The organism is Streptomyces sp. CRN 30 (genome assembly GCF_034105845.1).
The window spans coordinates 1-55,803 of sequence record NZ_JAVRHI010000011.1 but is presented as its reverse complement, the minus strand read 5'-3'; the positions used below and the strand labels follow the sequence as shown (position 1 = coordinate 55,803).

Annotated in this window: 35 protein-coding genes; 10 read left to right on the top strand and 25 right to left on the bottom strand. The window is 72.7% G+C overall.

What is annotated here, in order from left to right; genetic code table 11:
* Positions 1-877: glycoside hydrolase family 11 protein (locus UW392_RS01260; protein ID WP_320772932.1), on the bottom strand; the 877-nt coding region annotated here is incomplete at its 3' end.
* 858 nt (positions 878-1,735) lie between these two features.
* Positions 1,736-3,310, bottom strand: a complete 1,575-nt coding sequence (locus UW392_RS01255) for an MFS transporter (RefSeq protein WP_414495384.1) — start codon at positions 3,308-3,310, stop codon at positions 1,736-1,738.
* A gap of 400 nt (positions 3,311-3,710) precedes the next feature.
* Between UW392_RS01255 and UW392_RS01250 the strand changes: the two genes are divergently transcribed.
* A complete protein-coding gene (locus UW392_RS01250) occupies positions 3,711-4,706 on the top strand; it encodes an Lrp/AsnC family transcriptional regulator (RefSeq protein WP_320772930.1) in 996 nt (331 codons plus the stop codon).
* Positions 4,707-5,324: 618 nt separating this feature from the next.
* Here UW392_RS01250 and UW392_RS01245 read toward each other — a convergent pair.
* A complete protein-coding gene (locus UW392_RS01245) occupies positions 5,325-6,125 on the bottom strand; it encodes a calcium-binding protein (RefSeq protein ID WP_320772929.1) in 801 nt (266 codons plus the stop codon).
* A 456-nt stretch (positions 6,126-6,581) separates the two neighbouring features.
* Here UW392_RS01245 and UW392_RS01240 point away from each other — a divergent pair, with 456 nt between their 5' ends.
* Complete coding sequence (locus tag UW392_RS01240; RefSeq protein WP_320772936.1) at positions 6,582-7,187, top strand: lytic polysaccharide monooxygenase; 606 nt, start codon at positions 6,582-6,584, stop codon at positions 7,185-7,187.
* A gap of 942 nt (positions 7,188-8,129) precedes the next feature.
* On the opposite strand, the gene UW392_RS01235 is transcribed toward UW392_RS01240, so the two are convergent.
* Together UW392_RS01235 and UW392_RS01230 are read right to left on the bottom strand one after the other, a co-directional pair.
* Positions 8,130-11,090 carry a M4 family metallopeptidase gene (locus tag UW392_RS01235; RefSeq protein ID WP_414495382.1) on the bottom strand — a complete coding sequence of 987 codons (2,961 nt, stop codon included), beginning with the start codon at positions 11,088-11,090 and terminating at the stop codon, positions 8,130-8,132.
* Positions 11,091-11,302: 212 nt separating this feature from the next.
* The gene (locus UW392_RS01230) at positions 11,303-12,133 is read right to left on the bottom strand and encodes a hypothetical protein (protein WP_320772927.1); all 831 of its coding nucleotides are present in this window, start codon (positions 12,131-12,133) and stop codon (positions 11,303-11,305) included.
* 784 nt (positions 12,134-12,917) lie between these two features.
* Between UW392_RS01230 and UW392_RS01225 the strand changes: the two genes are divergently transcribed.
* Positions 12,918-15,449: a Pls/PosA family non-ribosomal peptide synthetase gene (locus UW392_RS01225; RefSeq protein ID WP_320772926.1), complete on the top strand. Its 2,532-nt coding sequence runs from the start codon at positions 12,918-12,920 to the stop codon at positions 15,447-15,449.
* A 142-nt stretch (positions 15,450-15,591) separates the two neighbouring features.
* On the opposite strand, the gene UW392_RS01220 is transcribed toward UW392_RS01225, so the two are convergent.
* From UW392_RS01220 to UW392_RS01210, 3 genes are all read right to left on the bottom strand, one after another.
* Positions 15,592-16,092, bottom strand: a complete 501-nt coding sequence (locus tag UW392_RS01220; RefSeq protein WP_320772935.1) for a class I SAM-dependent methyltransferase — start codon at positions 16,090-16,092, stop codon at positions 15,592-15,594.
* Positions 16,093-16,117: 25 nt separating this feature from the next.
* The gene (locus UW392_RS01215; RefSeq protein ID WP_320772925.1) at positions 16,118-17,506 is read right to left on the bottom strand and encodes a M1 family metallopeptidase; all 1,389 of its coding nucleotides are present in this window, start codon (positions 17,504-17,506) and stop codon (positions 16,118-16,120) included.
* A gap of 75 nt (positions 17,507-17,581) precedes the next feature.
* Positions 17,582-21,439, bottom strand: a complete 3,858-nt coding sequence (locus tag UW392_RS01210) for a Pls/PosA family non-ribosomal peptide synthetase (protein WP_320772924.1) — start codon at positions 21,437-21,439, stop codon at positions 17,582-17,584.
* A 471-nt stretch (positions 21,440-21,910) separates the two neighbouring features.
* Here UW392_RS01210 and UW392_RS01205 point away from each other — a divergent pair, with 471 nt between their 5' ends.
* Positions 21,911-22,639 (top strand): TetR/AcrR family transcriptional regulator, encoded by a 729-nt coding sequence (locus tag UW392_RS01205; RefSeq protein ID WP_320772923.1) that lies wholly within the window; start codon positions 21,911-21,913, stop codon positions 22,637-22,639.
* Positions 22,640-23,023: 384 nt separating this feature from the next.
* On the opposite strand, the gene UW392_RS01200 is transcribed toward UW392_RS01205, so the two are convergent.
* The 9 genes from UW392_RS01200 to UW392_RS01160 form a co-directional block, all read right to left on the bottom strand.
* Complete coding sequence (locus UW392_RS01200; protein WP_320772922.1) at positions 23,024-23,194, bottom strand: hypothetical protein; 171 nt, start codon at positions 23,192-23,194, stop codon at positions 23,024-23,026.
* A gap of 217 nt (positions 23,195-23,411) precedes the next feature.
* Complete coding sequence (locus UW392_RS01195; protein ID WP_414495376.1) at positions 23,412-24,317, bottom strand: TauD/TfdA dioxygenase family protein; 906 nt, start codon at positions 24,315-24,317, stop codon at positions 23,412-23,414.
* Positions 24,318-24,381: 64 nt separating this feature from the next.
* Positions 24,382-25,203 (bottom strand): ABC transporter ATP-binding protein, encoded by an 822-nt coding sequence (locus UW392_RS01190; RefSeq protein WP_320772921.1) that lies wholly within the window; start codon positions 25,201-25,203, stop codon positions 24,382-24,384.
* On the bottom strand, positions 25,190-26,275 hold the full coding sequence (locus UW392_RS01185; protein ID WP_320772920.1) for an ABC transporter substrate-binding protein: 1,086 nt from the start codon (positions 26,273-26,275) through the stop codon (positions 25,190-25,192). The genes UW392_RS01190 and UW392_RS01185 overlap by 14 nt, the downstream gene beginning before the upstream one ends.
* Before the next feature lie 59 nt (positions 26,276-26,334).
* Positions 26,335-27,210, bottom strand: coding sequence for an ABC transporter permease (locus tag UW392_RS01180; protein ID WP_320772919.1), 876 nt, complete (start codon positions 27,208-27,210; stop codon positions 26,335-26,337).
* Between the two features lie 462 nt (positions 27,211-27,672).
* Entirely contained in the window at positions 27,673-32,100 is a 4,428-nt protein-coding gene (locus UW392_RS01175) for an amino acid adenylation domain-containing protein (protein WP_320772918.1), read from the bottom strand.
* 16 nt (positions 32,101-32,116) lie between these two features.
* Positions 32,117-34,054: an amino acid adenylation domain-containing protein gene (locus tag UW392_RS01170; RefSeq protein WP_320772917.1), complete on the bottom strand. Its 1,938-nt coding sequence runs from the start codon at positions 34,052-34,054 to the stop codon at positions 32,117-32,119.
* 152 nt (positions 34,055-34,206) lie between these two features.
* Complete coding sequence (pgm, locus tag UW392_RS01165; protein WP_320772916.1) at positions 34,207-35,847, bottom strand: phosphoglucomutase (alpha-D-glucose-1,6-bisphosphate-dependent); 1,641 nt, start codon at positions 35,845-35,847, stop codon at positions 34,207-34,209.
* 129 nt (positions 35,848-35,976) lie between these two features.
* Positions 35,977-36,915 (bottom strand): SDR family oxidoreductase, encoded by a 939-nt coding sequence (locus UW392_RS01160; protein WP_320772915.1) that lies wholly within the window; start codon positions 36,913-36,915, stop codon positions 35,977-35,979.
* 197 nt (positions 36,916-37,112) lie between these two features.
* On the opposite strand from UW392_RS01160, the gene UW392_RS01155 reads away from it, so the two are divergent.
* The 3 genes from UW392_RS01155 (at position 37,113) to UW392_RS01145 (ending at position 41,220) form a co-directional block, all read left to right on the top strand.
* On the top strand, positions 37,113-37,955 hold the full coding sequence (locus tag UW392_RS01155) for a helix-turn-helix transcriptional regulator (RefSeq protein ID WP_320772914.1): 843 nt from the start codon (positions 37,113-37,115) through the stop codon (positions 37,953-37,955).
* A 282-nt stretch (positions 37,956-38,237) separates the two neighbouring features.
* Entirely contained in the window at positions 38,238-39,782 is a 1,545-nt protein-coding gene (locus UW392_RS01150; protein ID WP_320772913.1) for an NAD(P)-binding domain-containing protein, read from the top strand.
* Positions 39,775-41,220, top strand: coding sequence for a long-chain fatty acid--CoA ligase (locus UW392_RS01145; RefSeq protein WP_320772912.1), 1,446 nt, complete (start codon positions 39,775-39,777; stop codon positions 41,218-41,220). The genes UW392_RS01150 and UW392_RS01145 overlap by 8 nt, the downstream gene beginning before the upstream one ends.
* 84 nt (positions 41,221-41,304) lie before the next feature.
* Here the strand turns inward: UW392_RS01145 and UW392_RS01140 are convergent, their stop codons facing one another.
* From UW392_RS01140 to UW392_RS01125, 4 genes are read right to left on the bottom strand one after another with little or no spacing between them, the layout of a single operon-like run.
* Positions 41,305-42,558: a cation:proton antiporter gene (locus UW392_RS01140; protein WP_320772911.1), complete on the bottom strand. Its 1,254-nt coding sequence runs from the start codon at positions 42,556-42,558 to the stop codon at positions 41,305-41,307.
* Positions 42,555-43,934, bottom strand: a complete 1,380-nt coding sequence (locus UW392_RS01135) for a cytochrome P450 (protein ID WP_320772933.1) — start codon at positions 43,932-43,934, stop codon at positions 42,555-42,557. Before UW392_RS01135 ends, UW392_RS01140 begins: the two co-directional genes overlap by 4 nt.
* Positions 43,928-45,016, bottom strand: coding sequence for an alpha-hydroxy acid oxidase (locus tag UW392_RS01130; RefSeq protein ID WP_320772910.1), 1,089 nt, complete (start codon positions 45,014-45,016; stop codon positions 43,928-43,930). Before UW392_RS01130 ends, UW392_RS01135 begins: the two co-directional genes overlap by 7 nt.
* Complete coding sequence (locus tag UW392_RS01125; RefSeq protein WP_320772909.1) at positions 45,013-46,602, bottom strand: NAD(P)-binding domain-containing protein; 1,590 nt, start codon at positions 46,600-46,602, stop codon at positions 45,013-45,015. Before UW392_RS01125 ends, UW392_RS01130 begins: the two co-directional genes overlap by 4 nt.
* A gap of 62 nt (positions 46,603-46,664) precedes the next feature.
* On the opposite strand from UW392_RS01125, the gene UW392_RS01120 reads away from it, so the two are divergent.
* Positions 46,665-48,185, top strand: coding sequence for an aromatic amino acid ammonia-lyase (locus UW392_RS01120; RefSeq protein ID WP_320772908.1), 1,521 nt, complete (start codon positions 46,665-46,667; stop codon positions 48,183-48,185).
* Here the strand turns inward: UW392_RS01120 and UW392_RS01115 are convergent.
* Complete coding sequence (locus tag UW392_RS01115; protein WP_320772907.1) at positions 48,163-49,395, bottom strand: HAMP domain-containing sensor histidine kinase; 1,233 nt, start codon at positions 49,393-49,395, stop codon at positions 48,163-48,165. The genes UW392_RS01120 and UW392_RS01115 overlap by 23 nt on opposite strands.
* Positions 49,396-49,421: 26 nt before the next feature.
* A complete protein-coding gene (locus tag UW392_RS01110; protein ID WP_320772906.1) occupies positions 49,422-50,102 on the bottom strand; it encodes a response regulator transcription factor in 681 nt (226 codons plus the stop codon).
* Positions 50,103-50,550: 448 nt separating this feature from the next.
* Here UW392_RS01110 and UW392_RS01105 point away from each other — a divergent pair, with 448 nt between their 5' ends.
* Both UW392_RS01105 and UW392_RS01100 read left to right on the top strand, forming a co-directional pair.
* Complete coding sequence (locus UW392_RS01105) at positions 50,551-52,275, top strand: SpoIIE family protein phosphatase (protein ID WP_320772905.1); 1,725 nt, start codon at positions 50,551-50,553, stop codon at positions 52,273-52,275.
* Between the two features lie 142 nt (positions 52,276-52,417).
* Positions 52,418-55,348 (top strand): NACHT domain-containing protein, encoded by a 2,931-nt coding sequence (locus UW392_RS01100; protein ID WP_320772904.1) that lies wholly within the window; start codon positions 52,418-52,420, stop codon positions 55,346-55,348.
* Between the two features lie 59 nt (positions 55,349-55,407).
* On the opposite strand, the gene UW392_RS01095 is transcribed toward UW392_RS01100, so the two are convergent.
* Positions 55,408-55,599 (bottom strand): hypothetical protein, encoded by a 192-nt coding sequence (locus UW392_RS01095; protein ID WP_414495368.1) that lies wholly within the window; start codon positions 55,597-55,599, stop codon positions 55,408-55,410.
* The gene (locus UW392_RS01090; protein ID WP_320772903.1) at positions 55,596-55,736 is read right to left on the bottom strand and encodes a hypothetical protein; all 141 of its coding nucleotides are present in this window, start codon (positions 55,734-55,736) and stop codon (positions 55,596-55,598) included. Before UW392_RS01090 ends, UW392_RS01095 begins: the two co-directional genes overlap by 4 nt.
* Between the last annotated feature and the right edge of the window lie 67 nt (positions 55,737-55,803).

Genomic DNA, 55,803 nt, shown 5'->3' with positions numbered 1-55,803 from the left:
TGAGGGTCTGGGCGTTGGGGTAGGTGGCGCTGGTGTTCCAGGTGGAGAGGACCTTGGCGGGGGAGGGGACGTTCATGGTGACGGTCCAGTTGCTGGAGCCGCTGACGGAGACGTCGAGGTTGTAGCGGTCGCTCCACTGCTCGCCCGCGGACAGGGTCGCGGAGCAGCCGGTTCCGCCGCCCCCGCCACCGCCACCACCGCCCGAACCGGTGCCGCCCACAGTGATGTTGGAGCTGCCGCTGCTCTGGTATCCCTCGGTCGCCATGATCATGTAGTAGTTGAAGGAGCCCAGGCGCATGCCGGCCCGGGACCAGGCGTCGAAGTGGTTGCCGGTGGTGATGGTTCCGCCGGTCCGCTTCGACTGCCGGACGCTCCAGTACTGGTCGAAGGTGCGTGTGCCCTCCACGGACGGGGCGTTGTACCGCGTCGTCCTGTAGATGTCGTACGTACCGCCGTCGCTGTTGACGGTGCCCATGAACGTTCCCGTGGGCCGGTAGGTGCCCCAGTTGTCGACGATGTAGTACTCGACGAGCGGGTTCGACGTCCATCCGTACAGCGTCAGGTAGGCGTTGCCGGACGGGTTGAAGGTGCCCGAGTAGGTCACGGTCCTGCGGCTGCCGTTGCTCCATCCCTTGCCGGCGACGAAGTTGCCGGTATTGCGCCAGGACGTGCTGTAGTTGCCGCCGGAACTCATGTTCATGGACACCGTGTTGGGCGCGTCGGTCCAGAACGAGTAGTAGTAACCCTCGTGCGTGCCGGTCTGGTTCGTGGTGACGACCGTGTCGGCGTGGGCGGCCGACGGGAGCAGCAGTGTGATCACGGCGGCGAGCACGAGGGCCCAGCCACGCCTGAGACTCCTGTCAATCAACGCGTTCATCTCCGTGCGTCCTCCTGAGGGAAGAGGGGAGCGGGTAGGTGCGGGACGCGAATGGCGAACAGTGTTGGCGTGGTCCCGTCAAGTGTCAATGGTTTCGGTATCCGACTCGAAACTTGCGGCTATCGAGCGCCCCCTCCGCCAGGACTACGGAGCAGGTCAATCGCTCTTTCGTGTCAACTAGAGTCGCGCCCCGCAGTGGACTACGGGCCTCAGGGTGGATGCTCCGACTCGCGATATCGAATGTTTCGAAGCGGGCTCGAGACGTGTGCGTACTGGCCGCGGGGCAACGCCTCCGTGCTGCACACCATCACCTTGGTGCGCACCCGCATGGTTGAGTCAGTGGCCATCGCTCCGGGACGGACGCTCGTGAAGTTCACTTCGCATGACGCGAGGCTCAGGCACCTGAAGCACCGCGCAGCCCGGGTCGCCCCCGCGCGACCACCCTCGTGTCGTCAGTGGCCGACTCCGGCCTCGGACACTCGCACTCGCTGTAGCGATACGCGGATGACGGCCTCGACCTGACGGCTGGGGCTCTACCTGCATGTTCGTACGTAGTCTCGACAGTGCTTCGTAAGAGCGGACCCGGACACCCCCGCGCCGCGTCGGCGGAAGTGTCCGGGAACATCGCTCCACACGATCGCGCCGCCCTTGAGCGCCCCGCACCGAGGCGTGGACCTGGTCCGCCGCCCGGGGGACACCGGGCCGTCGGGGCGTTCGCTTCCCGGGCGGCGGAGAGTGATCCGGGCCCGTACGTGCACGAAGAGGCGCTTCCCTCGTGTCCTCGACGATCCTCGCCGACCGGGTGGCGATCGGCGGCGACCGTGGGGCGGTCCTTGTCCGCGCAGGGTGCGGGGCCCGTCAGAAGCCTTCGCCCACGACGGCCCCGGACCGCTCAGGCGTGCTCGGCGTCTGGGCGACCGACTCGCGTACCACCTTCGCCGTTCCCGTACGGCTCGCGCCGGGGCGCAGCAGGACGAAGGCGAGGACGGCCGCCAGGAACGTCAGCGCGGCCGAGACGGTCAGGCACAGGCGCATGCCGTCGAGGAAGGCGTCGCCGACCGCGCCCCAGACCTGGCCGGTCCGCTCGCCGAGCGGTACCGAGCCGACCGCGCCGAGACCGTCGTCGCGGACCGCCTGGGTGACCCGGTCGGCCAGCGGGCCGTCGACGCCGGCGTCGGAGAGGTGGCCGGGCAGTGCGGAGACGGCGCGACTGGTGAGGAGGGCGCCGAGCACGGCGGGGCCGAGCGCGCCGCCGACCTGCCGGAAGGCGTTGTTCCCCGCGGCGGCCATCCCGGCGAGCGGGTGCGGCACGGAGGCGACGGCGACGGCCGTCATCGGCGTCGTCACGAATCCCATACCGAGGCCGAGCAGGACCAGCCGCCAGGAGAGCGAGGCGAGGGACGTACCCGCATCGGCTCCGAGCAGTGTGAGCAGCGCGACGGTCACCATGAGCAGTCCAGTGGTGATCATGAGGCGCGGTGAGACCTTGTGCATGACGCGCCCCGCGACCCCGCTGACGAGCAGGGCGGCCCCGGTGATCAGGAGCATCCGCCAGGCGGCACCGAGTGTGTCGAGGTGCTGGACCATGCCGAAGTAGAGGCTCAGCACGAAGAAGAAGCCGATCATGCCGAGGAACATGACCATGGCGACGAGGGTGGTGGCGGTGAAGCCGGGGCTGCGGAAGAGTGCGAGGTCGAGCATGGGATGCGCGGAGCGCCGCTCGGCCACGACGAAGGCGGTCCCGCTGATGACCGCGACGGCGAGCGCGACGACGACCAGTGGGTCGCCGAAGGAACCCGCGCCGCCCTGGATGACTCCGTAGACGAGCGCGGTGATGGCGAGCGCGGCGGTGATCTGTCCGGGCCAGTCCAGCCGTCCGGAGCGCGGAGCGCGGCTTTCGGGAAGCAGCCGCAGGGAGACGCCGAAGGCGGACAGCGCGACGGGTATCGGCACGAGGAAGATCCACCGCCAGCCCGCCTGGCCCAGGATCACCCCGGCGACCACGCCACCGACGGCGAGCGCGCCGAGCAGGCACATCGCCCAGAAGCCGATGAACTTCCCGCGCTCGCGGTGGTCGGGCACGGCGTGGCTGATGAGCGCGAGCGTCGTCGGCAGCAGCGCGGCGGCACCGATCCCGGAGAGCGCCTGCCCCGCCCACAGCTGGCCGATCGAGTGTGCGGTGAGCGAGGTCGCGGCGCCGGCGGCGGAGAGCAGCAGCCCGGCGAGATAGACCTTCTTGCGGCCGTGGACGTCACCGAAGACCCCGGCGGTGAGGATGAAGGCGGCCATCGGCAGGACGAAGGCGGAGGAGACCCAGGACAGCTGTGAGGTGGTCGTGGAGAGGGCCGCCTGGATGGCGGTGAGGCTCACCGAGACGCTCGTCACCGGCAGGTAGGCGACGAAGACCCCGAGGCAGGCCAGGAGGAGCGTCACTCCGCGACGGGGTTCGGCGGCGGGCGGTGACTGGGACAAGAGGAGACTCCTTCGGAGCACCGGAGGTCCGGCGCGAGGGACGAGTGAGGACACACGAGCGGTACGGCGGGTCCGGCCGTAGCGGAACGGGGCGGTCGAGGGGCCGCGCTCACCAGGGCCGGACGAGACGGGCGGCGACGCTGCCGGACCGCGTCGACGTGGCGCCGGCCCCGCCCGCGCACGGAACGTCGCTCGCGGCGTGTACACCGGACGGCGCCCCGCCGCGAGCATGAAGGGACGCACCGTGAGTCCGCTCATACATCCTTCAGGAGTCTCCGTCACACTCGGTGATTCCGCCAAACCTCTGCCACGCATTCGAGGGAAACTGCTGCCGCCGGGAGTCTCGTGCAATGCTTCCGCCATGCTCGACGCCCTCGACAGTCAGATCCTCCATGCGCTGCACGTGGTGCCGCGTGCGCCGTTCCGCGTGATCGGAGAGGCGGTGGGGGTGTCGGAACAGACCGTCGCGCGACGGTACCGGGCCATGCGGCGTGCGGGCACCATGCGGGTCGTGGGGCTCGTCAACCCGGCGGTGCACGGGCTCACGGCGAGTATCGTGCGGATCACTCTGCGACCGGACAGGATCGATGCACTGGCCGAGGCAGTGACCCGATTGCCCGAGATCTCCTTCGCGAACATCTCCTTCGGCGGCTCGGAGATCGTCTGTGCGATGGAGGCGCCCCACGACGGCCGGGTACCGGATGTGCTGCGTCAACTGGGGCGCTCGCCAGGCGTGTTGGACGTCACCACGCGCATGGTGCTGCATGCCTACTCCCCGCCCGGCGCCGACTGGGCACGGCTCGGCCCCTCCCTTCCGGAGGAGGCGGTGGCGCTGCTCCTCGAGCGTCACCCGCGTCAGGAACCGAAGGGCCCGCCGGCCGAACTGCGACAGGAGGACGGCGCGCTGCTCGCCGTCCTCGCCGAGGACGGCCGAGCGAGCCAGGCCACGCTGGCGGAGGGCACCGGCTGGACCACCGGCCGGATCGCGCGACGCATGGAGGCCCTGGAGGGCTCGGGCACCCTCCTCTACGACGTGGATCTGGTGTTGGAGCGGCTGGGTTACCCCTTCGGCGCGGCGCTGTGGATGCGTACCTCGCCGGAGCGGCTGGACGAGACGGGTACGGCTGTCGCCGCTCTTCCCCGTGTCGTCTTCGCAGCGGCCACCAGCGGCGACCAGAACCTCATGGCGATCGTCATGTGCACGGATGTCGCCGACTTCTACGGTTTCCTCAGCCGCGATCTCGCCACGGTCCCCGGCATCACCGGCTACACGGTGAGCGTCCGGCTGCGTACCCTCAAACAGGCCGCGTCACTCATCCACCAGGGGCGGCTGGTGCCTTTGCTCCCGCGGCGATGAGTGGAGAAGGAGGAGCCGTGCGTGATCGTGACGGCAGTGCGGGCGCCCGGGGCCGGTGGACGCGGAACGGGTCCACGGTTTCGACGTCCTCGGCGGCGCCGGGCCGGATCCGGCACGGCCCTGGCTTCGAGGGCGCACCTTCCCGGGTCGGCGTGCGGAGGGTGCTGAACCGCTCGCCGCGACTGCGGGTCATCCAGTGGAAGAGCGACCTCGACCGGTCTCCACGGGGCGGGTAGGCCGAGCAACGTGGAGACTCGCGCCCGCGCCGACCGACGGGTTCGACGGTCCGGTTCCGCCGGGTCACTTCGTGTCGTGCAGTCGCCCGCCGTCTGCGGCGTTCGCGGTTGACGCGGCTAGGGCCTGTTGCGAAAGTCGCGTCGTCCGCCCGAAGGGCGGGCCGGGCGGCGTCAGGTGCGTGCTCTCGCCGTGCCGGGCCCAGACCCTCGTACTGGATGTACACGGGTCTGGGCCCGGTGCGGCGAGAGTGCGTGCATGGCGTCGCCCGGCAGGCGGGACTTTCGCAACAGGCCCTAGGGGGGCGGGTCGCCGCCGGCGGTGGCCCGGCGACCCGCGACGCTGTTCGCGCCGCGGGCCAGGAACTCCGGCATGGAGGCGCACTCACGGGAGGACGATGTCGCGGCCGGGTCCGCCTTCGAGGGTGTCCTTTCCGGTGCCACCGCAGACGAGATCGTCGCCGCCTTCGCCGTCCAGTGTGTCGTTGCCGGGGCCACCGAGGATGATGTCGCGGCCGTCCCCGCCCATGACCCGGTCGTCGCCGGGGCCGGCGTGCACGGTGTCGTCACCGTCGTAGCCCTCGATCATGTCGTCGCCACGGCCGCCCCACATCTGCTGGTTGCCGCTGTCACCCATCAGGTGGTCCATGCCGTCGCCGCCGTGCAGGGCGGCGGGTCCCATGACCATGTCGTTCCCCGCGCCGCCCAGCACCGTGCGCGCGGTGTGGGCGTGCAGTTCGTCGTCGCCGGGGCCGCCGCTGACGGTGCCGATCCCGGGGGTGAAGGCGGCGATCGTGTCGTTGCCGTCGCCGAGGAAGGCGTCGATCCTGTCGGGCCGGGGGCTGTCGGCGGGCAGTTCGCAGACGACGGAGGTGGTGTCCTCGGCTCTCGAGTACGCACAGTGGTCGCCCGGTTCGAGCGGGACCACGTCGCTGAAGCCGATCCGCCGGATCCCGTCGCTGGTGTACATGGAGAATATGTTGAGGTTGTTGGCCTGCCCTGCGGCAGCGGTGAAGACGATCGACTGAGATGCCCAGTCGGCCCCGACGCGGGCCTTCGCCTCGGTGGCGGTGGCGGTGGTGGTGGTTGTCGTGGTGGCGGCTGCCGGGTCGACGGCGATGCCGGCGATGCCGGTGGTGAACAGGGTCACGGCGACCGCGCTGACGGCGGCTCGGTTTCGGTTCACGAGACCTCATCTCGGTGGAGTGACGGTGGACCGACCTGCGTGGCGAGGTGCTGCCGGTGACCGGGCGGAACCGGTCGTGAAGGCAGTCTTCCTTGCTGATCCGGAACTGCGAGACCGTGAACTGACGCGGCGTCATGGTAAGCCGATGTCCCTCCGGATGTAATGGTCGGGCTCCTCGGTCAGGCATGTTCCCGGTAGCGTGCCGCCGGTTCATCGAGGGGCAGCCCTGTCCGCAACAACGGTTCTGACTCCCGGTTCACGGCAGGTTCCCTGCTCGCTGCCCATCCCTGAAATCAACTCTGTTTTCTTTATTGACATCGCACTCAGAGGTCCTACCGTTGGGAGCGCTCCCACAACAGCCTTGTCACTGGAAGGAGCTCCCCCCACATGCGCACACAGAGTTCGTTGACCGGGCGTTCGCGGTCGTCCCTCCGCCGGCCTCTCCAGGCGCTCGTCATGCTGTTCGCCGTGGTTGTCGGCGCACTGACCTGGTCGGCCCCCGCCCAGGCGCACGGCACCATCGTCAATCCCGCCTCCCGCGCGTACCAGTGCTGGAAGACGTGGGGCAGCAACCACATGAGCCCGGCCATGCAGACGGAAGACCCCATGTGTTGGCAGGCCTTCCAGGCCAACTCCGACACCATGTGGAACTGGATGAGCGCGCTCCGCGACGGCCTCGGTGGCCAGTTCCAGGCGCGGACCCCCGACGGGACGCTCTGCAGCAACAACCTGTCCAGGAACGCCAGCCTGGACAAGCCCGGACAGTGGAAGACGACCAACATCAGCAACAACTTCACGGTCCAGCTGCACGACCAGGCGTCCCACGGTGCCGACTACTTCAAGGTCTACGTGAGCAAGCAGGGCTTCAACCCCAAGACCCAGACCCTGGGCTGGGGCAACCTCGACTTCATCACGCAGACCGGCCGCTACGCCCCGGCGCAGAACATCACGTTCCCCGTCCAGACCTCCGGCTACACCGGACACCACGTCCTGTTCGTCATCTGGCAGGCCTCGCACCTCGACCAGGCCTACATGTGGTGCAGCGACGTGAACTTCGGCTGAGCCGGGGAGCGCCGCACACGGCACCGGCCTCTGCCGGACGCCGGTGATACGCCGCCCGGCCGGCCGAGCTCCGTCGTGGCAGGGGACCCATCTGGTCACCCTGCCGCGACGGGGCTTCCTGCGCTCCCGGACGCTGGTCGGACTCGTGCCCACCGCCTGACGCACCCGGCGCCGCCATGACGTTCCGGACGTCGGCCGCCCGCCCGCGCAGGGCCTGCGGCACCTCGTGAACGCGAACCTTCACGGGGACCGCACCGGCATCATCGCCGCCGCGCACCCCGTGGAGGCTCCTCGTACCGGGCAGCACGGGTGAGATCCGGGCTGTACGTGGTACGGGCCAGGGCATGCAGGAGTGGAGGAGCATCTGTGGACTGGCTGTTCATCGTGAAACCCGCGGGCACCGCCCCGGGCGGCGGTCTCCTGCTGGATCACGCGGGTCTGTGACGGCCTCCCATCGGTGTCCCTTCCGGTCCCGCCCCCGCACACGATGACCGCCGCCGCCGCGGCGCTTGGGTCATGGCCGAGCTGCGGCTCGGCCGGGGCCGACGACGGCTGCTGTGCCGTCAGCACACCGGCACGCCGGATACCTGGTTCTCCGGTGAGCTGAGGTCGATGGTGCTCATGCAGCCGCCGTACCGGGGGGCGGGTAGGACCTCCAGTCGTTGACGTAGGGCGGCACGCTGACCTGCTCACCGCGCTTCGGGCACTTCACCGGGACCTCCGCCCCGGCGGGCAGCGTCGTGAGCGCGGCCGTCCCGGTGGTGGCCCCGGTGCTGATTCGTAGGGGCGGCTACGGTGTCCCGTCCGCCCGACTCGACAAGTGCTGGAAGGACGCGGCGGGTTCCGGCGCCCACCCCGTGCGGTGGGCGCCGGTGCTCCTCGCCCGACGTCACAGTGGCCGTTTCGATCGGCGTGTGAGCCGGCGGAGCGTTGCTCCGTGGATCAGTCGCACCGGCCCGTCGGCCGGGTACGGGTCACCAGGTCGGTGGTGCCGGTGGTCGAGTCCAGCCACACCACCTGGCTGCCGGCCACCGCCGCGGCCGATGCCTGCTCACCGCGGTTGCAGGAGACGCGGCCCTTACGGGTGGCCGGGTCCTCGGGCGACCCGCCCGCGGCGAACTGGTGGAGCTTGGTGGTCGCCTCGTTGGTCAGGTCGGTACCGGTACCGGTACCGGGGAGGTGGGCGACGACCGTCACCGTGTCCTCGGAGACCGTGACGTCGCGGGCGTTCAGTCCGTCCGGTCCTGCCTCCGGGCTGAGGTCCACCACTTCGGAACCGTCGAGCGCGGCGCGGCGCAGGGCCGTCGTGCCCGCTCCGTCGTCCTCGTCGACGAGCCAGAAGACGTACGTGCCGTTGACGGCCGTCGGGCCGAGACCCGTGGCATCCGGAGCCGACTGGATCTCCGTGTTCTCGCCGGTCGCCACGTCGACGACCCGGGTGGTCAGCGCGTACTCGGCGGCACGCACCCGCCGCCTCTCCTGGTAGGCGACCTTGCCGTCGCTCACCGACGGGGAGTACGCCCGGTGGTAGGTGCCCCCGCCGATCGTCACCTTGTCCGTCGGGTCCTTCAGGCTCAGGTAGGCCACCCCCTGGCGCCCGCCGTGGTTGGCGTAGGAGAAGGTCACGACGTCACCGTCGACGTCCACGGAACTGCCTCCGCTCCGGCCGCTCCACAGCGTCCTCACCGGTCCGCCCGCGAGCGGCCTGGCCAGTACGTCGACGCCGCCGGTGCCGTACGCCTGCCACACCACCGTCCTGCCGTCGGTGGCCGGATTGACGTGGTAGCGGCCGTCGTTGGGGCTCATCAGCTTCAGTTGTCCGGTGCCGTCGGCGCGTCCGGCCCACACCGAGTACGGCTCCGAGCCGTCCTCGTTCGACGTGGACGCCGCCCACCAGCCGCCGCCCGCGCCCAGGTTCGTGTCGGTGGTGTTGACCCGGTCCAGGAGGGGGTCGGAGTCCACCCCGAGGGCCAGCTCCCAACCGGGCACGATGCCGTGGGCGGTGAAGGCGCGCTGCAGTGCCCGTTCCTCGGCTCCCGTGACTCCCAGGTCCGCGGCGGCCGCGAGGACGGCGGCCCGCCCTTCGGTGAAGCCGTCGAGCGGCGTGAGGTACTCGGTCAGCGCCCTGTAGACGATCCGGTCGGTGAGGTCGGCGCCGAGGTCCTCGCGGACGTCCCACAGGGCGCCGCCGAAGATGGTCGAGTTGAGGTGCACGCCGCCGTTGTCGGTGCCGAAGCCGACGCCGAGGAACGACCTGGCCGTGGTGCGCCCGTCGTCGAGGTCGCGCAGCGCGCACGCGCGGGGGCTCTTCGTCCGGCACAGCCGCTCACCGAGCAGGCCCGAGTCCGGGTCCGTCGCCGGGATGCCGTACACCCGCGCCTCGACGGCGTTGCCGAAGTAGTCGGCGATGGCTTCGTTGAGGGCGCCGGACTGGCCCGCGTAGACCAGGTTCGCGGAGTGTTCGATCACGCCGTGCGTCATCTCGTGGCCGACGACGTCCAGGCCCGCGGAGAGCGGCAGGTACTCGGCGTCTCCGCTGCCGTACACCATCTTCCGACCGTCCCAGAAGGCGTTGACCCACGGCTGCCCGTAGTCGGTGACGCCCACCAGGGAGTCGATGGCCATGCCGTGGTCGTCGAGACTGTCCCGGCCGTGCTCGTGGGCGAAGTAGTCGTACACCTGCCCGGCGGCCCAGTGCGCGTCCACGGCGCCCGAGTCGGTGGCCTCGGCGCCGAACGCGGGGGTGGGCGAGCCGAACTCCTGGATGTCCGCGGGCCACTGTCCGGACACGTCCCCGGCCCACGTGCCGCGCGCGTCCCAGGTGGACAGGACGTGTCTGCCGGTGAGGTCGTCGTCCGCGGCGCGGGAGCGGTCACGCAGCACGTACAGGCCACGGTTCTCGTCGCGGTCCACGCCGAGGGCGACGGTCGTGCCGTCGAGTCGGACGCCGGTACTCCCCTCGGCGGTCTGAGCCCGGGTGGTGCCCGCCTCGGACGAGTTGGCTGCCGGGGGTCTTCCGGCTGCCACGGCCCTTCCGGCTGCCGGAAGGGGAGCGCCGAACGTCTTGATACCGCTGTACTGGAGGACCGGATATCCGGCACGAGCGTCGATGTAGACCTCACGCACCACGGGTCCGCCGCTCGCCGGGTCGGTGCCGCGCACGGTGACGTGCCGGGTGAGTACGCCCGCTCCGGTGGGCAGGACGACGAGCCCGCGGGAGGTGCCCTCCAGCGGGGACTCCGTCTCGTCACCCGCGCGCGGCCTCGAGGTGAAGTGCCTGTCGCCGAGCTCGGTGAGGACGGCGTCGACGGCACGCTCGACGGCGAGCGCCTCGCCGACCTCGGCCGTCGTGCCGGTGCGCAGCTCGGTGAAGTACTTGCCGGAGGTGCCGGTGACCACCCGCCGGCCGTCCTTCTTCTCCATGCGGACGACGTACTGGCCGCCGAGGACGGGCACGCCCCGGTGCCGCTGCTGGAGCCGTACGGTCTCCCGGCCGTGCTGGGCGGTGGTGCCTGCGGGCACCAGATCGCGCTCCGCGTCCGCGATCCGGTACCGCTCCTGCCTGCCGTCCAGGTAGCTCCGGGCCGCACCCGCCGCGCTGCCCGTGGCTGGGGCCTGCTCACGGATGCCCCGCACCAGCGATGGTGTTGCCGTCTCCTGTCCCGGTAACACCTCCCCGGGGCTCGGCGCCGGTGCCGCCGCTGCCGGCACGGCCTCGGCCGGAGCGGCCGAGACGGCAAGTGCGGTAGCGCCGACCAGCGCCACCGCACCCGATATTCCACTCAGCCGCGCTCTGCGGCCGCCCTTGCGGCCACGGCCGCGATCTCTTCCGCGCAGTCTCACGGTCCCCGTCCCCCTCGTCAGTGCTGCCGAGCGACCGAGCGCCACCCGGCAGGAGGCCATCGAAGCGGTGTTGCGCCGCTCCATCAACGGGACGGGGGCGGCCTCGGGTGACTTCCGGCCGCCCGGCCTCATGACGGCATCGACCACCGGGCGGTAAGCACGGGTTCGATCGACGCCCAGCGGTCGTCGGACAGGTCGCTGGGACACCCGTCGCGCGGGCGTGACATCTGACCCGACGGAAGCAGACACCAGTCTCAGGACGAAACGCCCGGTCAGAAGTCCTCCTCGCCGAAATCCTCCTCGCTCATCATCGCGGAGCCGAACCCGCCCAGCATGTCCTCGATGTCCAACTCGGTGGCGTCGGCCGGGGCCGTCGGTGTCCGGCCCTCGCTCAACCGCACCTGGAGACCCAGCTCCTTCACCTTCGCGTTCTCGGCCAGCTCGGCCAGGTCGACGTAGACCTCGGTCAGCTCGCCGTTCTTGAGCGTGAAGTCGGCCGTGACCTCGGCGTTCGGGGCCTCCTTGAGGTCCTTGTCCGTGGGCAGTTCCGCGCCCGGCGGCAGCTTCTCCGCGAGCGGGCGGATCTCGCCGAGGAGTTCCGTGATCAGCGTACGGAACGGAGCGGTGGCGATGATGTGCTCGGAGTCGTCCTCGGTGTCGGACGTCTTGAAGTCGACCTCGCGGGCGAGGGTCGAGCGGACCGCCTCCAACAGTTCCTTCTGGGTCCTGGCGTCGAGGGTGGGTTCCGGAGAGGGCTCGAAGCCGGACTCCGCCTCCAGCTCGGCGGTGGTCTCCTCCATCTTCTTGGCGTCGATCTTCACCCACTCGCCCTCGAGTGCCTTCTTGAAGGCGCCCGCCTCCGGGGGAAGGTCCCTCGCCGACGGCACCGGGGCGCCCAGCGCCTCGCCGAGCGCGGCGGCGTCGGACCGGATGTAGACGTAGTCGTCGATGAGCCGGTACTCGACGAGATCGCTGTCCTCGGTGCTGACCTTCATGGTCATGCCGACATAGTCCTTCTCGCCGGACTCGTTGATCGGCTTCTTCGACTGCACGGTGAAACTCATCCTCGCGCCACTGAGCAGGTCGGCGAACTCGTCGGGCATCCTCGCCGGGCTCCGGGTCCGTCGAGGCGTCCAGCGCCAGCAGGCTCTGTTCATCGGTGGCGAGGCTCAGTTCGAAGGAGAGCGTCTTCTCCTGACCGAGCTTGTCGAAGGCCTGCTCGAGTCTCTTCCCGGCGGAGAGCTGCTGCACCGTGCCGCAGGCGGCCGAGCCCGCCAGGACGGCGCCGACGACTGCGGTGGCGGTCAGGGTCTTGCGTAGGGCGATGATGATGATCTCCTCAACAGTGCGATCACGAACATGATCAGTGGCAAGACCCGTGATGCCGTCGAATGGTTGTCCGAGCACCCGGCGCAGCCCGGCGGCATGCCGCTGCAGCAGGTTCACCGCCCGTCCCGCTATCCCCGCAGGAACTCACCAGCGTGAGGCACTGTCCCGCACCCGCTGCAGGGGGTGCTGCAACCAGTGGTGCAGCCCCGTCCCGCACGGTGGGACCGGTGCTCCTCACCGAAGGCGAAGGCGGTCGCGGCACCGACGGGGGCGCCGGCCGGTCCGCCGTCCGCCTTTCGTACCCGTCTCCTGACCGAGGCAGGCACGGAATGTGCACCCGTCGTACCCGTCGTACCCGTCCACCGGCCGAGGCCCCGCCCGGTGCCCTCCGGCACCGTCGGGCCGGTGCTGACGTGCCGTGACAACCATGCGGCGACCCACCGGCGTCCGGCTCCGCCCGTCGACCGGCCCGGTACGCCCGCACGCTCATGATCGCGACGACTGATCGTGACGACTGATCGCGACGACTGATCGCGACGACATACAAGGAGTTCAGCCGTGGACCGTACTGACCATGCCCCGACGGCCGACGCGGCCGGGACCGTGCCCGCTCCGGGCGCGTCCGCCGAGCCCGAAGCCGGCCTCGAGCGCCTCCTCGCCGAGGTGCTGGCCGAGGCGGTGGGCGCCGACCGGGTGTCGGCCGACAGCGACTTCTTCGACGACCTGGGGGCCGACTCCCTGGTCATGGCGCGCTTCTGCGCCCGGGCCAGAAAGCGCGACGGCCTGCCGTCGGTGTCGATGAAGGACATCTACCGGCACCGGACGGTACGGAGTCTGGCCCGGGCGCTCACGGCCCCCGCGCCCGCCTCCGTCACGCCACCGTCCGCGGCGCCGGTCGACCTCGTGCCGCCGGCCAGGACGAGTACGGCCGGCTACCTCTTCACCGGGGCGGCGCAGCTCCTGGCCTTCCTCGCCTACCTGTACGCCGGGGCGCTGGTCCTCGGTCTCGGATACGACTGGGTCGCCGCCGGGTCGGGCCTCGTGGCGACCTACCTGCGGGCGGTGCTGTTCGGCGGTGGCGCCTTCCTCGGGGTGTGCGCCCTGCCGGTCGCCGCCAAGTGGATCCTGATCGGCCGCTGGACGCCCCGCCGGATCCGTATCTGGAGTCCGGGCTACCTGCGCTTCTGGCTCGTGAAGACGCTCGTACAGCTGAACCCGCTGGTGATGTTCGTCGGATCGCCCCTGTACACCCTCTACCTGAGGGCGCTGGGCGCGCGGATCGGACGCGGCACCCTGGTCCTGTCCACCCACGTCCCGGTCTGCACCGACCTGCTCACCGTCGGGGACGGTACGGTCATCAGCAAGAACGTCGTCCTCTCCGGCTACCGGGCGCACGCCGGATGGGTCCAGACCGGCCCGGTCACCCTGGGCAGGGAGGTATACGTCGGTGAGGCGACGGTGCTGGACATCCGCACCTCGATGGGCGACGGCGCCGAGCTCGGCCACGCCTCCTCCCTGCACCCCGGACAGTCGGTTCCCGCGGGACAGTCCTGGCACGGCTCCCCGGCGCAGCGCTGCACGACCGAGTACCGGACGGTCGAACCGGTCCGCCGCACGGCCAGGGACCGTTTCTCCTTCGGCGCCGGTCAGCTCCTGACCACGCTGCTGCTGTACGCACCGCTCACCGCCGGCGGCGTCGGCCTGCTGACCGCCGGGATCCCGCAGCTGGACGCGTTCACGTACACGGGCGCACTGCCCGTGCTCAGCTGGACGTCCCTCGTGGCCGCCCTGCTCGTGTCGTTCGCGATGTACTTCGGCTCGCTGCTCGGCGGTCTGCTCCTGGTGTCCACGCTGCCCCGGCTGCTGCACCTTCCCCTGCGGGTGGACCGGACCTACCCGCTCTACGGGTTCCACCACTCGCTGTACCAGGCGATCACGCGCCTGACCAACGCCAAGAAGCTCGTCCGGCTGTTCGGTGACAGCTCAGCGATCGTGCCCTACCTGCGCGTCCTGGGCTGGAACCTCTCCAGGGTGGAACAGACCGGATCGAACTTCGGCAGCGAGGTCAAGCAGGACGACCCGTACCTGAGCCGTGTCGGCACCGGCACGACGGTCGCCGACGGGCTGTCGATGCTGAACGCCGACTACTCCAGCAGCTCGTTCCGTCTGTCGCGGGTCGAGATCGGGAGGAACAACTTCGTCGGCAACGGCATCGTCTTCCCCGCCCGCAGCCGGACCGGTGACAACGTCCTGCTGGCGACGAAGGCCATGGTGCCCGTCGACGGCCCCGTCCGGCACGACACCGGGCTGCTCGGCTCGCCGCCCTTCGAGATTCCCCGGACGGTCGAGCGCGACACCGCCTTCGACCACCTCCGCAGCGGGGAGGAGCTGCGCCGCCGCCTCGCGGCCAAGAACCGGCACAACGCGGTCACCCTGATCTCGTTCCTGTTCGCCCGCTGGATGCACGCCTTCGTCGTGCTGGTCCTCCTCCGGGCCGCGGCCGGCCTGTACGACGTGCTGGGCGCGGTCGCGATCGCCGCGGCCACCGCCCTGTCGCTGCTGTTCACCATCGTCTTCACCGTCGTGTGCGAGCGGGCCGCCACCGGGTTCCGCCGGCAGCGCCCGCTCAACTGCTCGATCTACCACCCGCGGTTCTGGCGGCACGAACGCTTCTGGAAGCACGCGGTGACGGAGCTGCGCCTGCTAAACGGCACCCCGTTCAAGGGCCTGTGGTGGCGTGCGCTGGGCGTGCGGGTCGGGCGGCGGCTCTTCGACGACGGCTGCCGGATGACCGAGCGCACCCTCGTCACCGTCGGGGACGACTGCACCCTCAACCTCGGCTCCGCGCTCCAGTGCCATTCCCAGGAGGACGGCACCTTCAAGTCCGACCGGATCACCGTCGGCGACGGCTGCACGATCGGCGTCGGGGCCCTGGTGCACTACGGCTCCAGTGTGGGCGACGGCGCCGTGGTGGCCGCCGACTCCTTCCTGATGAAGGGCGAGCAGGTGGCGCCCGGCACCCGTTGGGCGGGCAACCCGGCACGGGAACTCCCCGTCGCCCGGCCGGCCGGCATCACCGTCCCGGGCTGAGTCCCGCGTCGGCGAGACGGGCGACACCACCTCCCGTACCGTCGGAGCGGTACGCGGACGAGGGCCCCGGCCTGACGGTCGGGGCCCTCGTCCGCGTGTCCCGTACGTACCTGATCCCGGTCACGGAGGGCGCGGCGGGCGGTCAGGGCTTGCGGTGCACGGACACGGCGTACTCCCCGTCAGCGAAGGGTTCCCCGGACCACGTAGCGAACCTGGCGTCGAGGACGAGCCCCGCCGCGTCGCACTGTGCGTCGTAGTCGGCCGGCGCATAGCCACGGTCCAGGGAGAACCCCGCCACGAGAAGGCCTCCCGGACGGACGTGCTTCGCCACCCCCGCCACCAGTGCCGGTTCCATGCCCGGCGGCGTGAACAGGGGGACGTTGCCCGCCATCACCACGACGTCGAACGTCGTCCCCAGGTCGAGGCCGACCAGGTCTCGACGGTGCCAGGGGATGCCGGGCGCCAGGCGCCGGGCGGTGTCGAGCATCGACCCGTCGACGTCCACCCCCACCACGGCGATCCCGTGCCGGGCCGGCTCGATCGCGACCCTGCCCGTCCCGCACCCCGCGTCGAGGACGGTGGCGGGCCGGAAGGAACGCACCAGCGCGGCCTCACCGTGCACGTCCCCGCCCTCGGCGGCCATGCGGTCGAACCGGGCCTGGTGGTCCTCACCGTTCCACACCGTACGGAGACTCTGTCACAGGCGTCGCACCGGCCGTACCCGGCACCGGAGGGGGAGTGGGCAGCGGCGGCAGTCGCGTTCCGTACACCCAGGCCCCGAGCAGGCCGTCCAGCGGCTCGGCGGCGAGCCGGGAGGCGTGCTCGATGAACATCGCGGTGCTCACCGCGCCGCCCCGGTGCTGCGTGGTCCAGTCGCGCAGCATCCGGAAGAACGGCTCGTCGCCCAGCGCGCACCGCACCGCGTGCACGGTCAGTCCGCCGCGTTCGTAGAGGCGGTCGTCGAACATCGACTTGCGCCCGGGATCGGCCAGCCGGAGGTCCTCGGGGAGGCCGGAGAGCATGTGGTGGGCCGTCGCGGCGAGCTGGTGGGCGCTGCGCCCGCCCGACCGCTCCGACCACAGCCACTCCGCGTACTTCGCGAACCCCTCGTTCAGCCAGATGTGCCGCCAGTCGGCGATGGACACGCTGTTGCCGAACCACTGGTGCGCCAGCTCGTGCGCCACCAGCCGCTCCGAACCCCGCGTCCCGTCCACGTGGTTGGCGCCGAACAGCGACAGCCCCTGCGCCTCGACCGGGACGTCGAGCTCCTCCTCGGTCACCAGCACCGCGTACTCCTCGAACGGGTACGGCCCGAACAGCTCCTGGAACAGCTCCATCATCCGCGGCTGGCGCGCGAAGTCCCGTGAGAACTCGGGAAGCAGGTGCGCCGGGATGTGTCCGTGCTGCGGTACACCGCCCGGGCCCGGATCGCCGAGCAGCACCGTCTGGTACTTGCCGATCGACAGGCCCACCAGGTAGCTGGAGGTCGGCGCCGCCTGCTCGTACACCCAGGTCGTCGTCGACGCCTTCGGAGTCCGCGTGAGCAGCCGCCCGCCCGCCACCACCGCGTACGCGGACGGGACGGTGACCGAGATCTGGTACGACGCCTTGTCCGCGGGCCGGTCGTTGCACGGGTACCAGGACGGCGCACCGACCGGCTGGCTCGCCACCAGTGCCCCGTCCTCCAGCTCCTCCCAGCCGAGGCCGCCCCACGGACTGTGCACCGGCTTCGGATTGCCCGACCACTGCACCTCGACGGTGAAGGCGGCGCCCGAGCGCAACGGTTTGGCCGGGCGCACCCACAGCTTCCCGCCGCGGTGCGTGTAGTGCGGCTGCCGGCCGTCCACCCGCACCCGGCCGATCTTGAAGTTCGCCAGGTTGAGCTGGAACTCCGTCAGCGCCGACCGGCCCGCTATGGCGTTGATCCGCGCCGTTCCCGACAGCCGGTTGGGGCCAGGGCGGTAGTCCAGGGCCAACTCGTACCGGTGCACCCGGTAGCGGGGATCACCGTTGGCCGGGAAGTACGGATCCTGGCCCACTGCCTGCTGAACGGTCACTGCTGTGCCTGCTCCTTGCGCTGTGCTCGAACCTCGTGCCGGTACTCATGCCCGCCAGGACCGGCCGCATCGCGCTCAGGAACGCCACGACTCGATCGGGTTGCCCAGCCAGCGGGAGTCCTCGGGCACGGACTCCGCCGCCATCACCAGCGACGCGGGGCCCAGGGTCGTACGAGCGCCGATCGTGCTGCCGGGCAGGACGATCCCGCCGGGACCCAGCGTCGCGCCCGCACGGAGGACCACAGTATCCGTCCGCAAGATCCGGTCATGGAAGAGGTGCGTCTGCAGCACACAGCCCCGGTTCACCGTCGCCGCGTCCCCGAGGGTGACCAGGTCGGCCTCGGGCAGCCAGTAGCTCTCCAGCCACACCCCCCGGCCGATCCGCGCCCCGAGCGCGCGCAGCCATGCGGTGAGCACCGGTGTACCGGGCACCGAGCCCGCCAGCCACGGCACCGCGAGGACCTCGACGAAGGTGTCCGCCAGCTCGTTGCGCCAGACGAAGGAGCTCCACAGCGGGTGCTCCGCACTGCGGTGGCGCCCCACGAGCGCCCACTTCGCCACCACGGACACGAGGCCCGCCAGCAGCCCCGCCGCCAGCAGTACGAGACCGGACAGCAGCGGCGCCCAGCCGCCCAGCACGCACAGCGCGGCCACCGTCAGCAGGGCGAGCACCGCCGAGCACAGCACCGGCACGATCCGGCACAGCTCCACCAGCGCGCGCGCCCACAGCAGCCGGGCCGGCGGGTGGTACGTCCGGCTCTGGTCGCCGACGGCCTGTGCCCGGGGCAGCCGGACCGGCGGCAGCCCCAGGTAGGAGCTGCCCTTCTTGGCCTTCTTCGGCGTCGCCGACAGCACGCCGACCAGCCCGCCCTCCGGCACCGACCGGCCGGGGCCGGTCATCCCCGAGTTGCCGAGGAAGGCCCGCCGCCCGATCTCCGCCCGCCCGATCCGCAGCCAGCCGCCCCCGAGCTCGTACGGCGCGGTCAGCGTGTCGTCGGCCAGGAACGCGCCCTCGCCGACCGTCGTCAGACTGGGCAGCGCCAGGACGGTCGAGACCTCGGCGCCCTTGCCGATCCGCATCCCGAGGAGCCGCAGCCACACCGGCGTGGCAAGCCCGGCGTACAGCGGGAACAGCGTCTCCCGCGAGCGGTCCATCAGCTGGGTGACGGTCCAGGCCTGCCAGCCGATCCGGCCGTGCGTGGGGTGCGTGCCCTCCCGCAGCCCCAGGCTCAACAGCCGTACGCCGGCCAGGATCAGCAGGGCGTACACCAGCCCGAAGGCCAGGGTCGCCGGGACGAGGGCGAGCACGACGCCCGCGAACGTCACCTCCGGTGCGATGAACGGGTGTCCGACGAGGAGCGCGGCCACGCCCGCGAGCACCGGCAGCGCGCCGATCCCGAAGCCCGTCACGCCGTACAGCACCTGCCAGAGCATGCCCCGCGCCGGACGCTCCTTGGGCCAGTTCCGCTTGGCCTTGCCGAGCTTGACCGCGGGCGCGCCGGCCCACAACTGCCCGGTCGGCACCTGCCCGGTCACCGCCGAACCGGGCGCGACCTCGGCCCGCTTGCCCACCCGGGCGCCCGGGAAGAGGATGCTGCGCGTCCCGACGACGGCGTGCGCGCCCACCCTGACCGGGCCGATCTCCAGCCGGTCGCCGTCCAGCCACCAGCCGGACAGGTCCACCTCGGACTCCACCGCGGCCCCGCGCCCCAGCCTGAGCATGCCGGTGACCGGCGGCAGCGAGTGCAGGTCCACGTCCGGGCCGATCCGGGCGCCCAGCAGCCGCGCGTACCGCAGCAGCCACCCCCCGGTCAGCGAGGTCGCCCCACTGCGCTCGGCCAGCCGCTCGGCGGCCCACAGCCGCAGGTGGACGCTCCCTCCGCGCGCGTACCGGCCCGGCGGGACGCCCCGCAGCAGCAGCCGCGCCCCGCCCGCGCCGATCGCCAGCCGCCCGGGCGGGCTGAACAGCAGTGCGGCGCCGGCCGCGACGAGCCACCAGGACGCGGTCGGCAGCCAGGAGAAGCCGGGGAGCAGGTTCCCGAGGGCGGCGAGGACCACGCTCCAGCGCAGCCCGGTCAGCGTGAACAGGGGGATCAGGGCGAGCAACTGGACGGCCTGGGCGCGCACCGGCACCGGGGCGATCACCCGTCGGCCGCCGCTGTCCTGCGCCGACTCCGCCAGCCGCCGGGCCAGTTTCCGCAGGACCGGCTGCTGGTAGATGTCGAGGACGGCCGCGTTCGGGTAGCGGGTGCGCAGCCGTGTGGTGAGCTGGGCGGCGGCGAGACTGCCGCCGCCGATCGCGAAGAAGTCGTCCCGCGCGCCGGACACGGGGACGCCGAGCACCTCGGTCCACTGCTCCGCGAGCCAGGCCTCGGTGCCGTAGAGCTGCTCTACGGGACCGGTGGGCTCCAGGCCCTCCAGGGGCCACGGCAGGGCGTCGCGGTCGACCTTGCCGCTGGTCCGGGTCGGCAGTCCGGCGACCGGCGCGAGCAGCGGGACCAGCGCGGCGGGCAGCCCGGCGCGCAGCGTCCCGACGGCGCTCGCGTGGTCCCAGCCGTCCTGGACGACGACGTAACCGACGAGGAGCTGGTTGCCGCCGCGGGCGGTGCGCACCGCCGCCGCGGCGCCCGCCACCCCGGGCAGCGCCTGCAGGGCCGTGTCGACCTCGCCCAGTTCGATGCGCCGCCCGCCGAGCTTGATCTGTTCGTCCGCCCGGCCGAGGAACACCAGCCCCTCGGGCTCGGCCTGCACCAGGTCACCGCTGCGGTACGCGCGTTCCCAGCCCAGAGACTTCAGCGGCGCGTACTTCTCCGCGTCCTTCCCGTCGTCCAGGTACCGGGCGAGCCCGACCCCGCCGATCACCAGCTGGCCGCTGCCGCCCATGGGTACGGGATCGCCCGCCTCGTCGACGACGGCCAGCTCCCAGCCGTCCAGCGGCAGCCCGATCCGGATCGGCTCCGCGCCGCTCATCAGCGAGGCACAGGCCACCACGGTCGCCTCCGTGGGCCCGTAGGTGTTCCACACCTCGCGCCCCTCGGTGACCAGGCGCTGCGCCAGCTCGGGCGGGCATGCCTCGCCGCCGAAGATCAGCAGGCGTACGTCGTTGAGAGCCTCGGGCTCCCACAGCGCCGCGAGCGTCGGCACCGTCGAGACGACCGTGATCTCCTGCTCGACCAGCCAGGGCCCGAGGTCCGCGCCGCTCCTGACCTGGGAGCGCGGTACCGGCACCAGACAGGCGCCGTACCGCCAGGCCAGCCACATCTCCTCGCAGGACGCGTCGAACGCCACCGACAGGCCCGCCATGACCCGGTCACCGGGCCCGATCGGCTCCTCGGTGAGGAACAGCGCGGCCTCGGCGTCCACGAAGGCGGCGGCGCTGCGGTGGGTGACGGCCACGCCCTTGGGGCGGCCGGTGGAGCCGGAGGTGAAGATGATCCAGGCGTCGTGCTCGACGCCGGGCCGCCCGGCGGGGCGCTCGCCCGGGGCCGGGACGGTGATCTCGTGCTCCGCCCCGACGACGGCGCGCACCTCCGCCTCCCCGAACACCAGCTCGGCCCGCTCGTCCGGGTCCTCGGCGTCGACGGGAACGTAGGCGGCACCGGCGGCCAGGGTGGCGAGGATCGCCACGTACAGGTCGTCGGTCCCGGACGGCACCCGGATGCCCACGCGGTCACCGAGCCCGACCCCGGCCTCCGCGAGCCGCCGCCGCAGCCGGTCCACCTCGGCGGCCAGCGCGCGGTAGGTCAGCAGGCGACTGCCGTCGTCCAGCGCGGGCTCGTCGGGGTACGCACGTACGGACGCCTCGAATATGTCGATCAGCGTGCGGGGTGACGCCGCCGGACCGGCGGAGAAGCGCGCCGTGCCGTCGGGCTCTGGGCTCGTCCCCTCGCCGTCGGACAGTTCGAGATCGGAGCTTTCGTGTACGGCAGCCATCGGACCCTTCATGCCTCGGAACCCGGGCCCTCGGGGCCCCGGCGGCCCACAGGTTTGCCCGGGATGTTCCGGTCCGGCGTGAACCAGCCCAATATTCTAGTGCTCGGGCGGCTATGGCCCGTCGGTCCGGCCAACGGGAGACATCCGCGAAACGACCTCGCGGCAACGGGAGAACCCGCCGCCACCTGCGGACTTCCCGCCCCGGCGTGATCTCTCCGCCACTTGCCCGAAGCGCTCCGCGGCGCAGCGGAGGGAACTGGGCGCCGCAGCACCCGAGAACGGTGACCGGGGCCCGTGGCGCGACCCGTTCGAGCTGTGTTCGAGGGCGTGAATCCGCCACGCGTGACCGTTCCCTGTTCGTACGTCATCCCGAACTCCGAGGCTCCGCACCCAGCTTGACGGTGTCAGTAAGGCTTGTCGACACGAAAATGGCTGGTTGCCTGTTCGGGTGCTGGGTCATATGGTTCGGGCATGTCTGCTGACGGACACGGCTCGGCCCCGGTCTCCCTGCGCGAGCGGCGCCGTGCGGCCGCCGTACGCGAGATAGTGGACGCCGCCGAACTCCACATCACCGAGCACGGCCCCTTCGCCCTGTCCCTGCGTGCGGTCGCCCGCAGCCTCGGAATGACCGTGCAGGCGCTCTACCACTACTTCGCGAGCCGGGACGAGCTGGTGACGGCGCTCATCGCCAAGAACTACGACGACCTGGCCGACGGCGTGCAAGCCGCCGTCGACAACGCCGCGGACGACACGCAGCTGCCGCGCCTGGTCCACGCGGCTGAGGGCTACCGTCGCTGGGCCATCACCCATCCCCAACGGTTCCAGCTGCTCTACGGAACGCCGCTGCCGAGCTACGCGGCCCCCGAGGACGGGTCCACCACCCGGGCGATGCGCCGGATGAGCGCCGTCTTCGAGCGAGAGCTGTTCGCCGGGTACACCTCGTCACAGCTCTCCGCCATCGCCACTCCCGTGCTGTCACCGCAGTTCCGTGCACGCCTGAGCCAACAACCACCGGCCGGCTCCGACGCCCTCCCGGCACCGGCTGCCGCACTCATGCTGAGCGCGTGGGGCCACATGCACGGACTCGTCGTCCTGGAGGCGTTCGGACACACCGCCTTCCTGGGGGAGCACCAGGCCGAGTTGTTCCGCACCGCCATGCTGAACATGCTGACCGAAGTGCACAGCCACATCCCCGCCTGAGTCGCCGTGGGGCGTCCGAGTGCCGATCATGGTGCTGACGCCGCGTGGTCTCTCCCATTGCTGCGTACGCGGTATCACCGAAGCGTCCGTCGAGCGTCTCGCAGTAAGTGACGGTTGACCGGCCGTAATAACAGGCCCTTTGGCATGTGGCCGACAGGGCTCTGCCGCAGCGTTGTCAGGAGCGGGTCTTCCGACGGGCCAGGAAGGCGAAGGCCGCCGGAACCGCTCCGCTGAGTGCGGCGACGGCTCCGAGTGCGATCGGCAGGGCATCGTCAGTGACTGCTCCGGCGCCGCCACGCCGCTGACCGAGTCGATGGGGTCGCCGCCGAAGCCCGCGGTGCCGGTGGGTGGCGCCGCGGGCTCGTGACGTACGGCCGGAGGGGGTCAGAGGCCGATGTCGGCCTGCGGGCCGGCGTAGGTGCCCAGCAGGCTCGGGAGGTCACTCGCCGGGTCGAGCGTGTAGCTGTGGAAGCTGCGTGGGTCGAAGGCCGACCCGCGTGTCTGTTGCTTGCCCGACGAGTCGGTCACGATGCTGCCATTGGTGCCGACGCCCATCACCGTCTTCTGGTTGGCGAGGCAGAGGCCGCTGGTGTTGTTGATGCTCTGGTAGGTGCCGTCGTCGGAGGCGCCGTTCTCAAGGGTTCTCTGTTTCCACTACGCACAAGCGTGCCTTCCTCCGCTGGCGTGTCGACGGTGTCCGGACAGCACTTCTCCCTGCGTGCACGCCGAAGTGCACGGTGGGTGCGTGGGAGGCATGTGCGGGTGTGCCGGGTCAGCGGACGTCGGTCACGGGACCGACGGGTGTGTCTCCGCGCAGGGTGATGCGGTGCATGACGCGATGCTCGTCGCCGTAGTCGCGGTTGGCGTAGTGGGCCGTGCTGCGGTTGTCCCACAGGGTGACGTCGCCCGGCTGCCAGCGGTGGCGCACGACGTGTTCGGGCTTGGTGAGGTGGGCGTACAGAATGTCGAGGATGCCCCGGCTCTCGTGCTCGGAGACACCGGCGATGTGCGAGGTGAAGCCCGGGTTGACGAACAGGCCCTTGCGTCCGCTCTCGGGATGCACGCGGACCACGGGGTGCTCCACGGGAACCAGCTCGGTGAACACCTCGCCCTCCCACAGGTTGCCGCGGCCGTTGCGCTTCTGCGCCAGGTAGTAGCCGAACTCCCGGCTGCCGTCGTGCACCGCGGTGAGCGGGTCGATGAGCGCGCGCAGCCCCGGCGACAGCGACTCGTAGGCGAGCTGGCTGTCCGCCCACGAGGTGTCGCCGCCGTGCGGGGGCAGCACCACGGCCCGCAGGACGGAGATGGCGGGCGGGTTCCGTACGAAGGTGACATCGGTGTGCCACACGTCGGCGAACCCGTTGTCCTGGCTGTCGAGGGAGTACACCTCGGGAGCCACGTCCCCCGAGTCGTGCACGGGGTGTCCCACGGTGACCTCGCCCAGGCGTCGGCCGAACTCGATCTGTGCGGCGTCGTCGAGGTCCTGCTCGCGTACGAAGAGGACCTTGTGGTCGACGAGCAACTGCCGGACCGCGGTGACCTGGGCGTCGTCGAGACTGCCGAGGTCGATGCCGCGCACCTCGGCACCGAAGCCCGGGCCGAGCCTGGTGATCCGGGCGCCCGCCGGGCCCGGCTGGTCGGTGGTGCTCCTGGTGGGCCGCTCGCTCATGACGGTCATGTGTGACGTCCTTCCGTGCTCTGAGTCGTGTGTGGTCGTGTGCGTCACCGTGCGTCGTGTCGTGTCAGGACGCCGCGGCCTTGACGCGGTCGGAGACCCGCGCGCGCAGTGCGGCGAACTCGGTGGAGTCGCGCAGTTCCTGTGCGTCGACGTCACCGCGCGGCAGGGGAACGGTCAGGTCCAGGGCCACTGTCCCGGGGCGCTTGGTGAGCACCACGATGCGGGACGCGAGGAACACCGCTTCGTCGGCCGAGTGGGTCACGAACACGGTCGTCCGCCCGGTCCGGTCGGTCATCCGGCGGACGTCCTCCTGGAGCCGTTCCCGGGTCAGAGCGTCCAGCGCGGCGAACGGCTCGTCCAGTAGGAGCAGCGGATTATCGGCCGCCAGCGCGCGGGCGATCGCGACGCGCTGCTGCTGGCCGCCGGAGATCTCCCAGACGCGGCGCTCGGCGGTGCCTTCGAGACCGACCCGTTCCAGCAGTTCCGCACGGCGTTGCGGCCACAGCGCCCGGTCGATGCCCGCGTAGCGCAGGGCCAGGTCGATGTTGCCGCGTACCGTGCGCCACGGGAAGAGCCGCGGCTGCTGGAACACCACGCCCGCCGCGGTGCCGGGGCGTGGAGCGCCGTCCGACACCCGGACCGACCCGTGGGTGGGCTGTTCGAATCCGGCGATCAGCCGCAGCAGTGTGCTCTTGCCGCAGCCCGAGGCGCCCACGAGCACCAGGAACTCGCTCGCCGGGACGGTGAGGTCGATCGGCCCGACCGCGGTGACCGCCTCGCCGCCCCGCCCGTACCGATGGGTGACGCGGTCGAGATGGACGGAGCCGGGCCGTGCGGTGACCTCCGTGCCGACGGCCGTCCCCCCGGTGACCTCACGCGACGCCATCGGGCAGTCCCTTCAGGTAGAGGGCGTCGCGGACGGCCTGCCGGGACGGTGCCGTGTCGATCTGCTTCTGCTCCGCCAGGAAGCGGCCGGTGTCGGTGACGTAGTCGGCCAGTTCGCCCGGCGCTCCGTCGGTACCCAGCCACTCCGCGGAGGCGACCTCTTCGGGAGTGAGGAACACGCCCTGCGACAACTGTGTGCGGGCGTCCTCGGCACTGATGCCGAGCTCGGCCGCGATGGCCTCCGCGGAGCCGCCGGGATCGGATCTGATGCGGCGCAGCGCCTCCGCCTCCACCTCGCGCCACACCTCGATCGCCTCGGGATCACGGCTGATCAGTTCGTCCGAGACGACGGCGAGGTCCAGGGTCGGTTTCCCGGAGCCGCCGATCTCCTTGCTGCTGACGAGCTGCGTACCGGACGCCCGCAGTTCCTCCAGCGTGGGCAGCCAGACGTAGGCGGCGTCGATGTCCTTCCGCTGCCACGCGGCGAGGATCGCCTGGGGCTGCAGGTCGACGAGCTTGACGTCGGAGGCCGTGACACCGGCCTGTTCCAGTGCGGCGAGCAGGCTGTAGTGGGAGGTGGAGGCGAACGGTGTGGCGACGGTGCGGCCCGCGAGGTCGGCGACGTCGGAGATCCCGGAGTCCGCACGGGCCACCAGGGCCTCGTTCTCGCCCGCGACGTCGAGGACGAACGCGACCTTGTAGGGGATCGGGGAGGAGCCGGACAGGCCGCGCGCGAACGGGCTGGACCCCAGGGCGCCGATGTCGATCGACCCGCCGATGAACGCCTGGTTGACACTGGCACCGGAGTCGAACCTGATCCAGTTGATCTCGTACTCCGGCAGGGCCTTCTCCAGCAGTTTCCGGTTCTTCACCAGCAGGTCGCCACTGGGGAAGGCGAAGTAGCCGATGCGCAGCCGTCTGGCCCCGCCCGCCGACCCGCCGTCGCCGCCGGAGCAGCCGGTGACGGCGGCGGATGCCGCGGCCAGCGCGACGGCGAGCACGGCCCGGCGCGTCGGCCGGCGGGTGGCGGGATCGGTGGGGCCGGTGGGGATGCGGGTCGCCGAACGAGTCATGGGCAGCCGTTTCTGAGAAAGGTGCTGTGGACGGGAAGGACCGGGAGGGGCGAGTGGGTCTAGGTACGGCCGCGCCAGGGCACGGCGGTGCGTTCCAGCCGGAGCAGGAGGCCGTCGATGACGAGGCCGGAGAGTCCGATGGCGGCGATGCCGACGATCACCACCGGGGTGTTGTTGTAGTTGGCGGCGTCCTTGACCATTCCGCCGATCCCGGGCAGCCCGTTGACCAGCTCGGCGGCGACGAGGGAGGAGTAGGCCACCCCCACCGCCAGCCGGATGCCGGTGAGCGTCTCCGGCAGCGCGGAAGGGACGACGACGTCCTTGACGAGCTCCCAACGGGACGCGCCGAGGGCGCGGGCCGCCTCCAGCAGGCTCTTCGGTACGGCCGTGACCGCGGTGGTGGTGGACACCGCCACCGGCGGGAACGCGGCCACGGCCAGCAGCGTGATCTTCGGCTCCTCGTTGATGCCCAGCCAGACGACGAGCAGGGAGAAGTACGCCAGCGGCGGCAGGGTCCGCAGGAAGGTGATCCAGGGCTCGAACAGTGAGCGCACCCAGCCGACGGTCCCCATGACCAGGCCGAACAGGACTCCGGCGACGATGCCGAGACCCGCTCCGATCCCGATGCGGCGCAGGCTGATGCCCAGGTGCTCGACGAGGTACGTGCCGTTGTACCCGCGTACACCGTCGTGTGTCGTGGAGACGGCGACGAACGCGTCCCACACCGTGGCCGGCCGCGGAACGAGCGTCTCGCTCCAGGCTCCGCCCGCCGCCACCACCTGCCATCCGACGAGGAACAACACCAGTGAGCCGAGCGGCAGTCCGGCCCGGCGCAGCGTCGCCCGGGCGACCCAGGTACGGGGTCGCCCGCGAGGTGGTGCCGCGGCGGGCGGGGCGTCGGAGCCCGATTTCGGCACGGTCGGAGCAGTGGACATGTATCGGCCTCCAGAGGGGCACCGGACATGAGCAGCTGGCGGATCGGCCGATGGTTCGGCCGACGTGGTTCAACCGACGAGAGGTGGATCGGGATCGACGGGGCGACCGAGGCGACGGTTGTCCAGGGACAGCCGTCAGCCGGCCGGTGGCCGGGCGGCGCGCCGGAGAGCGTGGCGGGAGCCGGGGAACGCGAGGAAGCACACGTCAGAGGTGCGGAAGCCGCGGAAGCCCTCGCCGGGTGGTCTCACCGGACGGTGAGCACCTCATGGACGCATGGACGCGAGGTCAGCGACAACACGGGACGGAGCGACGACGCAGGTCGACGACCAGGCGCTGCACCACGAGTTCGCGATTCACGAGCCTCTTTCTACAACAGGGACCGTGTGTGTCCAAGAGTGCGTCCATTGGCTGGTACGGCCGGTCGGCGCGTTCGACGGGTCGATGACCCGGGTGGCCGTCCGTCAGCGCGCTGTGCCGGGTCCCGGAAGCCACCCGGTCGCGGTGAAGTAGGCGGCGCAGCGGCCGAACAGGTCCCGGTCGAACTCGGGGCGCGATACGTCCGTCGCGGCCAGTGCGGCGTCGGTGGCGGTGGGGTCGAAGGTCAGGCTGCCCTCCGATCCGCCGCCGGTCAGTTCCGCGGCCAGGGTGCCGAGGAGCGGGTACGCCGCGTTGCCGGGGTCCGCGCCGATGCGGTCCAGCCACGCCTGCGGGGAGACCTCCGGCAGCCGGTACCCCATGGTCCGCAGCCAGTCCAGCGCCGTCTCCAGGCGCAGCAGCCGGCCCGCGGCGAGGTGGAAGGTCCGGCCGGTGGTGCCCGGGAGCAGGGACAGCGCGACCACGGCATCGGCGACGTAGTCCACCGGTGCCAGGTCGAAGGCGGTGTCCACCCGGGCGGGCGCGGCCTGTGCCTGGACGCAGCCCTTGAGCATCAGCCACAGGTAGTCGCCCGTCTGGCAGGCGCCGGTGCGGCTGTGGCCGGCGATGCGGGTCGGCCGGTACATCGTGACGGGCAGTCCTCGCCGGCGGGCCCGCTCGACGAGCCCTTCGGCCACCCACTTGCTCTGGGTGTAGCCGTGCTCCAGCGCCTCCGGCGGCCCGGTCGGGTGCTCCGGGCCGATCGGGTGCGGGGCCGTGCCCGCGTACACGCCGACGGTGGAGACGTGGTGGACCGGGACGGTGCGGTGGCGCGCGGCCAGCCGGAGGATCTCGGCGGTGCCGTCGACGGTCGCCGCCTTGAGCTGTCCGTACGGGGAGACGAGGTTGACCGCCGCCCCCACGTGGTGCACCGCGTCCATGGTGCGGGCGAGGTGGTCGAAGGCGTCCTCGGACAGGCCCAGCGACGGCCGGGCGAGGTCACCGTGGACCACGGTGATCCGGTGGGCGCGGCGCTCGTCCCACAGCCCGTAGGTCTCCAGGGCGCGGCGCAGCCGCTTCCGGGCGTGCTCCGGGTCGGTGCCGCGGACCAGGCAGTGCACGGTGGCGTCGGTGCGGTCCAGGAGGGCGCTGAGGGTGAAGGCCCCCAGGAAGCCGGTGGCGCCGGTGAGCAGGACATGTGCCGGGGCCGCCTCCGCCGCGGGAACCGCCTCCACCGCCGGACCCGTCCTCGGCGCCGGGACGATGTCGGCGGGCAGGTCGATCTCGGCGGGCAGGTCGAGAGCCCCTGCGGCTGCGACGTCGTCCGCGGTCCCGTCGACCAGTGCCGCCAGTGCGGCGACCGTCGCGGAGGCGGAGACCGCCCCGGGCGGGATCTCCGCGCCCAGTTCCTCGCGCAGGGCGAGCACGAGCCGGGTGGCCAGCAGGGAGTGGCCGCCCAGGGCGAAGAAGTCGTCCCGGACGCCGATCCGGGGGACGCCCAGCAGTTCACTCCATATCCGGGCGATCCGGCGCTCGGTGGGAGTGGTGGGCGCGGCGAAGGACGTGGACGGCTGTGGCTGGGTGTCCGCCGTCCCGGGGTGGGGCAGGGCGGCGCGGTCCAGCTTGCCGCTGGGGGTGAGGGGAAAGCTCTCCAGCTTCAGTACGGCGGCCGGGACCATGTACTCGGGGAGACGTCCGGCCAGCGCCTGCCGTACCGCGGCGGGGTGCGGAGCGGCCGCGTCGTCGGCGGCCGTGAGGTAGTGGGCGACCAGCCGGCGCCCGGCGGGGGACTCCTGGGCCACCACGGCGGCGTCGGTCACCGCGGGCAGCGCCCGCAGGACGGCCTCGATCTCACCGGTCTCCACCCGGTGCCCGCGGATCTTGACCTGGTCGTCCTCGCGCCCCAGGTACTGGAGGCGGCCGTCGGGGAGGTGGCGGACGAGGTCGCCGGTGCGGTACAGCCGCGTGCCGTCGCGCAGGACGAACCTCTCGGCGGTCAGGTCGGGGCGGCCGAGGTAACCGTCGGCCAGTACGGGTCCCGCGACGCACAGTTCGCCCGTCGCGCCGGGTGGGACCGGTCGCAACGCCTCGTCGAGCACGAGCGCCCGCGCGCCCGCGACGGGGCGGCCGATGGGAGGCAGGTCCGGCCAGGCAGCCGGGTCCTTCGCGAGGCGCTCGGCGACGACGACGTGGGTCTCGGAGGGGCCGTAGTGGTTGTCCAGCACGGCCTCGGGCGCGTGCGAGCGGAAGAACTCCCGCAGGGCGGGGGTGGCGAAGAGCTGCTCACCCGCGGTGGCCACCTCACGCAGCTCCGGCAGTGTCCGGCCGGTGGCGCAGGCGTACTCGGCGAGTTGCTGCAGGGCGACGAACGGCAGGAAGAGCCGTTCCACCCGCCGGTCCGCGAGGAGGTCGAGGAGGCGGGCCGGGTCGCGGCGGACCTCGTCGTCGACCATGACCAGGGTGCCGCCGGTCGCCCAGGTGCCGAACAGCTCCTGGAAGGACACGTCGAAGCCGATCGGGGTGAACTGCAGGGTGCGGGTGCCGGTACCCGCGGCGGAGCGGTCGCGCTGCCAGGCCAGCAGGTTGGCCAGGGCGCGGTGCGGCATGGCCACGCACTTGGGGCGGCCGGTCGATCCGGAGGTGTAGATCAGGTAGGCGAGGTCGTCCGGACCCGCCACGGGCAGCGGTACGGCGGGGGCGGGAGCGGGGGCGGATGGAAGATCGTCCACCACGAGGGGCTCCACGTCGGCCGACTCCAGCAGGCCCGTCAGGCTCGTCGGGCCCGCCCCGTCCGTCAGGTCGCGCTGCGTCAGTACGGTCCTGATCCCACTGTCGGCGGCCATGAAGGCGAGGCGGTCGGCGGGGTAGTCGGGGTCGAGCGGCAGGTAGCAGCCGCCCGCCTTGAGCACGCCCAGTACGGCGACCGCCAGTTCCGGTGAGCGGCGCAGGCAGATGCCGACGGGCCGGCGGGCCGCGCCCCGGGCCACGAGGTGGGCGGCGACGTTCGCGGCGGCCGCTTCCAGTTCGGCGTAGGTGAGCGTCCGGTCCCCGTGGACGACCGCGGGGGCGTCGGGGGTGCGGCGGGCCTGGGCGGCGACGGCCTCGTGGGCGAGCGGCCGGTCGTCGGCGGGTGCCGGGCCGTGCGTCCACTGCCGGAGGCGGGCGTGCTCCTCGGGAGGAAGGAGGTCGAGCTCGGCCAGTGGCCGGTCGGGGTCGGCGACGGCGGCGGCCAGCAGCGCCGTCAGCCGTGCGGTGAGCCGCTCGGCCGTGACGCGGTCGAAGAGGTCGGTGGAGAACTCCCAGTAGCCGTGCAGGCCGCCCGCCTCGGGAACCATGTGGAGGAAGACGTCGTACTTCGCCGTGCCGCCGTGCACGTACAGCCGCTCGGCCGTGACGCCGGGCAGGTCCAGGGCCGGGGCGGGGGCGTCGTCGAGGCCGAACACCACCTGGAAGAGCGGGAAGCGGCCGGTGGACCGCTCCACCTCCAGGTCGCGCACCAGGTGGGAGAAGGCGACGTCGCGGTGGCGGACGGCGTCCCACACCGCGGCCTTGGTCCGGGCCGTGAGCTCGGCGAAGGACGCGTCGGGGTCGAGGTGCTGGCGCAGCGGCATGACGTCGGTGAGGCAGGCCAGCATCGGCTCGAGGCGTTCGTCGTCCCGCCGGGAGACCGGCGTACCGATGACCACGTCCTCCCGGCCCGACGACCGGGCCAGCAGCGCGCCCAGGGCGGTGGCCAGCACGGTGAAGGGCGTGGTGCGGGCCCGGCGGGCCAGTGCGCGCACCCCCTTGACCAGGTCGGGCCCCAGGGTGAACTCCACGCGGTCGCCGCCGGTGCCGAGCACGGCGGGCCGCGGCCGGTCCGCGGGGAACGACGACTCCCGCGGTGCTCCGGCCAGGGTGCGGCGCCAGTACTCCAGGGAGGCCCGGTCGGGGGCGGGGCGTGCCTGCGCGTACGGGCCGAACTGCTCGGGGAGCTCGGGCAGTCCGGGGTCGGAGCCGTCCAGGGCGGCCCGGTAGAGGGCGCTGAACTCGGTGTCCAGCAGACTCCAGCACCAGCCGTCGATGACCGCGTGGTGGACGGCCACCACCAGGACGGCGTCGTGGGCGCCGCCTCCGTCGGTGTCCTGGGTGTCCAGCTGGAGCAGGGTCGCCCGCAGCAGCGGCGGCCGGTCCAGGGCCACCGGCCGGGTCGCCGCCCCGGTCAGGGCGGCCGGCAGCCGGCCGGGGGCGACGTGACGGATCTCCAGCTCGACCGGGCCCGGCGGGAGCACCGTCTGGCGCGGCTCGCCGTCGACGAGGTGCAGGCGGCTGCGCAGGGCCTCGTGCCGCGCGACGATGCCGTCCAGCGCGGCCCGCACGGCGGCCGGCTCGACGCGGGCGCCGCGCAGCCGGTACGTCCAGGACTCCAGGTAGCGGGAGGGCCCCTCCTGGAACTGGTCGTTCAGCCAGATCGACTCCTGTTCCCAGGACATCGGGTAGCTCGGGTGACTCGGGTGACCCGAGTGGCCCGGGTGGCTGGGGAGGTCGTGCGGCATGGCGGGTGGTCCTCGGTCAGAGCCAGGCGGACAGGGCGCGGCGGTCGAGCTTGCCGTTGTCCGTGGTGGGCAGGGATGCACAGCGCCGCACGGTACGGGGCACCAGGGCGGCGGGGAGCCCGCCGGCCAGGGCACGACGCACCGCCGCCGGGTGGGACGGATCGTGCCCGTCGTCGGTCCCCCCTCCCTCCCCGTCCACGTCTGCGTCGGCGTCCCCGTCCTGCGAGGTGTAGAACAGCGCGAGGCCCGCGTGACCGCCGGTCGGCGCCGGGGCCGGAACCGGGACGACAGCCGCCTCGCGGACGCCGGGGACACGGCGTGCGGCCGTCTCGATCTCCTCCGGTTCCACGCGGTGTCCGGCGATCTTCACCTGCCGGTCGGTCCGGCCGCGGAAGGACAGCGACCCGCCGGCGTCCAGCACGCCCAGGTCGCCGGTCCGGTAGAGGCGTACGGGCGAGCCGTCGAGGGGGAGGGTGACGAAGGACGCGGCGGTGGACTCGGCATCGTCCAGGTAGCCGAGGGCCAGGCCGTCGCCGGACAGGCAGATCTCCCCCGGCTCGCCGGGGGCTGCCGGGCGGTCGCCGTCGAGGATGTGCACGGTCGTACCCGGCACGGGCACACCGACGGGTATGTCCTCGGCGCGCGCGCAGTCGGCGGCGGTGACCCGGTGGGTGGTGGCGAACACGCAGCTCTCCACCGGTCCGTAACCGTTGATCAGCACGGTGTCCGGGTAGCGGGCCAGGAAGCGGCCGGCGTGCGCGGACGAGATGCGCTCGCCACCGGTGAGGACCTGCCGGATCCCGGCGAAGCAGGGGCGGTCCGGTGCGTCCTCGTCCACGAAGAGGTTGAACAGGGACGAGGTCAGCCACACGGTGTCCACGCCGGCACGGGCGACCAGATCGGCGAGGGCGTCCGGGAGGAGGTAGTCGGAAGGGGCGATCGCGCAGGTGCCGCCGCTCGTCAGCGGGCCCCACACCTCCAGGCTGAAGGCGTCCCAGGGGACGGGAGCCGCCTGCAGCACCACCCGCCCGGGGCCGAAGTCCGCGAACGTGGTGTCGCCGTCAGGGGGGAAGAGGCGGGTGGTCGCACGGTGGGGTGACAGGACGCCTTTGGGGACGCCGGAGGTTCCGGAGGTGAAGAAGACCGCGGCGGGGTCGTCCGGGGCGACGGTCACCTCCGGCGCGGCGGTGCGCCGGGCCGCCGCCTGCTCCAGGCTCTCGGCGGCGGGCGGGGCCCACGCGTGCGGCCTGCCGTCCTCGGCCACGGTCAGGGGCGCGTGCAGCCGGGAGACGACGTCGCGGATCCGCCGGTCGGGCCAGCGCCGGTCCAGGGCGGCGTAGGAGGCACCGCACTTGAGGACGGCCAGCAGCACGGCGACGAGCCGGGGTGAGCGGGGCAGCAGGACGGGTACGACGTGGCCGGGACGGACCCCGGCTGCGGCCAACTCCCCGGCGTAGGTGTCCGATGCGGCGTCGAGGGTGGCGTAGTCGACGCGTTCGTCCCCGAAGACCAGTGCGGGGGCGGTGGGACGCAGGCGTGCCTGGTGGGTGACGGCGGCGTGGACGGAACGCCGGCCGGTGGGTATCCGCCCGGTGCGGGCGGAAGGTGTCCGCTGGGCGGCGGGTGCCGCGGGGCCGGCCGGTCCCGCGGTGAGCCCGGCCAGGAAGTCGCTGAGGGTGTCCGCCTCGAACAGGGCCTCGGGAGCGGCCCGTACGCCCAGGTCCTTGGCGAGCCGGGCGCAGATCCGCATGGCCTGCAGGGAGGATCCGCCGAAGTCGTAGAAGTTGTCGGCCCCGTCGGCCCCGGGAACGCCGAGCACCTCGGCGACGATCCTCAGCGCGGCCTCCGCGGTCCTCTCGGCCGGGGCGGGCGACGACAGGGGCTCGGGGCCTTCCGATGACGGACCGCTGCCGGACGGAGACGTCGAGTGAGGTGTCGCGTGCGATGAGGGCATGGCGGTGCTCTGATTCCTGACTGCGTCACGGTACGTAGCGACAGCAGGCTAAACGATCTCGCGTCGCGCCGGTGCCACGGCCCGCCCCGGAGGGGGGCCGACGCGGCGGGCGTACACGCCCTGAACAGGCGCTCCGCCCGCCGGCGCACAGGTCAGCCGCCCAGTGCCGAGAGCACCACGGACCTGGCCTCCTCCTGGACCTGACGCAGGTGGTCCGCGCCCAGGAACGACTCTCCGTAGATCTTGTAGACGTCCTCCGTGCCCGAGGGACGGGCGGCGAACCAGGCGTTGTCGGTGGCGACCTTGATGCCGCCGAGGGCGGCGCCGTTGCCGGGGGCCTCGGTGAGGACCGTGGTGACCGGCTCGCCGGCCAGGGTGTCGGCGGTGACCTGGCTGGGGGACAGCTTGGCGAGCAGCGCCTTCTCCTCGCGGGAGGCGGGGGCGTCGACGCGCGCGTAGGCGGGGGCGCCGAAGCGGTCGGTGAGCTCCGCGTAGTGCTGCGAGGGTGTCCTGCCGGTGACGGCCGTGATCTCGGAGGCGAGCAGGGCCAGGGTGATGCCGTCCTTGTCGGTGGTCCACACCGAGCCGTCGCGGCGCAGGAAGGACGCGCCCGCCGACTCCTCGCCGCCGAAGCCGAGCGTGCCGCCGGACAGGCCGTCCACGAACCACTTGAACCCGACCGGGACCTCGACGAGTTGCCGGCCGAGGTCCGCCGCGACCCGGTCGATCATGCTGGACGAGACCAGGGTCTTGCCGATCCCGGCCTCCGCGGGCCACTGCTCCCGGTGCGCGTACAGGTAGGAGATCGCCACGGCCAGGTAGTGGTTGGGGTTCATCAGGCCGCCGTCCGGCGTGACGATGCCGTGCCGGTCGGCGTCGGCGTCGTTGCCGGTGGCGATGGAGAACCGGTCGCGCTGCTCGATGAGCGAGGCCATGGCGTACGGCGAGGAGCAGTCCATGCGGATCTTGCCGTCCCAGTCCAGCGTCATGAAGCGCCAGGTGGGGTCGGTGAGCGGGTTGACCACCGTCAGGTCGAGCCGGTGCTCCTCGGCGATCCGGCCCCAGTACGCGACGGAGGCGCCGCCGAGCGGGTCGGCGCCGATCCGTACGCCGGCGGACCGGACGGCGTCGAGGTCCAGCACGTTCGGCAGGTCGGCCACGTACGTGCCGAGGAAGTCGTGGCGGCCGGTGCCGGGAGCGGCCAGGGCGCGGGCGTACGGGACGCGCCGTACGTCCTTCATGCCGCCCGTGATGATCTGGTTGGCGCGGTCCTGGATCCAGGACGTTGCGTCCGAACCGGCGGGGCCGCCGCTCGGCGGGTTGTACTTGAAGCCGCCGTCGGCGGGCGGGTTGTGCGAGGGGGTGACCACCACGCCGTCGGCGAGGCCGGACGTACGCCCGCGGTTGTGGGTGAGGATGGCGTGCGACACGGCCGGGGTGGGCGTGTAGCCGTCGGCCTGGTCGATGAGGACGGTCACGTCGTTGGCGGCGAAGACCTCCAGCGCCGTGATCCGCGCGGGCTCCGACAGGGCGTGGGTGTCGGCGCCCAGGAAGAGGGGGCCGTCGGTGCCCTGGGCGGCGCGGTACTCGCAGATGGCCTGGCTGGTGGCCGCGATGTGGTCCTCGTTGAACGCGGCCGCGAGGGACGAGCCGCGGTGGCCCGAGGTGCCGAACGCCACCCGCTGCCCCGGTTCGGCCGGGTCGGGGTGGAGTGCGTAGTACGCCGTGACCAGGCGGGCCACATCGACGAGGTCCTCGGGCCCGGCGACCTGTCCCGCTCGCGCGTCCTGCATCTATCCGCTCCTCCGCAAGAATGAACCCTTTGTGCAAGGCCTTCATACTCCCCTTCCCGCCCGACCGGGGCGTGCACCAGGTCGCCGCTGTGACATGTGTCCGGTCGGGAGGTCACGGGTGGCCTGCGGTCAGGAGGACCGTACGCCCACGAGCTCTTCGGAGATCCGCCAGATGCGCCGGGCGTCATCGGCGCCGCGCAGCCGGCCGTACAGCTTCTGCGCTCCGGGCGGGCCGCCCAGGTGCCCGAGCCCGCTGGGCCCGTAGAAGGCGCGGCGTTCGGCGTCGGGGGACGTGGCGGCGTGGAGGGCGGGCAGCCGCGCGGTGTGCACGGTCCCGGCGAGGATGCCGCGGGCGGACAGGGCGCGGATGAGGCGCACACCCGCGGTGTCCTTGGCGCGTCCGATCTCCGGGCGGGCGGCGAGCAGGCTCGTCGGAGCGATGCCCGGGTGGGACAGGTTGCTCGTGACGCCCCAGCCGCCCGCTTCGCTGCGCCGGTCGAGTTCGAGGCCGAACAGCCCCAACGCGATCTTCGACTGGCTGTAGGCGCGCATGCCGTCGTACGACCGCTCCCAGTTCAGGTCGTCCCAGTTGATGGCGTTGCTGTTCGCCGCGACGCTGATCTGCGAGGTCACCCGCGCGTGGCCGGCTCGCAGGAGGGGCAGCAGGTGGGTGACCAGGGCGAAGTGGCCGAGATGGTTGGTGCCGAACTGCAGCTCGAACCCGTCGGCGGTCGTCTGCCGGTCGGGCGGAGTCATGATCCCGGCGTTGTTGACGAGCAGGTGGATGGGCCGGTCCTCGGCCAGCAGGGTCTCGCCCAGCGCCGCGACGGAGGCGAGCGAGCTCAGGTCGAGTGCCCGCAGCGACACGTCCGCTCCGGGGAACTGCCGGCGTATCCCGGCCAGAGCTGTCTCGCCCTTGCGCGGGTTGCGGACGGGCATGAGGACCTCGGCACCGGCGGCGGCGAGGCGCGTCGCGATGCCCAGCCCTATGCCGTCGCTCGCTCCCGTCACGACGGCGCGTTTCCCGGACAGGTCGGGAACGGTGATGTCGGTGGTTCCACGTGGCATGTGTGCACTCCCTCAGGGCGTCGGTGACTCCACCCTGACGGGCACCGCGGGAGTTGTTCAGGGCCTGCCGATCCGCTGATGGGCGAGCCGAGGTTCGAGGGAGGGGGCAGTCACCGGGCCGGAAGGGGGGATCGGCGATCCGTGGTTACGCGCGTGTGCGGGCGATAGAAAGGAGACAGCACCGAGGGAGGGCACGAATGGAGATCGACCGGGCCGGGCTGGCGGCGTTCCTCCGGCGGCGTCGGGAGTCGCTGCAGCCCGAGGACGTCGGCCTCCCGCGCGGACAGCGCCGTAGGACCAGCGGGCTGCGCCGCGAGGAGGTCGCCGTGCTCTGTCACATGTCGACCGACTACTACGCCCGCCTGGAGCGGGAGCGCGGCCCCCAGCCGTCCGAGCAGATGATCGCCTCGATCGCACAGGGACTGCACCTCTCCCTCAGCGAGCGCGACCACCTGTTCCGTCTCGCCGGACACAACCCGCCCGGCCGGGGCGTGGCCGGCGAGCACATCAGCCCCGGCCTGCTGCGCATCTTCGACCGCCTCGGCGACACTCCCGCGGAGATCGTCACCGAGCTCGGGGAGACGTTGCGGCAGAGCCCGCTCGGTGTCTCGCTCACCGGCGACACGACCCGGTACACCGGACCGGCGCGCAGCATCGGCTACCGCTGGTTCACCGACCCCGCCACCCGCGAGCTGTACGCGCACGGGGACCACTCACTGCTCTCACGGATGTTCGCCTCCGGCCTCCGTGAGATCGCCACGCTTCGGGGCCCCGGCTCCCGGGCGGCCCACTACGCCGACCTCCTCCTCGCCCGCAGCGACGAGTTCCGGGCCCTCTGGGACACCCACGAGGTCGGCGTCCGCCCCGGTCAGGTCAAACGCTTCGTCCATCCCGAGGTCGGCGAGCTGGAGCTGAACTGCCAGACGCTGCTCGCCCCGGACCAGTCGCACCACCTGCTCGTCTACACCGCCGTCCCGGGCACCGAGAGCCACGACAAACTGCGGCTCCTGTCCGCCGTCAGCACGCGGACGCTGCACTGACACCGGTCACCTCGGGATCACGACGCGTTCGCCCGGGATACGGCCCGCCGAGGGCTCGGGCGGTCCTGCTGACCTCCGGGGCCGCCGGGACCGGCGACAGCACCCCCCGGATCATCAAGGACAGGGGCAACGAGTCATACCGGCCCCGAAGGCCACGAACCCGAACCGGGCTCTACGACGAAGGTAATGGGACTTCCAGAGCCCACTGCCGCTGCCGTCGCGAGACCGGCCACCCGCCCCAATCTCAGAACTCTCTGATGTCGCGCCGCTAGCGTCCGGTCCATGGTGCGCGACTACCTGATCATCGGGGCCGGACCGGCCGGACTTCAGCTCGCCGCTCTGCTGGAACGTGACGGACGGGACTACGTCGTCCTGGAGCGGGGGAGCGGGCCCGGCACGTTCTTCACCAGGTACCCCAGACATCGGCAGCTCATATCGATCAACAAGGTGCACACCGGGTACACCGACCCGGAGCTCAACCTCCGGATGGACTGGAACTCGCTGCTCAGCGACGACCCGGAACTGCTGTTCACCCGGTACAGCGAGGAGTACTTCCCCCGCGCGGAGGAACTGGTGCGCTACCTGGCCGACTTCGCGGACCGTACCGGCGTGCGCGTCGAGTACGGCACGGAGGTCGTCCGGGTCTCCCGTGCGGACGGTGTCTTCACCGTCCTCGACGCGGACGGCCGGACGTGGCGGGCGCGGCGGATCGTCGTGGCGACCGGTGTGTCCCGGCTCAACGAGCCGCCCGTTCCGGGCATCGGACTCGCCGAACGCTACGACACGTTCGACCCGGAACCGGCGTCGTTCACGGGGCAGCGGGTGCTGATCGTCGGCAAGGGCAACTCCGCGTTCGAGACCGCCGACTCCCTCATGGCGAAGGCCGCGGTCATCCACGTCGCCGGCCCGCACTCCCTGAAGATGGCCTGGAAGACCCACTTCGTGGGCCACCTGCGCGCGGTCAACAACAACTTCCTGGACAGCTACCAGCTCAAGTCGCAGAACGCGGTCCTGGACGGCACGGTCGAGAACATCGAGAGGAGCGCCGACGGCCGTTTCCGGGTGGTGTTCCGCTACGCCCGCACCGTGGAGCGGCTCCGCGAGCTGGAGTACGACCGGATCATCCTGTGCGCCGGCTTCCGCTTCGACGCGGACGTCTTCGACGAGACCTGCCGCCCGGCCCTCGTCATCAACGACCGGTTCCCCGAACAGACGCCCGCCTACGAGTCGGTGAACGTACCGGACCTCCACTTCGCCGGCACGCTGACCCAGCAGCGGGACTTCAAGCAGGGCACCAACGGCTTCATCCACGGCTTCCGCTACGGGGTGCGCGCCCTGCACCGCATCCTCGACGCCCGCCACCACGACGTGCCCTGGCCGGGCCGGCCGCTCACCGCGGCCCCCGAGGCGATCGCCGACGCGATCGTCGGCCGCGTCAACCGCTCGTCCGCCCTCTGGCAGCAGTTCGGCGTCCTCGGCGACGCGGTCACGGTCGACGGCGACCGGGCCCTGTACCAGGAGGAGGTGCCGCTCGCGTACGTCACCGACGGTGGTCTCGGTCCCGCCGCGCACCGGTTCGTCGTCGACCTGGAGTACGGGCCCGACCACGACCACGTCGACCCGTTCGACGTCACCGTCCCGCGCGTCACCGAGAACGACGTCGAGCACGCCGAGGACTCCAGCTACCTCCACCCCGTGGTCCGCCACTACCGCGACGGCGTCCTCGCCGGCACCCACCACCTGGCGGAGAACCTGGAGAACGAGTGGGACGTCCCCACCGTCCACCAGCAGCCGCTGGCCGCGTTCGTGAAGGAGAGCCTTGGCTGAGCAGTTCCCCGGCGCCGTACTCGACCTCCTCGACGCGGCGGGCGACCGCCCGGTGTTCGAGCACGGCGACCGAGTGGTGTCGGGGGCGCAACTGCTCGCGACCGTACGGCGGGTGACGCACGGGCTGCGCGAGCACGGTGCCGGCCCCGGCGACGGCGTCGCCCTGCTGCTGGGCGTCAGCCCGGAGGCGTTCGCCGCCGTCGTCGCGGCCCATGCCGTCGGCGCCCGCGTCGTCGGCGTACGCCCGGGCCTGACCGCACGCCAGCAGGAGCACCTGCTCATGGACGTCGCCTTCCGGGTCACCGACCGGCCCGGCGACCGGCGGGACGGCCGGCCCGGTGACCTCGTGCTCGACGACCTGCTGTCGGCACCGGACGACGGTGTCCGCCCGCGGGTCGCGGCGCGGCCCGAGGACGTCGCCCGGCTCATCCACACCAGCGGCAGCACGGGCGTCCCGAAGGCGTGCGCCCAGACCTACGCGGCGATGACCGCGGCCTGGGCGCTCCGCCCGGAGGCCTGGCCGCCGGCCATCCGCGAACTCGCCTCCCGCCTGGACCGGTTCCTGGTCTTCGGCACCCTGGCGAGCCAGGTGATGATGGAGTACGGGCTGCTCACGCTCGCCGCGGGCGGCACCCTCGTCACCGCGGACCCGCCCGCGTTCCCCGAGGCCCTCGTACGGCACCGGGCCACCGCGAGCGTCATCACGGTGGCCCGGCTGACGGAACTCGTGGCGAGCCAGCGCCGGTCACCCGTGGACCTCGGCACGCTGCGCGCGCTGATGGCCTCCGGGTCCCCGCTGACGCCGGGGCGGCTGCGCGAGGCCGCCGAGGTGCTCGGACCGGTCGTCTTCCACGGGTACGGGCAGACGGAGACCGGCATGATCTCCATGGCCGGCCCGGAGGACGAGCCGGGCTCGCTGGGCGTGCCGCCCGTCGAGCTGGAGGTACGGGACGCCGGCGGCCGTCCCGTACCGCCCGGCACCGACGGTGAGCTCTTCGTCCGGACCCCGTCGCAGAGCCGCGGGTACTGGCGGGAACCCGGCCTCACCGCCGAGGTCTTCGTCGACGGCTGGGTGCGCACCCGCGACCTGGGCCACCTCGACGCCGAGGGGCGGCTGTGGCTCACGGGACGGGCCCGTGACGTCATCATCGTCAACGCGAACGTGCACTACGCGGGACCGGTCGAGCGGTTGCTCGCCGCCCACCCGTCGGTGGCCGAGGCGTACGTCGTCGCCGTGCCCGACGAGAGTACCGGGGAGGCCGTGCACGCCTTCGTCGTCCCCGCCGCCGGTCGCGCGCCGTCCCTCGGTGAACTGCGCGCGCTGGTGGCGGCGGAGCTGGGTGAGGCGTCCGCGCCGGCCCGCCTCACCCTCATCGACGAGGTGCCGCTCACCCCCGCCGGAAAGCCCGACAAGCAGCGGCTCGCAGCCGAAGCGTAACCACTTCCCCGCGCTCCTCAGGGGCGCGGGGAACTGCGCGACCAGCCCCGACGAACCCGCACCGAAGCACCGGCCCCGCAGCGCTCACGCATCCACGGTCGCCCGCGGCAGCGACTCCCGCGGCCGCTCCAGCCGGTCGAAGAACGTCAGCAGCGGTGTCGCCATGACGGTGGTGACGATGGCGACCACGACCAGGGCGCTGAACATCGCCTGCGTCACGATGCCCGCCGCCAGACCGAGGTTGAGCGCGATCAGCTGCATCAGGCCCCGCGCGTTCATCAGCGCCCCGACCCGCAGCGCCACCGCGTTCGGCTCACCGGCGACGCGGGCGGCCAGCCAGCAGGCGCCGAACTTCCCCAGGATCGCGACCAGTACGCACCCCGCGGTGAACAGCAGCACCGGTCCGGCACCCAGCAGGGTGAAGTCCGTGTTCAGACCGGAGTAGGTGAAGAACAGCGGCAGGAACACCGTGCCCACCGGCTTCAGCGTCTCCACCGAGCGGTCGAGCTGTTCCGAGCGCGGGAACACCAGGCCGAGGCAGAACGCGCCGAACACCGCGTACAGCCCGATCTCGTCGGTGTACCAGGCCACCAGGAACAGCGCGCCGACCAGCGTCAGCAGCAGGCTCTCCGGCGCCACCCGGTCGGCGAGGAGCGCGGTGCGGCCGCGCAGGCGCACCGCGGCCACCATGGCCACGACGAGACCGAGCCCGCCCAGGACGGCCAGGGAGACCAGCCCGGCACTGCCGGCGGCGAGGCTGAACACCCCGGCGAGGAGGACCCAGGCGACCGCGTCGTCCGCGGCGCCGGCGCCGAGCGCGAGCGCCCCGTGCCGGGTGCCGGCCAGGCCGCGTTCGGAGATGATCCGGGCCAGCATCGGGAACGCCGTGATCGCCAGCGCGACCCCGACGAACAGGGCCGACACCACCAGCGGCACGTCCTCGGCCAGGGCACCGGTCCGCTCGCCGACGGCGTAGATCAGCACCACGCCGAGCAGCACCGGGACGACCACGCCCACCGCGGAGACGAGCCCGGCGGACCGGGCGACACCGCTCAGCCGGTCCATGCGGAAGTCCCAGCCGACGTGGAACATGAACGCGACCAGGCCGATCTGCCCCACGATGTACAGGACCGGCCGCAGCTCCTGTGGGAAGAGGCCCTCCTCGACCCCGGGGAGCAGGGCGCCGAGCACCGACGGGCCGAGCACCACGCCCGCGATCATCTCGCCGACGACGGGCGGCTGTCCGACCAGCTGCAGCAGCCGGCTGACGACCCGGCAGACGGCCAGGATGACCACGACGGCGAGGAAGAACGTGGGGGCGAGTTCCGCGGGAGTCATCTGCTCCCTCCGTTTCCGTGGGCGGCCGGGCAGCGGCCGGCCGGAGGCTCCTCGAAGTAACGTGCCGCCGGCCGCTGCCGGCGGGCGTGCAGCACCATGACCGTGCCGAGCACCAGTTGCCGTACGCCCCGCGTGACGTCCTCCACCCCGTCCCGCACCCGGACGAAGGTCCGCAGCGCGTCGAGGCGGCGCGGCTCGGGGGCAAGGCCGCGCGGGATCAGCAGACAGGGGGCGCGGTGCGGGTTGGAGCGGGTGTGCGAGGCCGTCGAGTCCAGCTCGAAGCGGCCCAGCACCTCCCGCACCGCGGCGCGCAGCACGAGCGGGGAGATCCGCCACGCGGGGCAGGGGCGGTTGGCGGCCACGCCGAACGGGATGTGGTGGGCGTCCTTGGCGGACAGGGTGTCCCAGCGGTCCGGGTCGAACGCGTCGGGCCGGTCGTAGCCCGTGGCGTGGTAGCCGGGGTAGCTGAAGCACACCACGGACCCGGCGGGCAGCGTGGTGTCCTCGTCGAGCGGGATGTCGCCCGTGGTGATGCGGTGCGCGATGCCGAACAGCGGGTACAGCCGCATCGTCTCGTCGAGCACGTGCGTGAGGTACCGGTCGTCGTCGGGGTCCGCCGCCACGCGCCGCTGCACGCCGGGGTGGCGGGCCAGGGCGAGCAGCACGTGCGCGGTCGCCTCGGAGAGCTGCACGACGGCCGTGTTGAACATCGTGCCCTGGAGGAAGTGCACCTGTTCCGACGGCGACAGCGAGGCGGGGAGTTCGTGCCGCACGTCACCGGCCGCGACCCGCTCGCGCAGGTACGCCGTCAGCCGCGCCCGGCGCTTCGGATGGCGCAGGCCGGTGCACTTCAGGGCGTTGATCACGTCGGCGGAGTGCGCGGTGATCAGGTCCCGGGCGCGCGGCGGGCACACCTCCTTGAACACCAGTTCGTAAGCGAACTCGGCCCACGCGGGCATCACCAGGTCCCGCAGCCGGACGAGACTGATCCGCGTGTCCGGCACCGTGTCGAGCACGCGCGCCACGGCGCGGGCGGCCGCCGCCGAGAGCTCGGCCGAGTTGCCGGCGAGCATGCGCCGCGTCGCCGCGGCCACGTCCTCGTACCGCTCGCCGGGCTCCAGGTGCTCCTGGTGCACCTCGGGCCCGGGGGACAGCCAGTACCAGAACAGGTCGGACAGGCCCGCCCCCGCGCTCCGGCCGTTCGCCGCCGGGTGCGCGTAGACCCGCTCGAACACCTCGGGGCCGTAGGCGGAGTTGGGCAGGGTCAGCGTCCGGTCGCCGTTGACCTTCTCGAAGATGCGCCCGCGCAGCGCGACGACGCCGCGCGGCAGCCACCACGTGTCCGCCGTGGCCTGCTCCGGACCGCCGCTCACCACGTCCCGCCCCTCGTCGTCACGCAAGCCCTCGTCACGACCATGTCCGTCGTCAGATCGGTGTTCCGGCGCCCACCGCACAGCGCGAGCGTGTGGTCGTACTCGTCGCGCAGCGTCGCGAGGACCGACCGGACCCCGGCCTCCCCGTCGGCGGCCAGCCCCCACACCACCGGGCGGCCCACGCCGACGGCCGCCGCGCCCAGCGCGAGGGCGACGGCGACGTCGCTGCCCCGGCGCACCCCGCCGTCCAGCAGCACCGGCACCCGGCCCCCGACGGCTCGGACGACTGCGGGCAGACAGTCCACGGCCGCCGGGACGGCGTCGCTCTGCCGGCCCCCGTGGTTGGAGACGATCACCCCGGCGGCGCCGTGCTCGACGGCGGGTCGCGCGTCCGCCGGGTGCAGGACTCCCTTCGCCAGGACGGGCAGGGAGGTCATGCGCGCCACCTCCGCGAAGTCCCGCCAGGTCAGGGACGGGGACATGGGGATGTCGGTGAGGGCGCCGGGCGGGGCGCCCGGCAGGCCGCGCATGTTCTCCGCGGCGTAGCCGGGCGGCAGGTCGGTGAAACCGTTGCGCAGGTCCCTGGTGTGCCGGCCGAACACCGGCGAGTCGACGGTGACCACCAGCGCCGTGCAGCCCGCCTCCTCGGCGCGCCGTACGAGCGCCTCGGTGACCTCGGGGCGGGGGTGCAGGTAGAGCTGGAACCACACGGCCGGGTCCGGGGCCGCCCCGCGGGCCGCCGTGACGACGTCGGCGACCGCCGTCGTCGCGGCCGTCCCCGTGATCAGGACGGCGCCCTCCGCCGCGGCGGCACGGGCCGTGGCACGTTCGCCGTCCGGGTGCAGCAGCCGGTGGAACGCGGTCGGCGCGACGACCACCGGCGCCGCCCGCCGGGCGCCCGGCAGGTCGGCGCCGGTGTCCCGGTCCTCGGCTCCGCGCAGCACCCGCGGCAGCAGCGCGTACCGGTCGAAGGCCCGTTCGTTGGCGGCGAGGACGCGTTCCTCGCCGGCCCCGCCCGCCACGTAGTCGTAGTGGACGGGGTCCAGCGCCCCGCGGGCCGCGTCGTGCAGCGCGCGGAGGGTCACGGTGTCACCGGGGCGGCCCGGCGGAGGTGGTCGGTGAGGAAGGCGCGCAACGGGGCGCGGTGGACCTCCTCGCTGTCCCACTCGTTCTCCAGGTTCTCCGTGAGGTGGTGCTCGGAGACCAGCTCGCCGCCCCGGTACCAGCGGACGACCGGGTGCAGGTAGCGGCCGTCGAGGCCCTGCACGTCCTGCTGGGACTTGCGGCCCGCGGTGACGTCGAAGGGGTCCACCCGGTCGTGGTCCGCGCCGTACTCCAGGGTGATCACCGCGTGGGCGTCCACCTTGCCGAAGTCGCCCTCGCGCACGGCGTCCGGGACGTGGCGGACGGGCACCTCCTCGGCGTAGCGCATCGTGCCGTCCGGGGCGACGAGCAGGACGTCGCCGAGGACGGCGAACTGCTGCCACAGCGCGGAGGACCGGTTGACGCGGGTGACGACCGCGTCGACGGCCCGCTCCGTCGCGTCCCCGAGCTCCGTGACCGGCCAGTCCTCGCCGTGGTGGCGCTTGCGCAGGGCCCGGTGCAGGGCGCGGACCGTGTAGCGGAACCCGTGGATGAACCCGGTCGTGGACTTCTTGAAGTCGGGGCCCTGCGTGATCGTTCCGGCGAAGTACAGGCCGGGTACGTCGACCGACTCACCGACGGGCGTGAGCGCCGGGAAACGGCCGTCGACGATCAGACCCGGTACGCAGGTGTCGTCGAAGATCGAGGTGTCGAACCGGAAACCGGTCGCGACGATCACCCGGTCGTAGGGGATGTCCTTGACCACCTCGTCGACCCGCTCGAAGGCGACCGGCACGGAGAAGCCGTTCCCGTCCGCGTCGCGCCGGATCTCGACCACCCGGCCGTCCAGGAGCGCGTTCTGCGACTTGAGCTGGTAGCTGTCCAGGAAGTTGTTGTTCACCGCGCGCAGGTGCCCGACGTAGTGCGACTGCCACGCCATCCGCAGCGAGCCGGAGCCGACGACGTGGATGACCGCCGCGGTCTCCATCAGGCTGTCGGCCGTCTCGAAGGCCGAGTTGCCCCGCCCGATGATCAGCACCCGCTGACCGGTGAAGGTCTCCGGGTCGGGATCGAACGTGTCGTAGTTCTCGGCGAGTCCGATACCCGGGATCGACGGTGTGTTCGGCCGGGACACGCCGGTGGCGACCACCAGGCGCCGCGCCCGCCACGTCCTCCCGTTCCGGTCGGTGACGGTGAACACCCCGCCGTCACCGTCGTCGCGGGACACCTTCTCCACTGCGGTGTCGTACTCCACCCGCGCCCCGGTCCGGGCGGCGAAGTCCGACAGGTAGCGGACCATGTCGTCGGCGGGCGGGAAGTAGCGCGGGCTGTACCGGGTGAACAGCAGCTCCGGGTCGTCGCTCAGCAGGGAGTTCCAGTCCATCCGCAGCCGCAGCTCCGGATCCTCGTACCCGGTGTGCACCTTGTTGATCGAGATGAGTTGACGGTGCCGGGGGAACCGGGTGAAGAAGGTGCCCGGTCCGCTGCCGCGCTCCAGTACGACGTAGTCCGCACCGTCACGCTCCAGGAAGGCGGCGAGCTGCAGTCCCGCCGGTCCCGCTCCGATGATCAGGTAGTCGTGCGTCATGGACCGGAAGCTATCCACCCGTTTTCAGAGCGCTCTGAGATTGCCCGCCTACGGTGCTGCCCGTGCTGACCACCACGGACACCGTCGAGCTCACCGGCCTCCTGGACGCCACCGCCCTGCGCCGCGCCGCGGCACCGCTCACCGTCACCGTGGACGACGAGGCCCGCGCCCGCGTCGACCGCGGCCGGAGCGCCTTCCGCGCCCTGCGGCAGGGCGACGACGGCGGGCAGCGCCGGATCTACGGCGCCGACACCGGCTTCGGCGCGCTCGTCGGCTACGCCGGCCGCAGCGACGAGGCCGACCAGTGCGACAACACCCTGGCCCACCTCGGCGCCGGCCAGGGCCCCGACCTGCCGCACGACATCGTGCGGGCCGCCCTGCTGCTGCGCACCCGCTCCCTCGCCCAGGGGTACTCCGGCGTGTCCGCCGAGGTCGTCGAGCGGCTCGCGGCCATGTTCGCCACGACGTTCACGCCCGCCGTGCCCCGGTACGGATCCGTCGGCGCGAGCGGCGACCTCATCCCGCTCGCCTACGCCACCCAGGCGCTGCGCGGCCGGGGACACGCCTACCTGGACGGCCGGCGCGGGCCGGCCGCGGAGGCACTGACCGCCGCCGGGCTGCGCCCGCTCGCCCTGGACGGCCGCGACGCGCTGGCCCTCGTCAACGGCACCTCCGTCACCACGGCGGCCCTGGCCCTGGCCCACGACGCCGTCCGCGCCGCGCACCGCGTCCTCGCGGACCTCACCTGCCTGCTGGCCGACCTCCTCGGCTGCGACCCCGGCTTTCTCGACGAGGACCTGTTGCGCGCGTACGGCCACCCCGGCGCGGTCCACGTCGGTGCGCGCATGAGGGGGACGCTCACCGGGACCACGCCCTCCGGCGCCCGGCCGCTGCAGGAGCCCTACAGCATCCGCTGCGCCCCGCAGCTGCTCGGCGCGGCGGAGGACGCGCTGGCCCACATCGACGGCGTGGTCGCCGCCGACCTCGGCGGGGTCAGCGACAACCCGCTGTTCTTCCCCGGAGGTCTCGAAGGGGAGGGGACGGGCAAGGTGGTGCACGGCGGGAACTTCTTCGGGCAGCCCGCCGCGTTCGCCGCCGACCTGCTCGCCTCCGTCACCGCCCAGCTGGGCAACCTCGCCGAACGCCAGCTCGACCTGCTGGTGGACCCGGCGCGCAACGGCGGGCTGCCGCCCATGCTCGCCACCACGCCGGGCCTCCAGCACGGCCTGCAGGGCGTGCAGCTGGCCACCACCGCCTTCGTCGCGGAGATGCGCCGCTCCGCGACACCCGCCGGGATGCAGAGCCTGCCGACGAACCTGCACAACCAGGACGTCGTCCCGTTCGGCACGCAGGCGGCGCTGCGCTCCTACGACATGGCGGAACTGCTCGGCCTGCTGTGCGGGTCGCTCGCGCTCGGCCTGCGCCAGGCCGTCCACGTCGGAGCCCGCCGCCCCACCGCGCCCCGGTGCGGCGCACTCCTCGACGCCCTCGCCGACGCGATCCCCCCGGTCGACCCGGACCGCCCCCTGGACACGGACGTCCGCGCCGCGGCCCGCCTGCTCACCGCCCGCACCCGGTCCTGACCGGACGACGGGCCGCGTCCGCCGCGGGCGGAGGAGCGTACTCCGGGAGCCGGATGGTGAACCGGGCGCCGTGCCCCGGGCGGCCGGTGGCGGCGACCGTGCCGCCGTGGTGCGTGACGACCTCCCGCAGCAGCGCCAGGCCCAGCCCGTACCGGCCGCCCGCACCGCCGTGGTGGAAGCGTTCGAAGAGCCGTTCCGCCGCGGCCGGCTCAAAACCGGGGCCGGTGTCCGTGACGGTCAGCCCGACCGTGCCGCGGGCGCGCACCAGCGACACCTCGATCCGCCCGCCCGCAGGGGTGTGACGAACCGCGTTGGACAGCAGCTCACCGACGGCGCGGCGCAGCGCGGACTCGACGCCCTCGACGTACAGCGGGTACGGCGGGCCCTCCACGGCGACGGTGAGGCGGCCGTCCCGCGTCCGGTCCGACTCCTCGGCGACCACCGACCGGGCCAGCGCCACCAGATCGACCGGCCGCTGTTCCGCCCGCCGCGCCGGGCCCGCCGTGAGGCTCGCGGACAGCAGCAGGTCGTCGAGGACCTCGCCGAGCCGGCCGACCGCACCGGTCAGCAGGGCCAGGCCGTCACGGTGCGGGGCCGGCATGTCCTGGGCGGCGGCCTGCCGCGACAGCACCTGCACCCGCGTGTACACCTGGGTGATCGGGGTGCGCAGCTCGTGGCTGGCGTCCGTGACGAACCGGCGCTGCCGGCCGAGCGCCTCGGCCAGCGGGGCCACGGACAGCTGCCCGAGGACCACCCCCGTGCCGACCGCGGCGACGAGCCCCACCACCTCGGCGACACCCAGGGCGTACCACAGGTGGGTGCGGTCGGCCAGCTGGAAGCGCATGTCGAACACCGCCTGCACCACGCCCCCGTCCGCCCTGACCTGCGTACGCACCAGATAGACCGTGCCGTCGCGGCGCACGGTGCGCTCCACGGCGTCATGGGTACGGCGCACCCGGTCCACGTCCGCGCGTACCGGGAACCCGGCCGGGGCGTTCCCGAGCGGTGTCACGCCGGGTGCGTACAGCCAGGTGCACCCCGGCGGACTCGACAGGTCGGCGCGGGCCGCGCCGTACCGCAGCTCCCGCCGCACCTGCTCGTCCTGCGCCCGCGTCATCACCGTGCTCGCGACGCCTCCGACGACCATGACCAGCAGCGTGATGATCGCGCCGGTGGTCACGGCGATCCGCAGCCGCGCCCGGCGCACCACCGCCCACTCCCCGTGCACCGACGCCCTCACAACGCGCCCAGGCGGTAACCGAGTCCGCGGACCGTGCGCACCACCGGCCGGCCGAGCTTGCGGCGCAGGTAGTAGACGTAGGTGTCGACGATGGACGAGGCGGGCGCCTCCTGGAACACCATCCGGCGCAGTTCCGCCCGCGGGTACACGGTGTCGGGGCGCGAGGCGAGCACCCACAGCAGGGCGAACTCCCGTGCCGTGAGGAGGACCCGCCCGCCGTCGGCGAGCTCGACCTGCCGGTCACCGACGTGCAGGTGTCCCGAGCCGATGCGCAGCACGTCGGTGCCGTCCAGGGCCCGTCTGCACAACGCCCGTAACCGGGCGCTGAGCTCAGCGAGGTCGAACGGCTTGACCAGGTAGTCGTCGGCACCGGCGTCCAGGCCGTCGACCCGGTCGTGCACGCTGCCCAACCCGGTCAGCAGCAGCACCGGCGTGCGTACCGCGCGGGACCGCAGCCGCGCCAGCAGGTCGAGCCCGTCCAGCGCCGGGAGCCGCCGGTCGACGACGAGCACGTCGTACCGCCGGGTGAGGCCGAGGTGCAGACCGCGCTGGCCGTCGGTCGCGACGTCGACGGCGTACCCCTCGTCCCGCAGCACCCCGGAGAGCATGGTGACCAGTTCCCGGTCGTCCTCGACCAGCAGCAGCCGCCAAGGACTTCGCGCGCGTGCATGTGACACCCTTGCACTCCCCTCGTCCCCCGTTGCCTGTCAACACCCTTGCGTGGCGCAGGAGTTCCGCACACGAAGGGCGCGGCCGAACGAGACTTCGGTCGGCTTGATCACGCTAGCGCGTACCCCCCTCCGGAGGGACCCGGGAGAAGCGGTATCGGTCGTTCCGGGGGTGCTCCTGTCCTGAATGGCGGTCTTGCCGCCGTCCGGGTGACCGGACACCACCCGGGCGGCCGGACCACCGACCCCGGCGGACGAGTCTCCGCAGGCGCACCGGCCAGGCCCCCGCGGCCGGGGGACGGGCGGCACCGAGCCGGAGCGGGGCCGCGCCCGCGCCCGGCAGGGGGACGGCCGCTACGGTGGCGAGGGAACGGGCCTCTCTCCTCGCGGTCGTGGCAGAGAGCGTGATACCGCCGGGCGGACGTGCCGCCCGCCGGGCGGTGGAGGAGTTGAGGACATGGCAGGGCCGGATCGGCCGGATCGGACGGGACCCGACGGGGCACCGCCTCCGGCGGCGCACGCCGCGCTCACCGGGGCGCTGGCGGCCATCGGGACCGGAGCCTACGTCGTCGACGAGCAGGGCCGCGTGCTCGCGGTCAACGCCCACGCCGAACAGCTGCTGGCCCGGTCGGCCGCGGAGCTCCTCGGCGGGGACGCGCACGACCTGCTGCACCGGGACGCGCACGGCCAGCCCATGCCGAGGACGCAGTGCGGTATGCGGCAGCCCTTCCACGACGGGCGCACCGCCCAGGGCGAGAAGGACCACTTCGCCCGCGGGGACGGCTCCACGCTGCCCATCGCGTGGCTGATCAGCCCGTACGACGTCGCCGGCCTCGACGAACGCGGCACGCTCGTCCTCTTCCACCCCCGGGATCCGGAGGGAACCGCCCCGTACCCGGAGCCGGCGGCCGGGCCGCTGCCGGAACTGGAACGGCTCGCGCTGCTGGCCGAGACCACCACCCGGCTGACCTCCACCCTCGACGTCGAGGAGGCGCTGCGCCGGCTGGTGACCCTGGTGGTGCCCCGATTGGCGGACTGGGCCGTCATCGACCTGATCACCGAACGTGACGAGGTCTGGCGCGCCGCCGTCGTCCACGCGGACGGCGACGCCCTGGTGCGCCACGAGGAGCTCCAGGGGCCGATGCCACCGGTCCCGCAAGTGTCCCCGATGCCCCTGTCCAGGGCCCTGCGCGGAGTCGCCTCCACCCTGGCCGGCCCACAGACCTACCAGCGGGAACCGGACTCCGGCATCGCGGTCGAACAGCGCCGGCTGTTCGAGGCCACCGGTATCCGTTCCGCGGCCATCGCGCCCATCCGCAGCACGCGCGAGGTCCTGGGGGCGCTCACCCTGGGCCGTGCCGAGACCCCGGGGGACTTCGTCACCGCCGATCTCCCCCTGCTCGAGGACATCGCCCGCCGCGCCGGCCTGGCCCTGGACAACGCCCGCCTCTACCAGCGTCAGCGCAAGGTCGCCGAGACCATGCAGAACCACCTGCTGCCCCAGATGCCGCACGTACCCCGGTTGCAGCTGACGGCCCGCTACCTGCCCGCACCCGACGCCTCGCAGGTCGGCGGCGACTGGTACGACGCCTTCTCGCTGTCCGACCGCGCCACCGCGCTGGCCGTCGGGGACGTGGTCGGCCACGACCTGGAGGCCGCGGCCGGCATGGCGCAGGTGCGCAACATGCTGCGCGCCTACGCCTGGTCCCAGCAGGAGCCCCCCAGCCGGATCGTCGAACGGCTCGACGACGCGGTCCTGCACATCACCGACGTCAGCATGGCCACCGCGATCTTCGCCCGGGCCGAGGAGACGGACGACGGCCGCTGGGAGCTGACCTGGACCAACGCCGGCCACCCACCGCCCCTGCTGATCAGCCACGACGGTCTGGCCGACTACCTCACCGACGGCCACGGCCTGCTCCTCGGCACCGGGGTCCGGGCACGGCGCCCCGACGCGACCGCCCTGCTGCCGCCCGGATCGACCCTGCTGCTGTACACCGACGGCCTGATCGAGGAACCCGGCCACACCCTCGACGAGGGCCTGCACCGACTCCGCCGGAACGCCGCGGCCCTCGCCCACCGCCCGCTGGCCTCCTTCACCGACCAGCTGCTGCGCCGCGTCCGCCCCGCCGCCAACGACGACGACGTCGCCCTCCTCGCCCTGCGGACCCCCCGGACGTGACTCCGAACACGCGAGGACGCGCCCGGTGTGCGCCCGCGCGCCCTCCTCGGTGCCGGTACGTGGCGGCCGTTCCCGTCGTTCCCCGCACGACGGAGGACTGCGGTCGGAAGACGGACACGGGGGCCGGGACATGCGGGTGGCGATGCGGGAGGCAAGGGCGCAGCGGCGCCTCGGGCTGGGCGTGGTCGGCGTGGCGTCGGTCGCCCTGACCGTCGTCCTGGCGGGCCGGGGCCCGGACCCCGACCGGACATCGATGTGGATCTCGGCGATCTCCGCCCTCGTCTCGGTCTGCGCCTTCGCCGCCGACCTGCTGCGCGAGCCGGCGGCCGCCCCCGCGGACGCCGACCGGCGCCGGCGGGCGGCCGAGGAACTCGCCGAGGCGGTCCGCGTCCAGTGGGCGGCGGAGGCGCGGCGGTGCCGGCTCCAGGACCCGGAGCCGCTCAACATCCGGTGGTCCCCGGCCGGTTCGCCGCTCACCGACCACCGGCACAACATCCGGTCCGGCGCGCCGCTGCCCGCGCCCCGTGACGGCGATCAGCGGCTCGACCGCATCGCCGAGGCGTTCCGGGCGGTCCCCTCCGGCCGGATGGTCGTGCTCGGGAGCCCGGGTGCCGGCAAGACGGTCCTCGCCGTACGGTTCGTGCTGGACACGCTCGACGCCCGGTGCGCCGGGGAGCCGGTCCCCGTGCTGTTCGCCCTGGCGAGCTGGGACCCCGCGTCCGTGGGGCTGCGGGACTGGCTGGCCGAGCGGCTGGCCGCGGAGTACCCGCCCCTGGCCGCCGTCCGCGGTGAGCGCACGCTGGCCCGTGAACTGCTCGACGCGGGACTCGTCCTCCCCGTGCTCGACGGCTTCGACGAACTCCCCGAGGACGCCCACGCGTCGGCGCTCGACCGGCTGAACGCCGGACTCGACGAACGGCTGTCCGTCCTGCTCACCTGCCGTGACACGGACTGGAGCCGTGCGCTGCGTGAGCTGGGCGGCGACGTCCTGACGGCCGCCGAGGTCGTACGGCTGTGCCCGCTGGACCCGGCGACCGTGCGGGAGTACCTGGAGAGCACCACCCGTCCGACCGGCCACGGGCACCCGGACGGACGGTCGGTGACCGTCTGGACGGACGTCCTCGACCACCCTTCCGCCACCGAGCTGACCACCGCCCTGCGCACACCACTGATGGTGGCGCTGGCCCGCACGGTGTACGGGGACACCTCCCGCGACCCGTCCGAGCTCCTGGACCACGCGCGCTTCCCCACGGCCGCGGCCGTCGAGGAACACCTGCTGGACGCCTTCGTCCCGGCGGCCTTCGCCGACACGGACGGCACCTGGCGCCCGGAGGCGGCACACCGCTGGCTGCGGTCCCTGGCGCGGCAGCCCTCCCCGTCGTCCGCGGGGACCTGGCAGCTCGGCTGGTGGGAACTGCCGGCGGCGATGCCGCCCGTGCTGCGCGTGCTGGGCCCCGCGTCACTGGCCCTGCTCGCCACGGCCGCGCTCCTCGTGCCACTGGCCGAGTACGGGGGCGGCGTGGTCGGCAGATGGGACAGCGGCCCGTCGGCCGTGGTCAACCTGGCGGGCATCCTGACCGGTCTGTGCTTCGGCCTCGCCCGCATGCTCCCCGCCACGGCCGACACCCCGCAGGGCCCCCGGCAGTTGCTGCGCCTGGCCGCGACGATGACGGCCGCGGGCACGGTCGTCGCCGTCCTCATCGGCTGGTTCGTCCCGCCCCTGGTCGGCTCGCGGCTCGGCGCGGTGATCACGCCGAGGGCCACCTGGTACCTGAACGGCTGCTGCCTCGGGCTGCTGCTGTCCCTGATGTTCGCCGTCGGCGGCCTGTCCCGACGGCCCCTCCCGCTGAGTCTGCCGTGGGCGGGCAGCCCGAGCGGCCCCCGTGCCGTGCGGGCGCTGGGCGGCGTGCTCGTCTTCGCCGGTCTCGCCGTCTACGGGTACCTCACGGAGGCCGTCCCGGCCGCGACCTGCGTCGTGGCCGGCGTGCTGCTCGTACTGGCCGGGCGGCTGCGGCGCGGGGAACGGGCGGCGGGGCAGTACACCGGCCCGGCCGCCGTCCTGCGCGCCTTCGGCCGCGGCCTGCGGCGGGGCCTCCTCGCCTGCACACTGATCGGTGTCTGCGCCGGCGCCTTCGCCGGCTGCGTCACGGGCGCCTTCGCCGCGTACGAGATCCACCACGCGGACGAGCCGCGGGCGACCAAGGGCGCCGAACTCGACGGCTACCGGCTCCGGGAGACCGCCGACGGGCGGCGCTCCGTCGAGTCGACGCGGCCGGTCCACGTCGACCTGGTAAGCCGCAGGGCGCTCGCCGAGCCGTTCGCGGTGCGGGAGGGCGCGCGCATCTCGTACGACGACTGGCTCGGCGAGTTCGAGGGGACGGAGCGGATCGAGCATGGGAACGGCGACTGGGTGCTCGTGTGGCAGGGGAACGGGCCAAAGGAGTGGTCGGGCAGGCCGGTCGACGCCCACAACCTGGTGGTGGCCCTGCCGCCCGACGTCAAGGTCTGGCTCGTCCGCCGTGACGTCGGCGCCGTCGTCCTCGACGCGATGGTCCCCTTCATGGCCTTCGGCGTCCTCATCGGCGCCATCGGCGGCTGCGCCTCCGGTGTCTACCGCGCCCTGAACACCCCCTCGGACACGATCCGCGCCGCCGGCCCGCGCAGCACCCTGCGCACCGACCGCGCCGCCACCCTCGCACGCAGCGCCGTCGCCGCCCTCCTCGCGGGCGGGGTCTGCCTGGTACTGATCTCGCTGACCGGGCGCGGCCACACGCTGGGCACCATGCACACCGAGGTGTGGGTACAGGTCGGCACCAACGCGCTGGCGCTGAGCGCCTGGGGCCGGCTGGGCGCGGCCCGCATCTGGCTCGCGGTGACCGGGCGGGCACCGTGGCGGCTGATGAAGTTCCTGGAGGAGGCCCATCGCCGGGGCGTGCTGCGGCAGTCCGGGGCGTACTACGAGTTCAGCCACCTGCGGCTGCAGGAGCGTCTCATGGCCCCCACGACCACCGGCGCCGGGACCCGTGCCCCTGCCGGGAGCGGCGACGCGGCCAGGGAGACCGCTGCTCCGTAGGCGGTGGTGGCGGCAGGAAGCCGTGGGCGTCCACCCCTGGCGATCAGACGCCCCCCGACTCACTCGTCCTGGGACGGGACCCGTGGAGACCGTGGTACCTCGACGACGAGGAACAGGAAGCCGGGCTTGGTCGAGAGGCCGGGGAAGTCGCCCGGGAACAGGTCGCGGGCGGCCGGGTCGGGCTGCGGCTCGCTGACGACGGCGACGCGGAAGCCGGCGGTGACGAAGGCGTCGATCGGCCGGCCGGTCATTCGTGGCGGCGCCGTCGGGAGACGGCGCGGACGGCGCGCCCCCGGCCGCTGTGGTGCTGGACCGCTGCCCAGACGCTCAGCGGCATGGCGACGACTGCCGCGACGGTCAGAGCGAGGGCCGCGTGCTGTTCGGACATGGTGGTGATGTCTTCCGTTGCGGGTGCGTGCGGGTGTGGCGGGGGGGGGGGGGGGGGGGGGGGGGGG

What these genes read in the sequence shown, in the direction of transcription:
- UW392_RS01250 (WP_320772930.1), top strand. Translation starts at nt 3,711, where the DNA reads ATGCTCGACGCCCTCGACAGTCAGATCCTCCATGCGCTGCACGTGGTG.
- UW392_RS01240 (WP_320772936.1), top strand. Translation starts at nt 6,582, where the DNA reads ATGCTGTTCGCCGTGGTTGTCGGCGCACTGACCTGGTCGGCCCCCGCC.
- UW392_RS01235 (WP_414495382.1), bottom strand. Translation starts at nt 11,090, where the DNA reads ATGGCCTCCTGCCGGGTGGCGCTCGGTCGCTCGGCAGCACTGACGAGG.
- UW392_RS01230 (WP_320772927.1), bottom strand. Translation starts at nt 12,133, where the DNA reads ATGCCCGACGAGTTCGCCGACCTGCTCAGTGGCGCGAGGATGAGTTTC.
- UW392_RS01220 (WP_320772935.1), bottom strand. Translation starts at nt 16,092, where the DNA reads ATGGCCGCCGAGGGCGGGGACGTGCACGGTGAGGCCGCGCTGGTGCGT.
- UW392_RS01210 (WP_320772924.1), bottom strand. Translation starts at nt 21,439, where the DNA reads ATGGCTGCCGTACACGAAAGCTCCGATCTCGAACTGTCCGACGGCGAG.
- UW392_RS01205 (WP_320772923.1), top strand. Translation starts at nt 21,911, where the DNA reads ATGTCTGCTGACGGACACGGCTCGGCCCCGGTCTCCCTGCGCGAGCGG.
- UW392_RS01200 (WP_320772922.1), bottom strand. Translation starts at nt 23,194, where the DNA reads ATGGGCGTCGGCACCAATGGCAGCATCGTGACCGACTCGTCGGGCAAG.
- UW392_RS01195 (WP_414495376.1), bottom strand. Translation starts at nt 24,317, where the DNA reads ATGACCGTCATGAGCGAGCGGCCCACCAGGAGCACCACCGACCAGCCG.
- UW392_RS01190 (WP_320772921.1), bottom strand. Translation starts at nt 25,203, where the DNA reads ATGGCGTCGCGTGAGGTCACCGGGGGGACGGCCGTCGGCACGGAGGTC.
- UW392_RS01185 (WP_320772920.1), bottom strand. Translation starts at nt 26,275, where the DNA reads ATGACTCGTTCGGCGACCCGCATCCCCACCGGCCCCACCGATCCCGCC.
- UW392_RS01180 (WP_320772919.1), bottom strand. Translation starts at nt 27,210, where the DNA reads ATGTCCACTGCTCCGACCGTGCCGAAATCGGGCTCCGACGCCCCGCCC.
- UW392_RS01175 (WP_320772918.1), bottom strand. Translation starts at nt 32,100, where the DNA reads ATGCCGCACGACCTCCCCAGCCACCCGGGCCACTCGGGTCACCCGAGT.
- UW392_RS01170 (WP_320772917.1), bottom strand. Translation starts at nt 34,054, where the DNA reads ATGCCCTCATCGCACGCGACACCTCACTCGACGTCTCCGTCCGGCAGC.
- pgm (WP_320772916.1), bottom strand. Translation starts at nt 35,847, where the DNA reads ATGCAGGACGCGCGAGCGGGACAGGTCGCCGGGCCCGAGGACCTCGTC.
- UW392_RS01160 (WP_320772915.1), bottom strand. Translation starts at nt 36,915, where the DNA reads ATGCCACGTGGAACCACCGACATCACCGTTCCCGACCTGTCCGGGAAA.
- UW392_RS01155 (WP_320772914.1), top strand. Translation starts at nt 37,113, where the DNA reads ATGGAGATCGACCGGGCCGGGCTGGCGGCGTTCCTCCGGCGGCGTCGG.
- UW392_RS01150 (WP_320772913.1), top strand. Translation starts at nt 38,238, where the DNA reads ATGGTGCGCGACTACCTGATCATCGGGGCCGGACCGGCCGGACTTCAG.
- UW392_RS01140 (WP_320772911.1), bottom strand. Translation starts at nt 42,558, where the DNA reads ATGACTCCCGCGGAACTCGCCCCCACGTTCTTCCTCGCCGTCGTGGTC.
- UW392_RS01125 (WP_320772909.1), bottom strand. Translation starts at nt 46,602, where the DNA reads ATGACGCACGACTACCTGATCATCGGAGCGGGACCGGCGGGACTGCAG.
- UW392_RS01105 (WP_320772905.1), top strand. Translation starts at nt 50,551, where the DNA reads ATGGCAGGGCCGGATCGGCCGGATCGGACGGGACCCGACGGGGCACCG.
- UW392_RS01100 (WP_320772904.1), top strand. Translation starts at nt 52,418, where the DNA reads ATGCGGGAGGCAAGGGCGCAGCGGCGCCTCGGGCTGGGCGTGGTCGGC.
- UW392_RS01095 (WP_414495368.1), bottom strand. Translation starts at nt 55,599, where the DNA reads ATGACCGGCCGGCCGATCGACGCCTTCGTCACCGCCGGCTTCCGCGTC.
- UW392_RS01090 (WP_320772903.1), bottom strand. Translation starts at nt 55,736, where the DNA reads ATGTCCGAACAGCACGCGGCCCTCGCTCTGACCGTCGCGGCAGTCGTC.